The organism is Gordonia sp. NPDC003504, assembly GCF_053587995.1.
Genome location: NZ_JBSFPC010000001.1, coordinates 230687 through 286387, shown reverse-complemented (window position 1 = coordinate 286387; position 55701 = coordinate 230687). Strand labels below are relative to the sequence as shown.

At 66.2% G+C, this 55701-nt stretch carries 55 protein-coding genes and 4 tRNA genes (1 of these 59 running past the window's edge); 36 read left to right on the top strand and 23 right to left on the bottom strand.

Translation table 11 applies throughout. From position 1 onward, the window contains the following. Positions 1-33: 33 nt before the first annotated feature. From ACWDPV_RS01350 to ACWDPV_RS01335, 4 genes are all read right to left on the bottom strand, one after another. Positions 34-681, bottom strand: coding sequence for a DUF3558 family protein (locus tag ACWDPV_RS01350; protein WP_449741452.1), 648 nt, complete (start codon positions 679-681; stop codon positions 34-36). Continuing rightward, a complete protein-coding gene (locus tag ACWDPV_RS01345; RefSeq protein ID WP_449741451.1) occupies positions 665-1090 on the bottom strand; it encodes a hypothetical protein in 426 nt (141 codons plus the stop codon). Before ACWDPV_RS01345 ends, ACWDPV_RS01350 begins: the two co-directional genes overlap by 17 nt. Positions 1091-1304: 214 nt before the next feature. Then, a complete protein-coding gene (locus ACWDPV_RS01340; protein ID WP_449741450.1) occupies positions 1305-2240 on the bottom strand; it encodes an oxygenase MpaB family protein in 936 nt (311 codons plus the stop codon). A gap of 194 nt (positions 2241-2434) precedes the next feature. Further along, entirely contained in the window at positions 2435-3733 is a 1299-nt protein-coding gene (locus ACWDPV_RS01335) for an FAD-dependent monooxygenase (RefSeq protein ID WP_449741449.1), read from the bottom strand. 141 nt (positions 3734-3874) lie between these two features. Here ACWDPV_RS01335 and ACWDPV_RS01330 point away from each other — a divergent pair, with 141 nt between their 5' ends. Beyond that, positions 3875-4888 (top strand): polyprenyl synthetase family protein, encoded by a 1014-nt coding sequence (locus tag ACWDPV_RS01330; RefSeq protein ID WP_348804963.1) that lies wholly within the window; start codon positions 3875-3877, stop codon positions 4886-4888. Continuing rightward, a complete protein-coding gene (locus ACWDPV_RS01325; RefSeq protein WP_449741448.1) occupies positions 4872-5276 on the top strand; it encodes a hypothetical protein in 405 nt (134 codons plus the stop codon). The genes ACWDPV_RS01330 and ACWDPV_RS01325 overlap by 17 nt, the downstream gene beginning before the upstream one ends. A 34-nt stretch (positions 5277-5310) precedes the next feature. On the opposite strand, the gene ACWDPV_RS01320 is transcribed toward ACWDPV_RS01325, so the two are convergent. Next, positions 5311-5805: a hypothetical protein gene (locus ACWDPV_RS01320; protein WP_449741447.1), complete on the bottom strand. Its 495-nt coding sequence runs from the start codon at positions 5803-5805 to the stop codon at positions 5311-5313. A gap of 122 nt (positions 5806-5927) precedes the next feature. Between ACWDPV_RS01320 and htpX the strand changes: the two genes are divergently transcribed. The 3 genes from htpX to ACWDPV_RS01305 all read left to right on the top strand — a co-directional run bounded on the left by htpX (position 5928) and on the right by ACWDPV_RS01305 (position 7583). Further along, entirely contained in the window at positions 5928-6791 is an 864-nt protein-coding gene (gene htpX / locus ACWDPV_RS01315) for a zinc metalloprotease HtpX (RefSeq protein ID WP_449741446.1), read from the top strand. 143 nt (positions 6792-6934) lie between these two features. Next, on the top strand, positions 6935-7162 hold the full coding sequence (locus tag ACWDPV_RS01310; RefSeq protein ID WP_449741445.1) for a hypothetical protein: 228 nt from the start codon (positions 6935-6937) through the stop codon (positions 7160-7162). Continuing rightward, entirely contained in the window at positions 7155-7583 is a 429-nt protein-coding gene (locus ACWDPV_RS01305; RefSeq protein ID WP_449741444.1) for a TA system VapC family ribonuclease toxin, read from the top strand. Before ACWDPV_RS01310 ends, ACWDPV_RS01305 begins: the two co-directional genes overlap by 8 nt. Positions 7584-7610: 27 nt before the next feature. Here the strand turns inward: ACWDPV_RS01305 and ACWDPV_RS01300 are convergent, their stop codons facing one another. After that, positions 7611-8102 carry a YajQ family cyclic di-GMP-binding protein gene (locus ACWDPV_RS01300; RefSeq protein WP_348804957.1) on the bottom strand — a complete coding sequence of 164 codons (492 nt, stop codon included), beginning with the start codon at positions 8100-8102 and terminating at the stop codon, positions 7611-7613. Positions 8103-8303: 201 nt separating this feature from the next. Here ACWDPV_RS01300 and ACWDPV_RS01295 point away from each other — a divergent pair. The 5 genes from ACWDPV_RS01295 to ACWDPV_RS01275 all read left to right on the top strand — a co-directional run bounded on the left by ACWDPV_RS01295 (position 8304) and on the right by ACWDPV_RS01275 (position 10230). Then, positions 8304-8384: transfer RNA gene (locus ACWDPV_RS01295), tRNA-Tyr, on the top strand. Between the two features lie 138 nt (positions 8385-8522). Next, a tRNA-Thr gene (locus ACWDPV_RS01290) sits at positions 8523-8595 on the top strand. A gap of 40 nt (positions 8596-8635) precedes the next feature. Then, positions 8636-8709 (top strand) — tRNA-Met (locus ACWDPV_RS01285). Between the two features lie 84 nt (positions 8710-8793). Further along, positions 8794-8961 carry a 50S ribosomal protein L33 gene (gene rpmG / locus ACWDPV_RS01280; protein ID WP_005188102.1) on the top strand — a complete coding sequence of 56 codons (168 nt, stop codon included), beginning with the start codon at positions 8794-8796 and terminating at the stop codon, positions 8959-8961. 183 nt (positions 8962-9144) lie between these two features. Then, on the top strand, positions 9145-10230 hold the full coding sequence (locus ACWDPV_RS01275) for a fused (3R)-hydroxyacyl-ACP dehydratase subunits HadA/HadB (protein ID WP_449741443.1): 1086 nt from the start codon (positions 9145-9147) through the stop codon (positions 10228-10230). 217 nt (positions 10231-10447) lie between these two features. Here the strand turns inward: ACWDPV_RS01275 and ACWDPV_RS01270 are convergent, their stop codons facing one another. From ACWDPV_RS01270 to ACWDPV_RS01260, 3 genes are all read right to left on the bottom strand, one after another. Next, entirely contained in the window at positions 10448-11011 is a 564-nt protein-coding gene (locus ACWDPV_RS01270) for a TetR/AcrR family transcriptional regulator (RefSeq protein WP_449741442.1), read from the bottom strand. Positions 11012-11150: 139 nt separating this feature from the next. Continuing rightward, positions 11151-12254 carry a hypothetical protein gene (locus tag ACWDPV_RS01265; RefSeq protein ID WP_449741441.1) on the bottom strand — a complete coding sequence of 368 codons (1104 nt, stop codon included), beginning with the start codon at positions 12252-12254 and terminating at the stop codon, positions 11151-11153. After that, positions 12251-13750 carry an NAD(P)/FAD-dependent oxidoreductase gene (locus tag ACWDPV_RS01260; protein WP_449741440.1) on the bottom strand — a complete coding sequence of 500 codons (1500 nt, stop codon included), beginning with the start codon at positions 13748-13750 and terminating at the stop codon, positions 12251-12253. The genes ACWDPV_RS01265 and ACWDPV_RS01260 overlap by 4 nt, the downstream gene beginning before the upstream one ends. Positions 13751-14021: 271 nt before the next feature. Between ACWDPV_RS01260 and ACWDPV_RS01255 the strand changes: the two genes are divergently transcribed. After that, the gene (locus ACWDPV_RS01255) at positions 14022-14828 is read left to right on the top strand and encodes a hypothetical protein (RefSeq protein ID WP_449741439.1); all 807 of its coding nucleotides are present in this window, start codon (positions 14022-14024) and stop codon (positions 14826-14828) included. Here ACWDPV_RS01255 and ACWDPV_RS01250 read toward each other — a convergent pair. Both ACWDPV_RS01250 and ACWDPV_RS01245 read right to left on the bottom strand, forming a co-directional pair. Next, positions 14792-15694, bottom strand: a complete 903-nt coding sequence (locus ACWDPV_RS01250; RefSeq protein WP_449741438.1) for an alpha/beta hydrolase — start codon at positions 15692-15694, stop codon at positions 14792-14794. The two genes, ACWDPV_RS01255 and ACWDPV_RS01250, sit on opposite strands and share 37 nt — an antisense overlap. A 186-nt stretch (positions 15695-15880) precedes the next feature. After that, the gene (locus tag ACWDPV_RS01245) at positions 15881-17086 is read right to left on the bottom strand and encodes a cytochrome P450 (protein WP_449741437.1); all 1206 of its coding nucleotides are present in this window, start codon (positions 17084-17086) and stop codon (positions 15881-15883) included. 70 nt (positions 17087-17156) lie between these two features. On the opposite strand from ACWDPV_RS01245, the gene ACWDPV_RS01240 reads away from it, so the two are divergent. After that, a complete protein-coding gene (locus ACWDPV_RS01240) occupies positions 17157-17774 on the top strand; it encodes a TetR/AcrR family transcriptional regulator (protein WP_449741436.1) in 618 nt (205 codons plus the stop codon). A gap of 16 nt (positions 17775-17790) precedes the next feature. On the opposite strand, the gene ACWDPV_RS01235 is transcribed toward ACWDPV_RS01240, so the two are convergent. Together ACWDPV_RS01235 and ACWDPV_RS01230 are read right to left on the bottom strand one after the other, a co-directional pair. Beyond that, entirely contained in the window at positions 17791-18894 is a 1104-nt protein-coding gene (locus tag ACWDPV_RS01235) for an NAD-dependent epimerase/dehydratase family protein (protein ID WP_449741435.1), read from the bottom strand. A 10-nt stretch (positions 18895-18904) separates the two neighbouring features. Next, positions 18905-20086, bottom strand: a complete 1182-nt coding sequence (locus ACWDPV_RS01230) for an aromatic ring-hydroxylating oxygenase subunit alpha (protein WP_449741434.1) — start codon at positions 20084-20086, stop codon at positions 18905-18907. Positions 20087-20261: 175 nt separating this feature from the next. On the opposite strand from ACWDPV_RS01230, the gene ACWDPV_RS01225 reads away from it, so the two are divergent. Together ACWDPV_RS01225 and ACWDPV_RS01220 are read left to right on the top strand one after the other, a co-directional pair. Then, positions 20262-20888: a TetR/AcrR family transcriptional regulator gene (locus tag ACWDPV_RS01225; RefSeq protein ID WP_449741433.1), complete on the top strand. Its 627-nt coding sequence runs from the start codon at positions 20262-20264 to the stop codon at positions 20886-20888. Beyond that, positions 20885-22039 carry a hypothetical protein gene (locus ACWDPV_RS01220; RefSeq protein ID WP_449741432.1) on the top strand — a complete coding sequence of 385 codons (1155 nt, stop codon included), beginning with the start codon at positions 20885-20887 and terminating at the stop codon, positions 22037-22039. The genes ACWDPV_RS01225 and ACWDPV_RS01220 overlap by 4 nt, the downstream gene beginning before the upstream one ends. Before the next feature lie 185 nt (positions 22040-22224). Here ACWDPV_RS01220 and ACWDPV_RS01215 read toward each other — a convergent pair whose 3' ends face one another. Then, on the bottom strand, positions 22225-23292 hold the full coding sequence (locus ACWDPV_RS01215) for a DMT family transporter (protein WP_449741431.1): 1068 nt from the start codon (positions 23290-23292) through the stop codon (positions 22225-22227). On the opposite strand from ACWDPV_RS01215, the gene ACWDPV_RS01210 reads away from it, so the two are divergent. From ACWDPV_RS01210 to rplA, 6 genes are all read left to right on the top strand, one after another. Next, the gene (locus ACWDPV_RS01210; RefSeq protein ID WP_449741430.1) at positions 23291-24703 is read left to right on the top strand and encodes an aminotransferase-like domain-containing protein; all 1413 of its coding nucleotides are present in this window, start codon (positions 23291-23293) and stop codon (positions 24701-24703) included. The genes ACWDPV_RS01215 and ACWDPV_RS01210 overlap by 2 nt on opposite strands. Positions 24704-24941: 238 nt before the next feature. Next, positions 24942-25014 (top strand) — tRNA-Trp (locus ACWDPV_RS01205). A 39-nt stretch (positions 25015-25053) separates the two neighbouring features. Beyond that, a complete protein-coding gene (secE, locus tag ACWDPV_RS01200; protein ID WP_348804948.1) occupies positions 25054-25548 on the top strand; it encodes a preprotein translocase subunit SecE in 495 nt (164 codons plus the stop codon). A gap of 127 nt (positions 25549-25675) precedes the next feature. Continuing rightward, entirely contained in the window at positions 25676-26563 is an 888-nt protein-coding gene (gene nusG, locus ACWDPV_RS01195; RefSeq protein ID WP_348807825.1) for a transcription termination/antitermination protein NusG, read from the top strand. A gap of 120 nt (positions 26564-26683) precedes the next feature. Next, positions 26684-27118, top strand: coding sequence for a 50S ribosomal protein L11 (gene rplK / locus ACWDPV_RS01190; protein ID WP_240860087.1), 435 nt, complete (start codon positions 26684-26686; stop codon positions 27116-27118). 120 nt (positions 27119-27238) lie between these two features. Next, complete coding sequence (gene rplA / locus ACWDPV_RS01185) at positions 27239-27955, top strand: 50S ribosomal protein L1 (RefSeq protein ID WP_348804946.1); 717 nt, start codon at positions 27239-27241, stop codon at positions 27953-27955. A 187-nt stretch (positions 27956-28142) separates the two neighbouring features. On the opposite strand, the gene ACWDPV_RS01180 is transcribed toward rplA, so the two are convergent. From ACWDPV_RS01180 to ACWDPV_RS01170, 3 genes are all read right to left on the bottom strand, one after another. Next, positions 28143-28283 (bottom strand): hypothetical protein, encoded by a 141-nt coding sequence (locus tag ACWDPV_RS01180; RefSeq protein ID WP_348804945.1) that lies wholly within the window; start codon positions 28281-28283, stop codon positions 28143-28145. 109 nt (positions 28284-28392) lie between these two features. After that, entirely contained in the window at positions 28393-29328 is a 936-nt protein-coding gene (locus tag ACWDPV_RS01175) for an alpha/beta hydrolase (protein ID WP_348804944.1), read from the bottom strand. Positions 29329-29413: 85 nt separating this feature from the next. Continuing rightward, positions 29414-30973, bottom strand: a complete 1560-nt coding sequence (locus ACWDPV_RS01170) for an amino acid permease (protein WP_348804943.1) — start codon at positions 30971-30973, stop codon at positions 29414-29416. Positions 30974-31231: 258 nt separating this feature from the next. On the opposite strand from ACWDPV_RS01170, the gene ACWDPV_RS01165 reads away from it, so the two are divergent. Then, positions 31232-31483 carry an excalibur calcium-binding domain-containing protein gene (locus ACWDPV_RS01165; RefSeq protein WP_348805119.1) on the top strand — a complete coding sequence of 84 codons (252 nt, stop codon included), beginning with the start codon at positions 31232-31234 and terminating at the stop codon, positions 31481-31483. A gap of 179 nt (positions 31484-31662) precedes the next feature. Here ACWDPV_RS01165 and madC read toward each other — a convergent pair whose 3' ends face one another. The 3 genes from madC to mdo form a co-directional block, all read right to left on the bottom strand. Continuing rightward, positions 31663-33204 carry a MadC family VWA domain-containing protein gene (gene madC, locus ACWDPV_RS01160; protein WP_449741429.1) on the bottom strand — a complete coding sequence of 514 codons (1542 nt, stop codon included), beginning with the start codon at positions 33202-33204 and terminating at the stop codon, positions 31663-31665. Between the two features lie 18 nt (positions 33205-33222). Continuing rightward, positions 33223-34278 (bottom strand): MadB family AAA-type ATPase, encoded by a 1056-nt coding sequence (locus ACWDPV_RS01155; protein ID WP_449741428.1) that lies wholly within the window; start codon positions 34276-34278, stop codon positions 33223-33225. 325 nt (positions 34279-34603) lie between these two features. Continuing rightward, complete coding sequence (mdo, locus tag ACWDPV_RS01150; RefSeq protein ID WP_348804940.1) at positions 34604-35875, bottom strand: NDMA-dependent methanol dehydrogenase; 1272 nt, start codon at positions 35873-35875, stop codon at positions 34604-34606. 287 nt (positions 35876-36162) lie between these two features. Between mdo and ACWDPV_RS01145 the strand changes: the two genes are divergently transcribed. Both ACWDPV_RS01145 and ACWDPV_RS01140 read left to right on the top strand, forming a co-directional pair. Then, positions 36163-37116, top strand: a complete 954-nt coding sequence (locus ACWDPV_RS01145; RefSeq protein WP_348804939.1) for an L-lactate dehydrogenase — start codon at positions 36163-36165, stop codon at positions 37114-37116. A gap of 101 nt (positions 37117-37217) precedes the next feature. Then, entirely contained in the window at positions 37218-38051 is an 834-nt protein-coding gene (locus ACWDPV_RS01140; protein ID WP_348804938.1) for a DUF2786 domain-containing protein, read from the top strand. 42 nt (positions 38052-38093) lie between these two features. On the opposite strand, the gene ACWDPV_RS01135 is transcribed toward ACWDPV_RS01140, so the two are convergent. Further along, positions 38094-38399 carry a hypothetical protein gene (locus ACWDPV_RS01135; RefSeq protein WP_348804937.1) on the bottom strand — a complete coding sequence of 102 codons (306 nt, stop codon included), beginning with the start codon at positions 38397-38399 and terminating at the stop codon, positions 38094-38096. A gap of 25 nt (positions 38400-38424) precedes the next feature. Continuing rightward, a complete protein-coding gene (locus tag ACWDPV_RS01130) occupies positions 38425-39561 on the bottom strand; it encodes a hypothetical protein (RefSeq protein ID WP_348804936.1) in 1137 nt (378 codons plus the stop codon). Between the two features lie 120 nt (positions 39562-39681). On the opposite strand from ACWDPV_RS01130, the gene ACWDPV_RS01125 reads away from it, so the two are divergent. Both ACWDPV_RS01125 and ACWDPV_RS01120 read left to right on the top strand, forming a co-directional pair. Continuing rightward, a complete protein-coding gene (locus ACWDPV_RS01125) occupies positions 39682-40188 on the top strand; it encodes a TIGR04338 family metallohydrolase (protein WP_449741427.1) in 507 nt (168 codons plus the stop codon). A 50-nt stretch (positions 40189-40238) separates the two neighbouring features. Continuing rightward, positions 40239-40982, top strand: coding sequence for a tyrosine-protein phosphatase (locus ACWDPV_RS01120; RefSeq protein ID WP_449741426.1), 744 nt, complete (start codon positions 40239-40241; stop codon positions 40980-40982). Between the two features lie 100 nt (positions 40983-41082). Here ACWDPV_RS01120 and ACWDPV_RS01115 read toward each other — a convergent pair whose 3' ends face one another. Next, positions 41083-43098: a CocE/NonD family hydrolase gene (locus ACWDPV_RS01115; protein ID WP_449741425.1), complete on the bottom strand. Its 2016-nt coding sequence runs from the start codon at positions 43096-43098 to the stop codon at positions 41083-41085. Between the two features lie 698 nt (positions 43099-43796). On the opposite strand from ACWDPV_RS01115, the gene rplJ reads away from it, so the two are divergent. The 11 genes from rplJ to ACWDPV_RS01060 form a co-directional block, all read left to right on the top strand. Next, positions 43797-44324: a 50S ribosomal protein L10 gene (gene rplJ, locus ACWDPV_RS01110; RefSeq protein ID WP_449741424.1), complete on the top strand. Its 528-nt coding sequence runs from the start codon at positions 43797-43799 to the stop codon at positions 44322-44324. A gap of 107 nt (positions 44325-44431) precedes the next feature. Next, positions 44432-44824, top strand: a complete 393-nt coding sequence (rplL, locus tag ACWDPV_RS01105) for a 50S ribosomal protein L7/L12 (protein ID WP_348804931.1) — start codon at positions 44432-44434, stop codon at positions 44822-44824. Between the two features lie 357 nt (positions 44825-45181). Then, a complete protein-coding gene (locus tag ACWDPV_RS01100) occupies positions 45182-46573 on the top strand; it encodes a glycosyltransferase 87 family protein (RefSeq protein WP_449741423.1) in 1392 nt (463 codons plus the stop codon). Between the two features lie 188 nt (positions 46574-46761). Continuing rightward, positions 46762-48048 (top strand): ABC transporter ATP-binding protein, encoded by a 1287-nt coding sequence (locus tag ACWDPV_RS01095; RefSeq protein ID WP_449741422.1) that lies wholly within the window; start codon positions 46762-46764, stop codon positions 48046-48048. Positions 48049-48054: 6 nt separating this feature from the next. Further along, entirely contained in the window at positions 48055-48861 is an 807-nt protein-coding gene (locus tag ACWDPV_RS01090) for an MlaE family ABC transporter permease (RefSeq protein ID WP_449741421.1), read from the top strand. A gap of 2 nt (positions 48862-48863) precedes the next feature. Beyond that, positions 48864-49739 (top strand): MlaE family ABC transporter permease, encoded by an 876-nt coding sequence (locus ACWDPV_RS01085; RefSeq protein WP_348804927.1) that lies wholly within the window; start codon positions 48864-48866, stop codon positions 49737-49739. A 5-nt stretch (positions 49740-49744) separates the two neighbouring features. After that, positions 49745-51076, top strand: coding sequence for an MCE family protein (locus ACWDPV_RS01080; RefSeq protein WP_449741420.1), 1332 nt, complete (start codon positions 49745-49747; stop codon positions 51074-51076). Further along, positions 51073-52152: an MCE family protein gene (locus tag ACWDPV_RS01075; protein ID WP_449741419.1), complete on the top strand. Its 1080-nt coding sequence runs from the start codon at positions 51073-51075 to the stop codon at positions 52150-52152. The genes ACWDPV_RS01080 and ACWDPV_RS01075 overlap by 4 nt, the downstream gene beginning before the upstream one ends. A 6-nt stretch (positions 52153-52158) precedes the next feature. Further along, positions 52159-53262 (top strand): MCE family protein, encoded by a 1104-nt coding sequence (locus tag ACWDPV_RS01070; protein ID WP_449741418.1) that lies wholly within the window; start codon positions 52159-52161, stop codon positions 53260-53262. After that, positions 53262-54593 (top strand): MCE family protein, encoded by a 1332-nt coding sequence (locus ACWDPV_RS01065; RefSeq protein ID WP_449741872.1) that lies wholly within the window; start codon positions 53262-53264, stop codon positions 54591-54593. The genes ACWDPV_RS01070 and ACWDPV_RS01065 overlap by 1 nt, the downstream gene beginning before the upstream one ends. A gap of 58 nt (positions 54594-54651) precedes the next feature. Beyond that, positions 54652-55701 carry the 5' portion of an MCE family protein gene (locus ACWDPV_RS01060; protein WP_449741871.1) on the top strand. Its footprint extends 195 nt past the window's final position, so the window shows 1050 of its 1245 coding nt (coding positions 1-1050); it begins with the start codon at positions 54652-54654; the stop codon falls past the right edge of the window.

Genomic DNA, 55701 nt, shown 5'->3' with positions numbered 1-55701 from the left:
AGGTTTGGTCGGGGGTGGGGGCTGGTGTCGGGGTCAGGGTGGCATCTTGTCGATCGTTGCACGCGTGAAAGCCAGTGCCTTGGCGCAGATTTCGGGGGTGGGGGGTGGGTTGATGGGGATTGCGGCCCCTGTTGCAACAATTGCGGTGCCGGAACGGACGTAAGCGGTGCAGGAGTTGGAACTCGGCTCCGTACCGATTGCAACGGATCTGCCTGCGATTTCGGAGTCTGGTTGCCATTGCACGGTGCTCGCCTGTTTGGATTTGTAAGTCGGTAGGTCGGGTCCGTTGCCGACTATCTGACTTATGTGGGCTAGGCGAAGATCAGAGAATTCCCACTTGCAGCCTCGTGCGGTCTGACGGTCGGCTAAGGCGATATCGGCTGCTGACTCGGCAATCAGTTCCAGAGATGCGAGTTGCTGGCTAGTTAGTGCAGTGCAAGGTTCGTAGCTCGAGCCATCATTCAGATTGTTCCAGCGATTGGGGTATGACGTTCGGAACGGCAGTTCATTTCCGACATCATCGGTCTGCCGTATCAACTCGGTGGTCACCATCGTCGGTACTGCGGAGGACTCCGATAGTTCGGTCGGGTCTCCGCACCCGGAGACGAGTGCGAGCGCGCCACACAATACTAAAGTTCGGAGTCCGAATCTTGTGAGTAGGTGGCTAGATGGTGATGCCATCAGCGCCGCTAACGTCGGCCGTATGCAGCGATGCGTTGGCTGAATCACACTGGCTGGCGAGGTCATCGAGTCTCTGCGTTTGTGTGGTTAGCTCCCCGCGTAGTTTCGCAATGAACTCGAGTACTTCCTCATAGAACTTCTCGCCTTCCTTTGCGCCAATCCCAAAGCTGTTTTCCTTGCCGACTGCGCCCAGCTGTTCTGCCACCCCAGCCAACTCCCCCGCCAACCCCCTGGCGACGGCAGCGCGGCGGCCCCACTCGGCGTCGACGACTTGTACGACGCCACCGCCGCCGAGGCCATCGCCGGCCGAGGAGCCGAGCCCGATCGGGCCGTCGTCGGGTTGATAGCTGGGCATGTCGGAGCCCTCGAGGGGCACCCGCGTGCCTGGCAATACGAAGAAGTCCGTCATGATCTCCCCCTTCTGGCCACTCCGGTGGCGGCCAGATCCACGGCGTCCACGCATTCTAAGCAGAAGTTCGCAGATCGGGCGGGGTAACCGCACCAGTTGTGGATGGACGGGGTTCGTCGTGTGGTGGCCGTGCAAAGGTGGGCCTTGTTGGAGGACGTGGATGCTGTACCACCCACGACGTCCAACAGGACCCACGTTCTCACAAAATACTTGCTCAGCCGGCGTGACGGACGGGGCAGCCGGGGGAGAAGGTGCCGAGCTGATCGACGTCGTATCCCTTGGGATAGCAACGGATCTGCTGCATGTCGCGGCCGTACTGCGGGGTGGTGCGGGGCGTGGCGACGAACCGGATGGCCAGGCCTCGGGCCTTGAGGCCGTAGCGGGCGAGGACGCGTTCGACGGCGGTCGGCTTGGGGTAGTGGAAGGCCTCGAGCAAACGGTCGTCCATCAGGGCGAAGGAGAGGCGGCGCACCAACCACGCCGGGAGCAGGCGGAACGGCATGAAGGTCGCGAGCAGGTCGAGGGTGGAGTCGGCGACCCTGCGGGAGTCGGCGGAGTAGGCGAAGTGGGCGAGTTCGTAGTCGTCGAGGAACTTCTCGAACTCCTCGTAGGTGGCCGGGATGTTCTTGATGGCCATGTGGTTGCCGAGTTTGCGGTAGTACTCGGTGAGGCCGTCGATCTCGTTGCGGCGCAACGGTCGCCACTCGTAGTCGGCGACCCAGCGGACCGGGCAGACGACGAAGGTGGCCAGGACGTAGAGCATGTCGTCGTTGGAGATGTCGTACATGCTGTGCATCTGGTTGATGCGGCGAATCGCGGAGCGGCCCTTGGGGTCTGCGAATCCGAACTCGACGGGGGTGTCGAGCAGTAGCACCGTATCGTCATAGCGCTTCTGGGTGCGGTCGGTGAATTCTCCTGTGTCGCACAGCAGGTCGCCGATGGAGGGGACCGCGTAAGTGCGGAAGAGGGCGAAGCTCAGCGCCATGGTGATGCCCCACGGATACTCCAGGGTGCCCAGTGCGCGGGCGTAGGCCTCGGGTTCGCCGACGGGATCGGTGGCCGCGAGGTCGTTGCGCAGACGGTAACGCTCGGCGCGGCGGTCGCTGATGCGACCCGCGATCGTGGATGCGACGGATGATGCGGTCGGCACGATACTCCCTCGATGGCCTCGGCTGACGTGTTTGAAACACATTATCAAATATGTGTCTTCACGCTTGGGTCGACGGGCCCTACATGTCCGTAGGGCGGGCAGAGTCGAGTGAGCGGGGCCGAGTGAGCGGGCCGAGTGATGCGGGCCGAGTGATGCGGGGCCGAGTGACGCGGGGCCGAGTGATGCGGAGGCGGTCAGGCGAACGGCGGCACGTCGTCGAGCTTCGTGGACACGCGTCCCGCCGACCGCCAGGCGCGGGCGACGAGATCGGTGTCCTCGGGCGTGATCAGATTGCCCATCACCCGCACGACCAGCGACATCAGTCGCTGTGAGCGGATGCCGGGGCGCCCGAGAATGGGCACGGTCTGCGGCATCGTGAGCAGGCCGGCGAGGCGTCGGGCGGCGGAGAACGCGAGCCCGTAATGCTCGACGAGGGTCGCGCGCCAGGCGTCGGTGTGATCACCCGCGCCGAGTCGGGCGACGGCCAAGCGCGCGGTCTCCAGGCCGTAATCGATGCCCTCGCCGTTAAGTGGATTCACACACGCCGCGGCGTCACCGATGAGCATCCAGTTGCGGCCCGCCACCCCACTGACCGCACCACCCATCGGCAACAGCGCCGAGGCGATTCGGACGGGGTCGCCGGCGATCTGCCATTCGTCGCCGACCATCCGGGCGTAATGCTCGAGGACCGGTCGAAGTGCCATGTGCGCCGGGCGTTTTGACGTTGCCAACGCTCCGACGCCGATGTTGAGCAGACCGTGACCCTCGGGGCGGGAGACCGCGGACATCGGTCCGGAGTCGGCCGTGCCGAGCGGGAACACCCAGCCGTAGCCGGGAAGCAGGGCGTCGTCGGGTCCGCGCAACTCCAGATGCGAACCCATCAGCGTGGCTGCGGCGCGCCTCGATGGGATGTACGCGCGGGCGGCGACGCCGTAGGCGGTGTCGCGATGCCACTGCCGGCCGAGCAGCTTGCCGAGGCCGGAACGCACGCCGTCGGCGACGATCACCTCCCGCGCCCGGATGGTGTGCGGGCCGTCGGCGGTGACGAAGGCGACCGCACCGAGGCGATCGCCGTCCATCTCCACGGCGACGGCCTTGGCGCCGGAGACCATCCGCGCGCCACGGGCCACGGCGAGCTCGCGGATCGCGTCGTCGAGTTCGAGTCGTGCCACCGCGCTGCCATAGCCGGGGAAGCGCCCGGACGGCCACGGCACGTACACGGCGCGACCCCAACCGTGCAGTTCCAGGCCGTTCAGGCGGGGGCGGTCGGCGAGCAGCCCGTCGAGACCGAGGGTGGCCATCTCGGCGACCGCGCGTGGGGTGAGGCCGTCGCCGCAGGTCTTGTCGCGCGGGAACACCGCCGCGTCGGCGAGCACCACGTCGAAACCGGCCGCCGCGGCGTGCGCGGCCGCGGCCGCGCCTGCCGGTCCGGCGCCGACGACGAGCACGTCGGCGGTGTCGGGGCGGTCGGTCGGCGGCTGCGCGGTGCTCACCCGACCAGTATGTCGGCGCGCGCCGCGGTGACGTGTGTCGGGCGTCGTCGGTGCCTACGGATAGGCTGGCGGCAGACAGTGCGGCCTGCGCGGTGGATGCGGGCCGTCCCGGCACCTTCTCGAGATGGAGTGGCGCAGCACGTGAAGTCGACATTCACCGGCGTAGACCTGGGGTCCGACGAGTTCGCCGAGACCGTGCGGTCGTCGCTGGCGCGGGTCGAGGACCTGCTGCTGTCCGAGTTGGCCTCCGGCGATGATGTGATGACCGAGGCGGCGACGCACCTCGCGCGGGCCGGCGGCAAACGCTTCCGGCCGATGTTCGCGATCCTCGCCGCGCAGTTCGGGGCGCGTCCGGACGCCGACGAGGTGATCACCTCGGCCACCGTCGTCGAGATGATCCACCTGGCGACGCTCTATCACGACGATGTGATGGACGAGGCGCCGATGCGTCGCGGCGCGCAGAGCGCCAATGCCCGCTGGACCAACAGCATCGCGATCCTCTCCGGCGATTTCCTGTTCGCGCGGGCGTCGCGGCTGGTGTCGACGCTGGGTCCGGACGCGGTGCGGATCATCGCCGAGACCTTCGCCGAACTGGTCACCGGTCAGATGCGCGAGACCGTCGGCGCCGGCGAGGGCGTGGACCCGATCGATCACTACCTGAAGGTGGTGTGGGAGAAGACCGGGTCGCTGATCGCGGCCGCCGCACGGTTCGGCGCGATGGCCGCGGACGCGACGTCCGAGGACATCGAACGCCTCTCCCGGATCGGTGACATCATCGGAACGGCGTTCCAGGTGTCCGACGACATCATCGACATCAGCTCTGTCACAACAGATTCCGGTAAGACCCCGGGCACCGACCTGCGTGAGGGGGTGCACACCCTGCCGGTGCTGTATGCCCTGCAGGGCGACGACGCGGCCTCGGATCGATTGCGGGAACTGCTCCTCGTCGACGGTGCGGCCCGGCCGCTGACCGACGACGCCGAGGTGGCCGAGGCACTGGATCTGCTCAACGCATCTGGTGGGATGGTGGCGGCCAAGGACAAGCTGCGCGCCTACGCCGACGAGGCGAATGCCGAACTGGCGCAACTGCCGACCGGGCCGGCGCATCGGGCGTTGAGCTCCCTGGTGGACTACACGATTGAACGCACCGGCTGAGAAGGGTCGTCCCCGCCTGCGGTGGGTGATCGGGGGTTGGGCGGTCGTCGCGGTGGCCGGTCCCGCGGTCGCGGTGGGCGTCGTCTACCTGCTGGCGGCGATGTGGTCGGCGTGTGATGTCGGGGTCAACGCCACGGCCAACAGCGGTGGGCTGCTGTTCTTCGATCTGCCGTTCCTGCTGATCGTGCTGGGCTTCGCCATGCTGCCGTCGTATGCGCTGGTGTCGCGGCGGAACGTGGCAGGCGCGCTGGCGGTGGCGTGTGGTCTCGGTATCGCTGTCGCCTGGGTGTACGTCGCCTGGCGACACAATCCGGGCGGCGACTACCCGGCGCCGATCTGCCCACCGGACAACGTGCCGGGGTGGTGGCCGGGGTGGATACCGATCTGACGCGGGCCGCGATGGCCACGATCGATCAACCGCGTCAGGGCATCTCGTCGTAGGCAGGTGGCCAGGCCGCGAGGCGGTCGCGCACCGCGTAGGCCGCCTCCTCGTACTGCGTGGCGTCGAAGAGGAACGGCCCGAACCTTGAGTGATCGATGTCGCGGCGTTGACCAGAGAAAGACCAGGACACGGCGGTCTCCGACATGGTGACCCGGGCGAACAGGGGGCCGCACCCAACCTCCCCGCACGAGCACCCGAGCAATGCGGCAACGTGGGGTTCGGGCCACTGGCCTGGTGTCCGGCCGAGAAGATACTCGGCCATGTCGCCGTAGTTGAAGTGTCGCGGGATCAAGCCGGCATAGTCGCCGGCGAACTCGTTCCCGAGGTTGCGCTCGTAATCGGCGACGATGCCGATCAGGCTGACGCCATCGACGTGGGGCGTCAGGACGGCGATCGGGGAGTCGTCGACACCTCGGGTGGGCCAGCTGGACAACTCGAAGGTGACCTGGTTCACCGGGATGGGAGTGCGCGTCATCGGGGCTCGAGTGTAGCGAGTGAAATCCGCCTTCGACGCGGCGAGGAAACCTAACCGACCCTTGGATCGTTTGACAGACTGGACACTCCACATCGGTTGTGGCCAGAACGAACGAGGATTTGATGCATTTCAACGGATTGAAAACGGCGGCCCTGCTGGGTCTGATGTCGGCGATCATCGTCGGAATCGGTGCTGCGTTCCGGAATCCGACGGTGCTGTGGGGGTCGGTGATCCTGGCCGTCGCGGTCAACGCCTACGTGTACTTCAACAGCGCCAAGATGTCGTTGAAGGCGATGCACGCACAGCCGGTGACCGAGGTGGAGGCGCCGGTGCTCTATCGGATCGTGCGCGAATTGGCCACGCAGGCACGCCAACCCATGCCCGCGCTGTACATCAGCCCGACCGAGTCACCGAATGCCTTTGCGACGGGCCGTAATCCGAAGAACGCCGCGGTGTGCTGCACCGCCGGGATTCTGCGGTTGCTCGACGAGCGTGAGTTGCGTGCGGTGCTCGGACACGAACTGTCGCATGTGTACAACCGCGACATCCTGATCAGTTCGATCGCCGGTGCGATGGCCGCGATCATCAGCGGTCTGGCGAACTTCGCGTTGTTCTTCGGCGGTAACCGCGAGAACGGAGCGAATCCGCTTGTGCTGCTGCTGATCACCTTCCTCGGGCCGATCGCGGCGACGCTGGTGAAGCTGGCCGTGTCACGGTCGCGGGAGTATCAGGCCGACCAGTCGGGGGCCGAACTGACCGGCGACCCGTTGGCGTTGGCGTCGGCGTTGGCGAAGATCTCCGGCGGCATCCAGGCGGCGCCGCTGCCGCCGCAGCCCGACATCGCCGCGCAGAGTCACGCGATGATCGAGAGCCCGTTCCGGGCCACCGACCGGATGGCGAAGATGTTCTCCACGCACCCGCCCACCGCCGAGCGCATCGCCCGGCTGCAGGAGATGGCGCGGCGGGGACCGCATTCGGGGAAGTAGTCACTCCTCGGCGCGCCCGTCGGGACGGCCAGACCGTCGTCGTCGAGCCGGATCGCGCTGTTTGCGTTTCCAGGCGGGCGTGCAGGCCTTGGGCTGGGGATCGCGTTAGTGATGCGTGATGAGTGATGCACTACTCTGAGTGCGTGAGGACCACATTGGATATCGACCCGCGTGTACTTGCGGCTGCCCGAGCGCGAGTCAACGAAGGGCAGAACAAGAGCATCGGTGAGGCGGTCTCCGAACTCGCCATCGCGGGCATGTCCACCACCCGGTCGGCGTCGACCGACAAGAGTGGGCTGGTCCTGCTGCCGGCGGCGACTGGACACGTTGTGACCGATGAGATGGTGGCCCAAGCGATGCTTGATGAGTGACCTCGATCTGCCCGACGTCAATGTCTTGGTCGCGCTCGTGCACCCCGGCCACATTCATCACGACGCAGCTCAGGACTGGTTGAGGTCGGTAGCGAGGTTTGCGACGACGCCGATCACCGAGGCGGGCCTACTCCGGATGGCACTGAACAAGGTTGTGATGGGCCGAGCGGTCGAGGCCGAGGCCGCGATCGAGACGCTGCGCTCCATTCGCGAGCATGAACGTGCTGTGTTTCTGCCCGACGACTCGTCGCTCGCGCAGGCCGCCGTCGACTTGAGCGGTCTCGCAGGATTTCGCCAGGTCACAGATCTGCACCTGGTCAATCTGGCGGCTCGCCACTCCGGTCGCCTGATCACCTTCGACGCGAAGATCGCGCGCGTCCTCACGCCGTCCGACCAGCAGTCGGTGCTGACGCTGGCCTGATGAAGTGAGGACGCGCGGAGGCAGGGGTTACCGGTAGTTGACGAACTGCAGGGCGATGCCGAAATCCTCGCCCTTGAGCAGTGCGATGACGGCCTGGAGGTCGTCGCGCTTCTTGGACGAGACGCGCAGTTCCTCACCCTGGATCTGCGCCTTGACGCCCTTGGGGCCCTCGTCGCGGATCTTCTTGGAGATCTTCTTGGCGTGCTCGGAGTCGATGCCCTGCACGAGTTTGCCGGTGATCTTGTACTGCTTGCCCGATGCGACGGGTTCGCCGGCGTCGAAGGCCTTCAGTGAGATGTCGCGTCGGATCAACTTCTCCTTGAACACCTCGAGGCCTGCCTGGACTCGCTCCTCGGCATCGGAGGTCAGCACGATGCCCTCCTCGCCGGACCACTCGATGCCGGTGTTGGTGCCGCGGAAGTCGTAACGCTGTGACAGTTCCTTGGCGGCCTGGTTGAGTGCGTTGTCGACCTCTTGGCGGTCGACCTTGCTCACCACGTCAAACGATGAATCAGCCATACCCGTCAGCCTATCGGGTCCGACCGTCGGGCTCTGACGGTTGTGCCGACCGGGCCGATGCGAACCCGACACCGGCGCATCGGTGTCGCGGAGCCCTTCACGGAAAGGGTCCTGACCTGCTGGTTTGCGCTGACCGGGAGGGTTCGTTGTATTCTTCACGACGTTGTTCACGCGGTCTTCACGGTCGCGGAGACAGCACCCGGCAGATTGCCCGAGCGGCCAATGGGAGCGGACTGTAAATCCGTCGCGAAAGCTACGCAGGTTCGAATCCTGCATCTGCCACAACGAGAAGATCGTCGTCCGCGACGTGCCATCCAATTGCCTGGACGCAGGCGATTTGGTGCGCCGCCGGATCGGTGTGTAATCTCGTTAAGGCTCTCGAGCCGCCCCGGGCCACCTGGTACGGAGCGGAACGGGTACGCCCCCTTAGCTCAGTCGGCAGAGCGTTTCCATGGTAAGGAAAAGGTCGACGGTTCGATTCCGTCAGGGGGCTCGCTGGACTTGGACGCCCGTACGGGTTTTCAGGCCGCCAAGGCGGTGTAGCTCAGCTGGTTAGAGCGCACGACTCATAATCGTGAGGTCGAGGGATCGAGTCCCTCCACCGCTACACAACACGCAGCGCCCGCGGCGGCCCGGGGACACGGGGGCGCGAGCGCCAACAACGCACCACCCCCGTGAAAGAAGGACAACCGTGGCTTCCTCAACCGATGTGCGGCCCAAGATCACCTTGGCCTGCGAGGTGTGCAAGCACCGCAACTACATCACCAAGAAGAACCGTCGCAACGATCCCGATCGCCTCGAGATCAAGAAGTTCTGCCCGAACTGCGGCACGCACCAGGCACACAAAGAATCGCGCTGACCTCGTCGTCGGCGATTCCGACATAAGTTTTCACAGACTGCGGGCCGCCTCGATGAGGCGGCCCGCAAGTCTTTGTGGACGCGTCAGCGGCCCCACCCGATGTGACCCATGCCCGGTCGGTCCACATCGTCGTCCATATCGTCTCAGCCACACCGGGAGCGGCGAGTAAGGAGCCCACATCCCATGTCACAGCGCACCGAGGAACGGATGACGGCGTTGACCACCGACGGCGGCAAGCTCTCTCCCGAGGAGATCGCCGAGCACACCAAGTCGCTGGTCGGCTTCAACTACACCGTCGACGATTACTACGAGATCGGTCGCGAGGAAGTCCGCAAGCACGCCTTCGCCGTGCAGGACACCCACCCGGTGCACTGGGATGAGGCCGAGGCGAAGCAGATGGGGCATGACACCCTGGTCGCTGCGCCGACCTACGTGTCGGTGCTGGGCATCATCGCCCAACGCAAGCTGTTCGAGGACGTCATCACCGGCTATGACCTGTGGCAGATCATGCAGACCGATCAGCGTCTCATCTACCACCGTCCGATGAAGGTCGGCGACCGCCTGATCTGCGATGTGTCGCTGGACTCGTTCCGGCACGTCACCAGCCCCGAGATGATCGACCTGATGGTCACCAAGAACGTCATCTGGAATCAGCACGACGAGCCGGTGATGACCACCTACACGTCGCTGGCCGCGCGCCCGGGCATGGAGATCGATCCGCAGCTCGCCGAGTCGCTGGACCACGTGATGATGAAGGTGCCGCCGCCGGCGCAGGTTGCGCGGACCGTCGAACCCGAGCCCGGCCGTTACGAGCTGCCCGATCCGACCGAACGTCCGGGCGCGTACGCGGCCGTCGACTTCGACACGCTGACCGTCGGGCAGGAACTGCCGGCGAAGCGTTTCCTGCTGACCCGCGGCAACCTCACCAACTATGCCGGGGTGGCCGGTGATCCCAACCCGATCCACTTCTCCGACCACCTGGTCAAGGCGTCGGGGATGGACGACGTCGTCGCCCACGGGATGCAGACGATGGGCCTGGGTGCGAGCTTCATCTCCGAATTCATCGGCGATCCGGCCGCATTCTGCGAGTACAACGTGCGTTTCACCAGCCCGGTGTATGTGCCCGCCGACGACAGTGCGGCGGTCGACTTCACCGGCAAGATCAAGTCGCTGGACCCCGACACCCGGCGCGGCACCATCGCCATCGTCGGCAAGCAGGGCGATCGCAAGATCTTCGGTCGTGCGCAGGCGGTTGTTCAGTTCAACTGAGGCCTGCGCGGGGGCTGAGCGGCGCGCGGGGTGGTGCCCATTCGAGCAGATGGGCGCCGACCTGACGGAATTTTCCCCACTCGACGGGCGCCAGGGGTGATCGCGGGACCCATCGTCATCGACGTCCCGGCCGACGACCGCACCACAGACTCCGGATGGGCCCGGCAGTGGGAGGCCGGAGTGCGGCGCACCGATCTGGTGTCACCGTAAGCGTGAGTTACTCGGACGGGGTGCGGAAGAAGTCGCCGCACAGCACCCGCACCATGATGTCCACCGGAGCACTCATCGAGTCCTGCAGCAGGCCGTAACTCAGCAGGCCGATTCCCATGGCCGCCCCGACAAAGGTGACCAGCAGATCGAGGTCCCCGACGTCATCGGCGATCTCGCCGCGCTGACGAGCCGAGTCGAACATCTCGTGGAGTGCGCCCATCAGCGGGGCACCCACATCATCGAGGACTCCGAGCAGGTCAGGGTGTCGGCGTACCTCGAGCGGCATCGATGCCAGGAACGGGGTGATCGTCGGGTGACGACTGTGCAGGGCGGCCGAGGCGCGCAGAATCGCCCCGATCTGGCCGCGCAGCGTTGACTCCGGTTGGACTGCCGCGAGGTATTCCGGCAGCAACTGCGCCTGCGCGCTCCGGAATGCCTCCCGGTACAGGTCTTCCTTGGACGAAAAGTATTGGTAGATCGACGAATGCGTGACGCCTGCGTCGGCGGCGATCTCGACCAGTCGCGCACCAAAGAATCCGCGGTCGCCGAAGTGTTGTTGTGCGGCGGTCACCAGACGGCGGATCGTTTCCTCACGAGTGCTTCCGGGGGGACGCCCGATACGTGCGGTCGACGATCCTCGCCTCGACTGCCGCGAAGGACTCATCGACGACGCTCGCCGACGTGGGGGGAGATGCTCGACACTCACCCATCTAACCTGATCGAGTGCTCGAGGCCGACGAATGGTTCATCTGCGCAGCCGCGTGGGCCGGAGAGGGCAGGCGATCGCGCGACACACCGGGCGACGCCTCGTCGTCGAGGGTCGGCAGACCACCCGTGGCAGGGCTGCGATCCCGTGCTCGCACTGTGGTGTAGACGGCGAGCGTGACGAGGATCGTGGTGGCCACGGCGACGATGGTGATCTGACCGGCCGGTACGGGATCAGCCCAGAAGTTGGCGACGGTGACGATGCCGTACCCGACCACGTGAATCCCGAGTACGGTCCACCCGCCCCGGTTCATCCCGGTGGGCGTCTTTGCGCAGAACAGCAGCACGATGGCCTGAATTGCCAGGGTGATCGCGACGGCGATGAACTGCGGCCAGCGCAAGCCGATGAACACCGACAGCGGACTGGCCACCACGAAGCCACCGAGGTTCACCAGGACCCCGATACCCAGCGGTACTCCCAAGAAGGTGGTCCAACGATTCTGCTGGCCGGCCTCGGGCTGCGACATGCGGGCGGTGCGGCGTTTCTCCCACTGCCAGACCAGCCACATCACAAGGGCGGGCCACGTCATCTCCCAGTACGCATCGGGCATCGGCCATCCGTACCAGTATTCGAAGATCGCCCGATCACCGATACGCCAATCCAGCCACTGCCACCAGCCGACGCTCGCGAGCGGGCCGTTGACGACGTACGGCGCGTCGATCAACACCATGATGACGCCGGCGGATACCGCACGTGCCAGGACGGATCGGATACCGAAGGACTCGACGACGACGAAACCAAGGAAGATGAACGTGGGGTAGAGCAGCACGATGTAGAGCGGCATGTCTGTGGCGAAACCCAGTGCGCGCGTGTGGATCATGAACGTGAAGTCGCCCTGGATGTAGCTTCGGGAGATCATCATCCCGGTGGTGAACTCCAAGATCAGGCCATAGAAGAGCGACGACAACCACAGGACGAGGTAGCGTGGCTCGCCGCGGCGGGCTCGATGCACCGAGAACGTCACCGCGGCAACGGTACTCAACAGGATGATCAGGTCGAGGGCGTCCAGCCGCCAACCGACGCGAGTGATGTCGTTGAAATAGATCATCGTGCCGGGGCGGGTTCTGACTCGATGAGCGCGGTCCGCGCCGGGGACAGCAAATGGGTGTAGTCGGTGACGCGCGGCTCACGCTCGACCGGACTCAGTCCCGGAAAGACACTGCGGCGCAGGGATCTACGAACGCCGTATCGAGCGAGTCCGTAGATCACGCGGGGGTTGCGCAGCAGATCGGTGAGTGACTCGCGCAGGTTGAGCACGTTGTCGAAGTGCTCGTTGATCGCGTCGTCCTCGAAAGCGGCTTCGGTGATGAATTGGAAGCCCGACCAGGTGTAGCGGCTGATGAGCTTCTTCTTGGTCCCGTCGCGCATCACGTCGGTTCCGGTGGCGTGTTCGTATGCACCGTCGCGCGTCAGCGCCAGTTGCCACGGAAGCGCCAGCAGCTTCGCCTGCTCGGCGTAGAACGCCGGCGGAAACGAGCGGTCGGTGACGTCGTGACGCGACAGCAGATCCCGAAGGATCACCGCCGTGGTCGCGGCGCAGGTCATGCCCTGTGCGTAGATGGGATTGAATGCGCAGACGGCGTCGCCGACGGCCAGATAGCCTGCCGGCAGCCCGGTGGCCTGATCGAATCGGCGCCAGACGTTACGGGTCGATTTGGTCCGGTGGACGCCGGACAACGGTTCGGATGCGTCGAGTGTCCTGGCGAACTCGGGGGAGCGCGTGAGTCGGGACGCTTCCTCGAACTCGTCGACGGTGGTCGGCATCGGTAGACCCCACGAACCCATCACCGCGATGAAGCAGTCGTTCTCAATGGGGAAGATCGAGCAGAGGTACTGCTGTTCGTCGGTGGAGTCGGACTCGATGCTTGGCAGCACCGTCAACCATTTCCACCAGGACTGATCCTCGGTGGGCCAGCGATACCAGCGTGAGGAGTAGCTGACGCGCGCGTCCAGGGTGCGCTCGTCGACCTGCACGCCGATGTCGGACATCCACTTGACGCATTTGCTGCCGCGGCCCGCGGCGTCGACGACGAGATCGGCGTCGAGGTCTACGCGTTCGCGCCGGTCGGGATCGACGTAGGTGACCCCGGTGACCCGGATGCCGCCGGATTCCTCGGAGGTGAGCAGCCCGGCCACCGGTGTTCCCTGCAGAAACAGGATGCCGGGGTCGGCGAGTGCGACGCTGCGCACGCTTGCCTCGAGTTGGGGGCGCGAGGCCATCAGCACCCGCATTGTGGAACGGGACCGGGGGAACCACCCGCCGGCCAGCGCCTGAACGGCATCGTGGGCGGGATCCAGCAGAGTTCCGCCGTCGGCGACGACGCAGTCGGTGAAGCCGGGGAACAACGATTCCAATGATTGCCGACCACGTTCGAGCAGGAAGTGGTTGTGCCAGGACTGGGGCGTGCCGCGGCGGCCCTGTGGCCGGTCCGGGATGGTGTCCTGTTCGAGGATGGTGACCTTGGCGAACCGCGACCGCAAGGCCCGTGCGGCACTGAGTCCCGCGATACTCCCGCCAATGACAATCGCGTGTTCGGTGGACATCTCGACTCCGATCGTGGTGGTCGGCGGTTTTCCGACCGTGGTGGGAAGGGCAAAAAACAAACACATGTGTTTGTTAGTTGTTAGGATCACAGTACCAATGCGGCGAGTCAAGGAGTCACAATGATCAAACGTCCCCCCGAAGTCGGCGATTCGCCGGTTGCCCAGAGCAGGAATCTGGACCTTGCCGTCGGAGGAGCGGTACTGCTGTTTCTCGCCGCCTCGGTATGGGCGGTCGCAGAATCGGACGGAAACGGAGCCGGGGTAATCTGCGGTGCCGCAGATACTGATGATCGCGTCGATGGCGGTGCTGCTCCTCGGTCACATGCTCAAACACCTTGGCCTGCAGCTGTTGGTGTCCTTCTTCGCTGTCGCGGCCGTTGTCGAGTGGGCGTTCGAGGAAACGAATATCCGTAACAGCGGCTTCATCTGGGGCGACCTCCGCTATGGGGACGCCGCGCTGCTGGGGCCGCACATCGGCAGTGTGCCGGTCGCTGTGCCGTTGCTGATGGCAGGCATCCTGTGGCCGACGTACGCGTGTGTCAACTTGCTCATCGACGGAAAGGTGGTCGTCGATCCCCGAGAGCATTCGTGGTGGGAAAACCTGTGGCGCTGTGCGCTATACGGCTTCGTCCACAGCTGGTACATGTTCGTCTACAACGCGCTGTGCGAGAAGTGGGAACTGTACCGATGGGTCGGTCACACGCTGGACTACTCGGAGGCGGACCGGTTCTTCGGTGACCCCAAAGCGCCTCTCGGGTGGGCCATCTACGTCGTGGTTGCGATGGCCGCGTTCACGTTCGTGATGGTGCCGGTTCTCGGGAAGAGTGCGCTCACCCGTGCCCGAGTGGCGCGATTGTCGTGGGTGGATGCGGCGCCGGTGGTGGTCATCGGCGGCATGGGCGTCGAGATGTACCTGAATCCGGTGAATGCGTCGGTCGGCAACATCGCACTCTGGACCCTCGGATTCTTCGCCGCCTGCGTCGGCCTCAAGTTCGTCGAGGTGCTTCGTGATCAGCGAAACGAGTTGCCCAACTCCGATGTTCAGAGACCGAGTCCGTTGGACACCGCGGCGCACTGATCGTTGAAGAACTCGCGAGACACGGTGCGCCGGGGCAGCACGGCATCGAACCCGTGAAATGCCCCGGGCACCGTGAGTGCAGTGCACGGCACGCCTGCCGCGCGCAGGCGCGCGGCGTAGGCAAGGCCCTCCTCGTAAAGAGGGTCGAGTGACCCCCCGCCGATCCACGCCGGCGCAAGACCCGAGAGGTTCTCGACCCGGGCGGGTGCGGCTTTCGGGTCGTCGGTGGCGCACAGGTATGCCTGCCAACCCATCTGGTTCGACCGCGAATTCCATATCCGGAAGCGGCGTTCGTTCGGGTGCGGCGATCGGCCGGTCCGGTCGTCGAGCATCGGGTAGACGAGCAACTGAAATGCCGGCGTGATCGCACCCCGATCGCGCGCCGCGAGTGCCAATGACGCGGCCAGTCCGCCGCCCGCACTCGCGCCGCCGATGGCGATGCGGGTCGAATCCACCCATGACCTGCTGGTGACCCACGCCAGTGCCGCGTAGCAGTCGTCGATCGCGGCGGGATACGGATCCTCGGGGGCAAGTCGGTAGTCCACCGATACGACCGGCAGTCCCAGGCGACGGGCGAAGCGCCGGCACAGTGCGTCGTCTTGTCCGGCGGATCCCATTACGTAGCCACCGCCATGAATCCACAGCAGCACCGGTCGGGGTGTGTCGTCGTGGGGGAGCCCGTACACGCGGACCCGAACATGCTCGGACACCGAAACGACGTCGACATCGTGCGGCGTGCGACGGCCGGGTAGCCTCGACAGTCGCCGGACCACCGGCAGGCTCCGGTGCCCGACGATGGCACGTGGCAACAGTGTTGCGACACTTCGTAACTCGGGGTGGTAGGCCTCAGAGCGGTTATCGGACACCGGTCATTCCCTTCGCCGCCAACCATAATTCGTCCTGCGTTGCGAGGTACCCGGCTCGCATCGACGAGTGCGGGGTGCCCGTGTGGTCGCCGAACCCGTCGGGCCCCCAGTACTGTCCACCGGTCACGTTCGGGTCGGTGGCGGCTCGCAACCGGGACGGCGCACCACGGCGCCCAAGCGCGCCGATCATGCGCTCGACAGGCTCAGCTCGAGCTGCGCGAGCCGACGCACCACCAGACTCGGCACGTACACGTCCGCCGGACCGGCGAGGGTCACCTCGGAGGTGGCGGCCAGAAGAAGGTCGATGGCCCGGCACACCTCGAGGCGGGCGAGGTGGGCGCCGATACAGAAGTGGATGCCCCGCCCGAAGCTGTGGTGCAGCCGCGGCTGTGCCCGGTCGAGATCGAGCACATCGGGATGATCGAAGATGGTGCTGTCTCGGTTCGACGCTCCCCACAGGAGCATCAGGCGGGCACCTTCGGGAACGGCGACACCGTCGAGAGTTGTTGCCCGCGTGGTCGTCCGGAAGTGGCCCCGGAACGGGCTCTCAAGGCGTACGGCCTCCTCGACGAGCAGCGGGATGCGGTCGGAGTCGGCGCGCAGTTCGCTCTGCAGCGCGGGGTCGGCGCATACCAGTCGCACGGCGGTACCCAGCAGGCTGGTGGTGGACTCGGCACCCGCGGTCACCAACTGCACCAAGAACATCGTCGCCTGGTCGCGGGTCAGGGTCTGTTCGCCGACCGCCGCGGCGATCGTGTCCAGCAGTCCGCCACGGGGTTCGGCGATGGCCTCGTCGACACGTTGTCCGAGGTACTCGGTGAACTCGATGACCTTCATCATCGCTTCGCCCATCCGATCGGGTGTCGCGACGCCGGAGACCAGGGCGATGGCGTCGTCGGACCACGCTGCCAACCGGTCGAGGTCGGCTTCGGGAAGCCCGATGATGTGGCCGATGACGCGCACCGGCACCGTCGTGGCGACACTGGTCATCCAATCGCCACCACCGTCGGCGAGCATCTGCTTGATTCGGGGCTCGAGCAGGGAGTCGATGAAATCGGTCCACTGCGCGACCGCGCGTTGGCCGAAACGCGGCTGAACGAGTCCCCGATGAGCGGTGTGGGCGGGGGGGTCGGACGTCGCGAGGACATCGACCCCGCCGGTGCCGGCGACCTGCAGTTCGGCGGACTCGGCGCCGGCGGTCAGCAGGGCCACCAGATTGCTCGAGTACGTATCGGGGTCGGCGAGCACCTCGCGGATCGCCTCGAAGCCGATCACGATGTAGACATCCTGGTCGGCAAGGTGGTGGACGGCCCCGGTGGAGAGCAATTCCTCGAAGACGGGATAGGGGTTCTGCAGCACCTCGTCGGCGAACAGTTCACGGGCTGTGACCATCTGAGTACTCCTCAACGTGTGGTGTAACACGTTATACTACAAGTTCCAAGCGACTGGTTACACTGTTTTGATGACGGAAGACGTACGTGCGGTACTCGAGGCGTCGCGTGATTCGCTGACCGTCGTCCGGTCATTCGGCGCCGATGAGCGGGCGCGTCGCGCCGAGATCATCGAGCAAGCCCGCATGCTGGCTTCGGCGCAGGGGTATCAGGGCCTCACGATCCGCGCGGTCGCCGCGGCCGCCAACACCACCCCGGTCACCATCTATCGCTATTTCGGTTCCAAGGACGGTCTGGCCCAGCAACTCATGGCGGAGTGGGCGCTCGGGACCCTGGACCGGTTGTCCGGCCTCGATTTCGACGAGGATGTCACGGAGTCCGACCGGATCGCGGCGGCGTTTGCCCACCTGATCGACTGGGCGGCCGAGGATCGCAAGCTACTCGGCGCCGGTCTGGCGTCGGTGCACACCAATACCACCGGAACCGGAATCGGCCTGTGGCAGCCGCTCTTCGTCGAACTGGTCAGAAGTGCTCTGGCAGAACCGGAGTGGGAGGACACCGGGCAGCGGGCGGTGGTACTCGGACACGTCCTGACGACATGCTTGATCGATCTCACCGCGGGCTCGGGCGACATCGCGGCGATTCGCGACACGATCGGCACCGCGGCCAGGCTCATCTTCGGCGAATAGGGCGCGTGCGGTAGGTCTACTCGGGCGGTACACCGTGGGACTCCTCGACGACGTCGAGACCCGGTGCGCCCCAACGTTCGGCCACGACGCCCCACGGATCGGCGTACACGCCCGGCCATCTCCGGTACGGTGACCGCAGGCGCAGAACGAGTTTCGCGGCAGGAGCGATCACCCGCAACAACGGGCGTCGCCACCCGATGTGTGTGCGGGTCTGTGCCAGCACATCGTCGAAAGCGACGCGTTGATAGTCGAGAACTCCCTGCGCATCGCTGGTGTCCATCCAGTCGGTGGCGAACCACTCGGCGTCCTGCGTGGGGTCGCCGGACCGCGCCGCGGGTATTCCACCGACCATCCCCATGGCCTTGGCGGTGCGCTCGGCGAGCTCGTACTGATGAAGCCGATGCGACCGGTCGCCCCCGATGAGATACACCGCCCGAGAATGATCGGTGGTCAACGCGCCGGCGAAGGCTCGCGCCACATCGCTCACCGCGACGGTCTGCAACCGGCCGTCACCAGGCAGAACCGCCTGAAACGCAATCAGATCCGGATCGACGCCGAGCGATTGCTCGGGCGAGATCACACCGCCGAGGCGAAGAATCACCCAATCCAGATCCGACGCGGTGAGGAGGTCCTCGGCCTCGCATTTGTGACCGCCATAGAGGTCTGTGGCCCGCCGCGGTGTGGTCGCGGTCAGCAGGTCGGTCTGCGAGTGGGGGTTGCGTGGACCGTAGACCGCGATCGACGACGCAAGTGCGAAGCGCGGCGTCGACCGGGCCTGCGGGCACGCATCCACCAGGTGGCGCGTGGCGTCGACGTTCACCGCCCGGGCCAGTTGCGGTCGCGCATAACAGAACGGCGGGATCAGCGCCGCGAGATGGACCACGGCATCCGGGGTGGTCGAAGTGATCAGTCGCGACGCCGAAGAGGCGGCGGTCAGATCGCACCACCGAATCTCCAAGGTGCCGTTGGTCGATGCTGCGTGATCCTGCAATGCAGAGGCGATCTCGCGGTTGGATTTGACGTCGAGATCTGTAGCGGTTACCGATGATCCGCGGTCGAGAAGCTCTCGCACGACCGCGGATCCGACGAGCCCGCAGGCTCCTGTGACAACGACTCTCATCGCAACCGCGTCACGTCAGTGGGATTCCGAGTTTGGCGGCCATCACCCGGATCATGTGCTGGACCGCGATCTCATTGCGTCCGATGAGCATGTGCGCGTGCTGTCCGCGTCGTACACCCTCGCCGCATTGAGGGAGCATGGCGAAGTCCTCGTCGCGCACCGCCGCGTGAACCTGCCCGAAAATTCCGTCATACAGTTCGCGTTGCTCGTCGGTGGTGGCCGGGTAGCGAGCCATCCAACTGTGCCGGACCGTGCAGCGCGTTGCCGACTGCTCGGGCAGGATGTCGATCACCTCGACTCCGACGGGGCTGTTGGCCAGGATCAGATTCGGATAGATCCAGTAGATGATTCCCATCTGCTGCACCGGATCCCAATTGTCGCCAGGCGAGGAGCCGTCGAGCTGACCGATCCAGTTGAACGGGAATCCGATCCGGTGATGCTCGCCGAACTCGTCGTAGACGTGGGTATTGGCAAGCGTGTTCATCCCGATCAGGCTGTTGCCGTGGACGAAGGGGAAATGGTAGCCCTCGGCAAACGCCTCGAGTGCTCCCTTCCAACTGACCTCCGAGGTGATCGTGCGCTCGTCGTGGTAGCCGAAGTCGTGATAGTTCCATTGGGCGAGTTCGGGTCCCATGGTGCCGAGGTGGGTATCGAGGTCGATAGTGGCGTCGGCTGTCAGGACGGCCCAGATGAATCCGTACCGTTCCTCGCTGGGCAGTTCGACCAGGCCGTAGTCGTCGCGATTCATCGACTCGAATCCGGCTGCGCCCGGCACACCTTTGAGACGTCCGGAGTTGTCGTAGACCCACGCGTGGTATGGGCAGGTGAACCTGCGGGCGTTCCCCGAGCCGCAGGCAGGCATGGCGCCCCGATGTCGGCAGTAGTTGAGCAGCACGTGAGCTGTGCCGGCGCGGTCGCGGGTGATCAGCAGCGAATCGCCGATCACCGTACGGACCACACAGTCGAACTTGTCGGGGATCTGGGCGGTCGCGAGTACCGGAATCGGGACGCTCCGCAGGATTTCGGATTCCTCACGGGCGGCAAGTGTGTCGTCGCGGTAGTACTCGAGCGGGACACGCAGTGTGTCGGTGGCCATGTCGGTGGTCTGCGCGGTCGCGAGATCGAGCGCTCGGCGGGTGAGATCCCAACCGAGTGGCGTGGGCTCGGTGGAAAGGGCCTCAGATGTCGTCATCGAAAGTCGTACCTGCCTGTGTCGGGGGACGGGGTGATTCGCGGGGCGGCGGGCTGTCGTCGCGATACCTCCCGACCATACACTTGATGACATCTGTGTCTAGTCAAATCCGAATATTCGACCGCCGCCCCCATATCTGCCGATACGCTGTCGGTGACGCCGAAAGACAGGTGAGATGTTGCGAACCCATGGTTGGTCCGGTGCCGCTCCGCGTAGCGATGAGGAAGCTCGTCGACGCATCGTCGGCGTGGCGATGGAGATGGTCGAGTCCGACGAACCGGTCAACATCCTGCAGATCTCGCGTCGGCTCGGAGTGACGCGCCAGACCGTTTATCGATATTTCGACTCGAGTAACGCGATCTTGCAGGCGGTGGCCGAGCACAGCACCTCGGGATTCTTCGACGACCTCGCCGCGGCGATGTCGGGAGTGGCCGATCCCGCCGACGCGGTGGTGGAAGGCATCGCGGTGACCCTCGAATTGTTGCGCGAGAAACCGAGTTTCGCTCTGCTGTTCGGGCAGGAAGGTCCGTCACGCTTTCTTGCCGAGGTCACTTCCGCCGACGCCGTCGCGCTGGGCCGATCGCTTCTGGCGGAATTCGACGTCGATTGGCGCGCGGCGGCCTGGTCTGACGCCGATCTCGACGAACTGGTCGAGCATATGCTCCGGATGCTGCAGACCCTGATTGCCGACCCGGGACACCCGCCGCGTACCGGTGTGGCGCTGAGGGACTATCTGCGGCGCTGGGTGGCACCGAGTATCACTGCACAGCAGAACTATTCGTGTGACGGGCGCGGACGATGACACCAATTCCCGCGCACCTCCCCCTCGATGCCGTGATCGACGATCGCGACCAGTCATTCGACTGGGCCGGATTCGAGGAATTCGTGGTCGGGGAGATCGTCGCGGCGGTGGCACACTGGATCGGCACTCACCCGCGACGGGTGCCGGGACGCGCCGCGCTGTTCGACTTCCACGTCCGCGACATGCTCATCCTGTTCCCGATCATCGCAATCGACGACGAGCCGCATTCACACGCGGATTGGCGGCCCGAAGACTGGGATTGGCAACAGGATTCGGGTCCTGACGCAGATGCGTGGGCCGGTCGGATCACGGCATCCGTCGGCTCCGGTGGCGGGCGGTGGGCCGCAGTGGTCCAGCGCTTCTTCGCTGCCCTGGCAGCCGCGAGCAGGGCGGCGACGGCCTGCCTTCGTGCGTTGAACTCGGTCACGGACGACTTTCTCGTCGTGGTCCTCAACGGCGACGACGACCAGATCGTGGCGTGCGTTCCGCCCGGACGGCTGGCACTGGATTTCCCGGCGATCGAGGCCCGACGATCCGAAATCGCGCGGCTGACCTCACTGTCGGTGACGGCACGAACCACCGAGTTGATCCGGGCACTCGCGGAGACCCGCACGTCACCGTTGACCAGGGATGAGATGACCGGCCAACTGCGGAAATGTGGCGCTGGTGCGGCTGCGGCGGTGGCCGAGCGCATCTGTGCCCAGGGGCCGGCGACCGGACCGGACTGGGTGTCGATCCTCGACGCGATGGGATCGGTACCCGACCACGCTGCCGAGCACCTCCGGCTGGTGATCGCCGACACCGAGCGCCCGTTGGCGCACCGCGCCTCGGTCGCGGCTTCGATGGCGTGGCTCGGGCGTCTCGGCGACGTCGTCGAGGATTTGACGGACCTGCCCGACGAACTCGTCGTATCGGTGGTGTCCCGGGCGTATCTCGGTGACCACAAGAATGCCCGCCTGGAATACGCTTCGCTGGAACGAGTGTTGGCGAGCAGGCCGCATCTCGATCAGGTTCTCGTCGAACAACTCTCACCGACGAGAATGTTCTCGATCGCCGAGGGCGATTCCGGCGCCGCGATGGCCGGCTTGGCATCGCGGTGGGTCTTTGTGCGGCGTCATGCAGCGATCGTGTTGCTCACCGTGCATATCTGAGCGGGGTCGAGGATGTCGCGGGGGATCAAGGGTGCCGGTATCCGGGTGTCGTGGGAGCATGACGCCGATCTCCCACGTGATCACGAGTCGATCCGTCGGCGAAAAACCAGGTCGGATTCTTGCTCGTGGGCTATGCGGCAACGGCATTCGTCGCATCGATCATCGCGGTGGGGCGTCTGCGCCTGCTACGCCGAGGCATCGTGCGGGGAGCGGTCACACGGACTGCGAACCCCAACCAAGCGAGCGTCGAGGTTCGCTGACGGAGGCGGGCCGTCGCCGGCGTGCAGGTGATCGCGGCTCCCGGTTCGGCCGGTGGCGATCCGCGCGCGGACGGTGAAGGCCGCACATCCGATGACCACGCAACCACCGACTGTGAGCGCCGGGGTCAGCTTCTCCCCGAGAAGGACGACGGCCCAGATCACGCTGAGGACCGGCTGCACGAGCTGGATCTGACTGACCGTGGTCATCGGGCCGATCGCCAGTCCGCGATACCAGGCGAAGAAGCCGAGGAACATGCTGATCCCCGCGAGATACAGAAACGCGCCCCATTGTCCGGGCGTCGCATGCAACGGGCGGGTACCCAGCGCAACCGCTGTGGCGGCGAGCATCACCGGCGACGCGAGGATCAGGGCCCAGCAGATCGTCTGCCACGAGCCGATCTCGCGGGACATCCGACCGCCTTGGGCGTAGCCCAGTGCGCCGAGCGCGACCGCCGCCACCAGGTACACGTCGCTGACGCCACCTCCGCCCAGCGATCCGTGTGCCACCACGGTGAACCCGACGGTCGCGATCACACCCAACGTCGCGCCGAGCCAGAACCTCGGTGTCGGGCGCTCGTGGGTGAGCAGGACGGCGACCACCGCCGTCGCCGCGGGCAGCAGACCGATGACGACGGCCGCATGTCCCGCAGTGGTCTGCCGCATGGCGAGGGACGTCAGGATCGGGAAGCCGGCGACCACACCCACCGACACCGGGACCAGCCGTAACCACTGCCCGGGCGACGGGACAGGGACACGGCGAACGAGGAGGACGACGGCGGCGAGAGTTGCGGCGATGACGGCTCGTCCGCTGCCGATGACGATCGGGTCGAGGCCGGCTCCCGCGTCGCCACCGACGGCTATCCGCGTGAACGGGAGGGTGAACGAGAATGCGACCACGCCCAGCAGTCCCCAGGCGAGGCCGTGGGTGGTGGTCGGACCCCGGAGGGAAAGCGGTGGGCGTGACGGCGCGATAGCGCTACTATTGCCATTCATGTCTGACGATAGCAGTGACCGGATCGTTCGTCACCTGCGTTCTCTGGCGGCCTCCGCGACGCCGGGGACGCGGCTGCCCTCCACCCGCGAGATCGCCGCGAAGTTCGGTGCCGGCCCGGTCACCGTGCAGCGTGCGCTGGCGATCCTCGTCGCCGACGGCGTCGTCGACACCCGCCCTGGTCTGGGCACCTTTGTCCGCGCGCGGCCGGCGGCCGGCCGGGGTGCGGATGTCGCGTGGCAGACCGCGGCACTCGGGCCGCGGCGCTCGGGTGCCTCGCCGGTGGGGTCGACGCTGCGGCAGGTGCCGCACGACACCATCGCCATGCATTCGGGCTATCCGGACGCGTCACTGCTACCGATGCGTGAGGTGGCCGCGGCGGTGGGGCGCGCGGCTCGTCGTGACGAAAGTTTCCGCCGACCGCCCGTCGCCGGACTGCCGGAACTGCGTGCGTGGTTCGCCGGCGAGGTGAGTGATGCGGGCGTCGAGGGCGGATCGGCGTGGCACGAGTCCGAGGTGATGATCGCCTCCGGTGGGCAGGCCGCGCTGGCCGCGAGTTTCCGTGCGCTGGCCGCGCCGGGCGATCCGATCGTGATGGAATCGCCCACCTACTGGGGTGCGATCGGCGCGGCGCGGCAGGCCGGGCTGGTGATCGTGCCGGTGCCGCGCGTCGACGGCGCACCGAGTGCCGCCGACCTGGACGCGGCGTTCGCGTCGTCGGGGGCGCGGCTGTTCTACGCCCAACCCAACTTCGCCAACCCGACTGGTGATCAGTGGGATGCGCGGCAGCGTGCCGAGATCCTCGACGTCGTCGCCGCGCATCGGGCCTTCGTGATCGACGACGACTGGGCCCACGACTTCGGGATCGACCGGACCGCCCGACCATTGGCCGCCGCCGACGTCGACGGGCACGTGGTCTACATCCGGTCGCTAACCAAGTCGATGTCGCTGACCATGCGGGTGGCCGCCGTGATGGCGCGTGGCCCGGCCCGACTACGTATCGAGCAGGCCCTGGCCCATTCGGATCTGTTCGTGTCGCCGATCCTGCAGGCCGCGGCGCTCGACGTCGTCAGCAGGCCGGCGTGGCGTCGACACGTCAAGGCGCTGTCGCGTGGACTCGGCGAGCGACGCGACGCGCTCGTCGGGGCACTGCGGTCGGCCGGATTCGACGTCACCCCGCCCGGCGGTGGACTGCACCTGTGGGTGCGGCTCGACGGTATGGGTGACGCCGGTGCCACCGTGCCGGACCCCGACGTCGTCGCCGCGCGGGCGCTGGCCGCGGGCCTGGCGATCTCGTCGGGCGGGGAGTGGTTCCCGGCCGAACCGAACGGCTCCTTCGTGCGGCTGACCTATGGGGCCACCGGGGTGGAGCGCTACGACGAGGCGGTGCGGATTCTGGTCGAGAGCCTCTGAGCGGGCCCTCGCTCCGGCGGCGGTCGGTGGGCTTTTTGGGTTCAGCGTCGCCGATGTTCTACACTGAAGTGTCTCGATTGACTTTGACTTGCGCGCTACCCATAGGGTGGCGCGTTGGTTTTGTCGGAGGCATTCGCACCGGGGTGACCGGTCGGAGGCTCCGAGAGATCCGTAGGGTGGATCGAGACGGTGACCATCGACGCTCGGAGAGTTACTCCCCGGACGACGACCGTCACAAAGGGGCGTAGCTCAACTGGCAGAGCAGCGGTCTCCAAAACCGCAGGTTGCAGGTTCAAGTCCTGTCGCCCCTGCCCTGGAGAGGGCATACGTAGACGAGAGGAACCTCGAAGGTGAGCAAGCGAGATCGAGCCGCCCGCGCCAAGGATGCCGCGGAGGAGACCGCCGACACGGCGGCCGACGAGCTCGATGTGGCCGATGCCGCCGCCGAGGATTCCGACGACACGAGCGCTGAGAAGAAGACCTCGCTGACCAAGGACGCGGAGGCCGAGAAGGATCTCCGGCCGACGGGTAAGCGGTCGGGGCGTCGTCGTTCTGCGTCTGCCACCGACAGCTCCGACGACGACACCGATTCCGCTGGCGGAACCGCGGTCGCCGTCAAGGAACGCAAGAAGAAGGCGTCTCCTGCGGAGAGCCGCAATCCGATCGTTCGGATCTGGGTCTTTCTGCAGCAGGTCGTCTCCGAACTGAAGAAGGTCATCTGGCCGACGCGACGCGAGATGATCACCTACACCGTGGTCGTCCTGGTCTTCGTCATCGTGATGACCGCCTTCATCTTCGGTATCGACCTCGCCTTCGCGAAGGGCGTCCTCTGGCTGTTCGGCTAGCGACTCACCACAGGTGAGTTCGCCGGTCGGTCGGAGGGTGCCAACCGGAACGGTCCGAGTGGCCGACCCGGGAAGGTCCCAGCGATGACGGCCGACCCGAACACATGAAAGAGGAGCGTGGGCTGCAGTGAGCACCCCGGACAACACCGAAACGACTGAGTTCGACGCCGCTGACGTCGTCGTCGATGAGGCTGTTGACGACGTCGTCGTCGATGACGCTGTTGACGACGCTGTCGTCGATGAGGCTGTCGACGAGACCGACGAGCCGGGCGTCGACGCGCAGGCCGAGGCCGCCGAGGACGAGCTGGCTGCCGTCGAGGGTGGCGAGGCCGCCGTCGAAGCTGCCGACGAGGCCGCGGACGCTCCCGCCGACGAGCCCGAAGAAGAGGTCGACCCCGCCGAGGAACTGCGCAAGCAACTGCGTCGCGCGCCGGGCGAGTGGTACGTCGTCCACAGCTACGCCGGCTACGAGAACAAGGTCAAGGCCAACCTCGAGACCCGCGTGCAGAACCTCGACGTCGGCGACTACATCTTCCAGGTCGAGGTCCCGACCGAAGAGGTCACCGAGATCAAGAACGGCCAGCCCAAGAAGGTCAACCGCAAGGTGCTGCCCGGCTACATCCTGGTGCGCATGGACCTCAACGACGAGTCGTGGGGCGCGGTGCGCAACACCCCGGGCGTCACCGGCTTCGTCGGAATGACCTCCAAGCCGTCGCCGTTGAGCCTCAACGAGGTGCTGCAGTTCCTGCTGCCGCGCACCGAGGCCAAGAAGACTCCGGCCAAGGCGGCGTCGGCCGGCGAGAGTGTCGAGGCGGCAGCCGCTGCGGTCACCTCGACCATCGAGGTCGACTTCGAGGTCGGCGAATCGGTCACCGTCATGGACGGCCCGTTCGCCACGCTGCCCGCGTCGATCTCGGAGGTCAACGCCGAGCAGCGCAAGGTGAAGGTGCTCGTCTCGATCTTCGGTCGCGAGACCCCGGTCGAGCTCGGGTTCAATCAGGTCGAGAAGATCTGACCCTTCGAGGCTCGCTTCGCTCGCACCTCAGGGAACGGGCAGAACGTTCGGAGAAAGACATAAGAACTTCCACGCCTCCAGCGGACGTGGATTTGCAAGGAACAGAACAAGGAACTAGAGATGCCTCCCAAGAAGAAGAAGCTCGCCGGGATCATCAAGCTCCAGATCCAGGCAGGCGCCGCCAACCCGGCCCCGCCCGTGGGTCCGGCGCTTGGTCAGCACGGCGTGAACATCATGGAGTTCTGCAAGGCGTACAACGCCGCGACCGAGTCGCAGCGTGGCAACGTCGTGCCGGTCGAGATCTTCGTGTACGAAGATCGCTCCTTCGACTTCAAGTTGAAGACCCCGCCGGCCGCGAAGCTCCTCCTCAAGGCCGCAGGCCTGCAGAAGGGCTCCGGCGAGCCGCACGTCAAGAAGGTCGGCAAGGTCTCGATGGACCAGGTCCGCGAGATCGCCAAGACCAAGGCCGAAGACCTCAATGCCAATGACATCGACCAGGCCGCGAAGATCATCGCCGGTACTGCTCGGTCCATGGGCATCACCGTCGAAGGCTGAGATCTCGATACGCCCTCGGCTGGCGCCTCGGGCTACTCGATCAGCGGAAACAATCCCCGTGGGAGGGCCGGCTCGGTCCGCACCACACACCCGTCGTGACGACGGAGAAAGAACAGAGCAATGAGCAAGAAGAGCAAGGCCTACACGGCAGCAGCCGAGAAGGTCGACAAGTCCAAGCTCTACAGCCCGCTGGAGGCTGCTGAGCTGGCCAAGGACACCTCGTCGAAGAACACCGACGCGACCGTCGAGGTTGCGATCCGGCTGGGCGTCGACCCCCGCAAGGCGGACCAGATGGTTCGAGGCACCGTCAATCTGCCCCACGGGACCGGTAAGACCGCCCGCGTGATCGTGTTCGCCGTCGGCGACAAGGCCGCCGAGGCCACCGCCGCCGGAGCCGACGAGGTCGGCGCCGAGGATCTCATCGAGAAGATCCAGGGCGGCTGGCTGGACTTCGACGCCGCGATCGCCACCCCGGATCAGATGGCCAAGGTCGGCCGCATCGCGCGTGTCCTCGGACCGCGTGGCCTGATGCCGAACCCGAAGACCGGCACCGTGACCCCGGATGTCACCAAGGCCGTCAACGACATCAAGGGCGGTAAGATCAACTTCCGCGTCGACAAGGCAGCCAACCTGCACTTCGTCATCGGCAAGGCATCGTTCGACGCCACCAAGCTGGCGGAGAACTACGGCGCCGCGTTCGACGAGATCATGCGTGCCAAGCCGTCGGCTGCCAAGGGTCGCTACATCAAGAAGATCACCGTCTCGACCACCACCGGCCCGGGCATCCCGGTCGACCCGGCGGTCACCCGGAACTTCGCCGAGGCTCCGCAGGCCTGATCTGCGTAGTCGCTTGTAGCGCAACAGCTTCGATGCCCCCGATCACCAATGGTGGTCGGGGGCTTCGGTGTTGGTGGGGGTGTCATATCGCATCGCATCGCCGATGATGCTGGGGGAAGCCGATATAACCGGGATGAATACGCCTACTCGCGACAATTATTGACGTGAGTCGGCTGAGCGGTCCCGGTTATATCTGGTTGGTGGCGGTGTGAGCGTCGGCGTAGAGGCCGGCGCCGTTGGCTGTGTCGTAGAGGCGGGGGCGGGTGCGGTCGACGAGGGCTTCGATGCCGTGCATCTGTGCGGCGTAGCGCGTCGCATCACCGATCATGCTGCGGGAGCCGATATAACCGGGATGAATACGCCTGCTCGCGACAATTATTGACGTGAGTCGGCTGAGCGGTCCCGGTTATATGTGGTAGGTCGGGGTAGGCGACGAATTACTCGGCGACGCATCGCTGTGCGAACGCGATGATCTCGCCGGCGACGTCGTCGCGGATCTCGGGTTCGTTGTGCACCTCGTGGCGGAAACCGGTGTAGACACGGGTGCGCACGTCGGGGTGGCCGGTGCCGATGAGGCGGTTGGCGACGTGATAGGCGCCTTCGCCGTAGTTGGTCACCGGGTCGGCGTCGCCGGCGAGGATCAGCACCGGCAGGTCGGGGCGAGCGCCGGCGTAGAAGCCGTCGCCGTTGGCGGTGTCGTAGAGGTCGACGAAGCCGCGGATGAAACGCACCGACATCGGGGCGCCGAAATTGTTGAACGGATCGGTGGCGTGATCGCGGACGACGTCGGCGTTGCGGGCAACCCAATCGGTCGGACCCGGATTCTCGCCGTAGCGGGAGACGAAACCGTCGAACAGCGCGCCGAGATACGCCTCGCCGACCGGGGATTCCGGATCCGGTTCGGCGGCAAGGGCGGTGCGGTCGACGAGGCTCTCGATGCCGTGCATCTGCGCGGCGATGCCGCACAGGATGAGGCCGGCGACGCCGTCACTGCCGCCGGCGACGAGGCCTCGGGCGATCATCGAACCCCACGAGTGTCCGAAGATGACATACGGCAGGTCGGGGAACTGCTCGCGGACCCGGGCGGCGAGGGTGCGTTCGTCGGCGAGGACCACCTCGTCGGCGTTGTCGCCGGCGTCGCCCCAGATGCCGGTGGTCATCGCGGTCTTGCCGTGGCCGGCGTGATCGTCGGCGGCCACCACGAAGCCGGCGTCGAGGAGCTTGGTGATCAGCGGCAGGTAGCGCCGCGAATGCTCACCGAGGCCGTGGATGAGATGGATGATCCCGACCGGTGGGCGCACCGGCACGTAGATCCAGCCGAAGATGGTGTCGCGCCCGTTGTGTGAGGTGAACTCGACCTCGTGAAGTGACATCGTTGTCCTCTCCCAGCGCGCCGCGGATGCGACGGTTGGGGCAAGGCTAACAGCGACGCCCGGGGTGCCGGGAGCGGTTGACGCATCACACCGTCTCGGGTTGCGCCTCCACCTGCTTGATCGGTCCGGTGAACCACTTCTTCACCGACACATGCCAATACACGTACAGCAGGATCAATGCGCCGCCGACGAGCAGCGGGGTGTAGTTGACGTACTTCCAGGCGAAACCCGGATCCCAGGGCATGCCGCCGAGGGAGGTCGGGAACAGGGCGATGATCGAGGTGAGTGCGATCTCGATCAGGGCCAGCGGGGCGATCCACTTGTACTTGGAACCCAGAGTCCAGGAACCGGCCTCGAAGTCGTCACCGGCCTTCCAACGGAAGAAGATCGGCACCGCGAAGCACAGGTAGAGACCGACGACGCCGATCGAGACGACCGCGAAGAAGGCCACCGGCACGGGTGCCCCGTTGATGTCGACGGGGACGAGGGCGGGCAGCGTGATGATGGCCGCGACGGCCGCGGTGATCATGACGGCGTTGGCGGGCATGCCGTTGGCGCGCACCTGCGACCACAGTTTGTGGCCGGGAACGGCGCCATCGCGGCTGAACGCGAACATCATTCGCGACGCGCTGGTCTGGCAGGCGGCGGTGCAGAACAACTGCCCGGCGGTCGAGATCAGCAGCACCAGTCCGGCCCACTTGGAGCTCAGTGCCTGGCTGAAGATGGTGGCGACCGCACCGCCCGACGCCGATACGGCGTCGGAATCCTGTACGGCGAAAAGGAAACTCAGCAACAGAATCCAGCCGCCGATGGCCGAGTAGGCGATGGACCGCCAGATGCCCTTGGCGGCGGCTCCGGCGGCACCCTTGGTCTCCTCGGAGAGATGCGCGGACGCGTCGTAGCCGGTGATCGTGTACTGGGTGAGGATCGCCGAGATCGGCAGCACGTACAGGATGAACCCGGCGGGGGAGGTCTCGCTACCGAAGATCCCGGAATTGTTGATGGTCTTGGCGAACACGTCGGAGAACGACGCGTGCTGATCGGGGATGAGGAAGAGGATGAGAATGACTGCGGCAGCACCGATCACGTGCCACCAGACGGAGATGTTGTTGATCGCCGACAGCAGGTGCCCGGAGAAGATGTTGATCAGGGCGGCGACGGCCAGGATGATCAGGAAGATGATGAACACCCGGGTCAGGCTGTAGCCGTCGAGCCAGGACTGGCTGAAGGTGCCGAGGGTGAGATCGAGGAAGGTGGCTGCGCCGTAGGCCACTGATGCGAGGATGGCGACGAGGCCGATCAGGTTCAGCCAGCCGGTGTAGAAGCCTGCCTTGGCGCCACCCAGTTTCGAGGCCCACCAATAGATTCCACCCGACGTCGGGTATGCCGACACCAGCTCGGCCATGCAGAGGCCGATGAGCAGGATGAAGATCGACACGATCGGCCAGCCCCAGGCGATGGCGGCCGGGCCGCCGTTGTTCCAGCCGAGCCCGAACGAGGTGAAGCAGCCCGCGAGGATCGAGATGATGGAGAAGGAGATCGCGAAGTTGGAGAAGCCCGACCATGATCGGTGGAGTTCCTGGGTGTAGCCGAGGCGGGCGAGGTGGGCCTCGTCGTCGGAGTATTGTTCGTGGCCCTCGGGCATGACGTGTCCTTCGCGTTCTTCGGTGGTTCGGCGAGCGACACTGCTCTGTCCGAAACATAGACCGCGTTGACCCCGGGTGCTGGGTGGTGTCCGATGTGCCGGATATGCGCGGTCGCGGCGGCACGGTTGTCCCGGCCCTCCTGTCAGGTGCCTGTGGCTTCGAACCCTTTGGTGGTCCGGCAGGAGTGCCGGGCGTAATCGCCGACCGGACTTTATCGATCGATGTGAAGGTGGTTGTTGGTGGTGCGTCGCTTACGGATGATGATGTGTGTCGGAGCATCTACGGTGGTGGCCGCGCCGTTCGCGGTGGCGGTCCCGGCCGACGCGGCGACGACGTACGCCAACTGTGCCGCTCTCAACGCCGACTACCCACATGGAGTCGGCAAGGCCGGTGCGGTCGACTCGACGTCGGGCACACCGGTCACGAACTTCACCGTCAACGACGACGTCTACAAGGCGAACACGGCCCGCGACCGTGACAAGGACGGGATCGCCTGCGAGAAGCATTGAGCTGAGCGCTGTCAGTGGTGTGGTGAGCGCTGTCAACGCAGGAGAGAGCGCTGTCAACGCAGGAGAGAGCGCTGTCAACGTGGGGGAGAGCGCTGTCAACGTGGGGGAGAGCGCTGTCAATGTGGGGGAGAGCGCGGTCAACGTGGGAGAGAGCGCTGTCAGTGGTGACGAGGGCGCGATCAGCGCAGGGCCGCGGCGAGTTCGTCGACGTGCTCGACGAGCTCGGCGCCGTCGCGGGCACTGACGAAGGCGTCGCAGTACTCGAGGTAATCGGCGAGGGCACAACCGGTTTGGTTCCAGTATCGGCGCGGCTCCGGGGTGATCCAGGCGACGCGGTGCACGCGGCGGGCCAACTCGGCGAACTGGTCGACGCGCGGGTCGAAGCCATTGCTGCGGGCATCCCCGGCGACCACCACCGAGGTGCGGGGACCGATGAGATCGCCGTGGCGGGCCAACAGATGCGTCAGCATGGTGCCGTAGTCGCTGGTTGCGGCGAGGTCGAGCCCGTCGGCGGCGAGGACCGAGGTGAGGGCGGACTCGCCGTCGCTGCGTCGGAGTTCGTCGGTGACGCGGATCGGGTCGTCGACGAAGGCGATCACCTCGCAGCGGTCGCCGTGCCGATGCAGTGTCTGCGCGAGGCGGAGCAGGAAGCCGGCGACCGGCCGCACCGACAGTGACACGTCGACGAGCAGCAGCAGGCGGACCGGGCCGGGGCGGGTGGTGCGGCGCCAGAGTTCCAGGGGTACACCGTCGGTGGCGACGGCCGAACGCATGGTGCGACGCATGTCGAGGCCACCCCGATCGGTGTGTCGGACGGTGCGCAGTGGCGCGCCGCGCATCCGCTGGATCAGGCGATGGCAGGCGCGGTCGATGTCGGCCTGGTCGGAGGTGACGCGGCGGTCGTCTGGATCGTCGGAATCGGCCGCCGTGGCCTCGCCGAGACGCTGTGAGAGCGCTTCCACGAATGCCTCGAGGGCGCGCTCCAGTTCGGCCCGTTCGCGGTCGTCGAGGCCCTCGGCGCCGTCGGTGCCGTAGGCGCGCCGGGCGTCGTAGGCGTCGAGCGCGGCGAGAATGGCTGCCGCACCGTCGATTCCGAGCGGGGTGCCGTGGACGCGGGTGGCGGTGCCGACGAGTTCGCCGACGGTCGAGGAGTCGGCCTCGTCGACGTCGATGGTGAAGGTGACGCCGCCGGCCACCGACCCGGCATTCTGATCGACGCCGAGTTCCTCGGTGCCCGCCGACACGGTGAAGTCGTTCTCCTCGCGGTGTGCACTCTCGCCGCGGCGTTCGGCGGCGTCGGGGTCGTCGACCATCAGATCACCGATCTCGTCGGTGTGTTCGTCGGCACCGATCCGTCGTGCGGCGCCGGTGAAATCCTCGTCCCACACGATGTCGTCGGGTAGATCGGCGGCCGCGCCGCGAGGCCGGGGCAGAGGCTCGTCGTCGTCGGTAAGGTCTACGCCGCCGAAGAAGACGTCGAAGGCGTACTCGAAACCAGCGGTCTCGTAGTCGTACTTGACGCTCACCGAACGCAGGCCGGCCCGCAACCGGTGCGGGTCGGCGCCGCCGATGATGCCGATGACCCGCCGGATCTCGATGACCTCCGCGGGGGACACGTTCACCCCGAAGCGGCGCAGGACCCGGCCGAACAGGACGGCCAGGCGGTCGACGGTGTTCTCCCGCGTCGGCTCGAGGGATGAATGATGGTGTGGGGACGCCATTGTCGCCGACCTCGAGACTCAGCGCCGGGCCGAACTGCGGGCGCGTCCGGCGCCGAAGGTGGTGGCGGTCACCGAACCCGCCGGACCCGACCCGTCGGTGCCGATCGGTGCCGAGCCCGATGACGTTGCCGCGGTGGGGGTGTGGAGTTCGCGGCGCGCGAGATCGAGATCGCTGCCGAACTTGACCAGCAGAGACAACAGCGCGCGGTCGAGGACGGCGCCGTCGGCGTCCCGGGTCTCGGAGAGGAACGACGCGGCGCGGGCGGCGTCGATGACCTCGGCGATGGACGGGCTCTTGCGCAGCGGCAGGTCGCGTAGGCGGCGGGCGAGGTCGACGATCTCGGTGATGACCGACTCCTCCACCTCGGGGGCGCGGATGCCGACGATCCGGCATTCCCGCACGGCGTCGGGATAGGCCACCTGGAAATGCAGGCAGCGGCGTTTGAGGGCGGGGGACAGTTCACGAGTATCGTTGGAGGTCAGGATGACCCACGGTGCGGAGCGTGCGGTGAAGGTGCCGAGTTCGGGGACGGTGACCTGCCGTTCGGCGAGCACCTCGAGCATCACCGCCTCCATCGCCTCGTCGGTGCGGTCGACCTCGTCGACGAGCAGGACCGTCGGCGTGGCCGAGCGGATCGCGGCGAGCAGCGGGCGGGCGACGAGGAAATCCTCGGTGTAGAGCCCGACCTCGGTGCGGGCCAGCGCCGCCGACGCCGCCGCCAGGCTGGGTTGTTCGGCCAACTCGGCGCCGATGCGGTCACGCAGCATCTGCACATGCAGGAGTTGGCGTGCGTAATCCCATTCGTAGAGGGCGCGTGATTCGTCGAGACCCTCGTAGCATTGCAGGCGGATCAACTCCCGACCCGACGCTGCGGCAAGGGCTTTGGCCAATTCGGTCTTGCCGACGCCGGCCGGCCCCTCGAGTAGCAGCGGCCGGTCGAGCAGGGTGGCCAGGTGGACGACCACGGCGAGGTCGGCGTCGATGAGGTACCCCTGACCGGCCAGCGCGTCGACGACGTCGTCGACGCGCTCGAATTCGGTGGACGGGCCGGGCAGGGCCGAGGGTTCCGACATGGCTCCTCTTCGCGACGGTGCGGTGATCACCAGGGTATGGAGATCAAAAGTGTTGGGGGAGGAAAGGTGTGGATCGATCCGGGTGAAGGGTCAGGTCAGTGACCTCACCCGGACCGATCCACGTGTCCCGGGAGTTGCTCAGGCTCCCGGGGGTCTCGATATGCCGCGGCCTCGCGTCGCTCGGTCGAGGCTACTCGACCGGCGAGAGGTCGGGCTCGTTCGGCGGGCAGTGTGCTCGACCGGCGAGAGGTCGGGCTCGTTCGGCAGGTAGTGCGCTCGGCCGGCGAGAGGGGGCGGCTCGACCGGCCGAGCGCGGCGAACTACCTCAGTAGCTGCCGGTCATCGCGTGGGTGACCATCGGGATGAGCGACTCGACGGTGCATTCGCGCGGGTTGCCCGGCGTGCACCAGTCGTCCATCATGTGCTCGGCGATGGCGCGGATCTGCTTGTCGGAGGTGTCCATGGTGTCGCCGCGGCCCTCGTACTTGCCGGTGTTCATCCGGTTCTTCTCGTAGCTGTTGACGCTGAGCTGACCGAAGTTGTCCGGGATGCCGAGGTCCTTGGACAGTCGGATGGCCTCCTCGACCGCGGCGTCGGCGGCCTGCACGGTGGTCATGTTGGTGGTGTCGACGCCGAGCAGCTTGGCGATGTCGGCGTAGCGCTCGTAGCGGCTGGGCAGGTTGTACTCCCACACGCGCGGCAGGGCGATGGCGTTGTTGAGGCCGTGGTGGCTGTCGTAGAACGCCGAAACCGCATGGGACAGTGAGTGAATGAGTCCGAGGCCGCCGGAGTTGAAGGCCTGTGCGGCGATGTACTGGGCGTGCATCATGCCGGTGCGGGCCTCGAGGTTGCGGGGCTCGTACACCGCGGTGCGCAGGTGATCGCGGATCAGCTCGATGGAGTACTTCGCGTTGCCGAGCGACGGGGCGAAGTCCAGGCGCGAGACGTAGGGCTCGGAGGCGTGGGCCAGCACGTCGAAGCCGCAGAAGGCGGTGAAGTGCTCGGGGCAGCTGTAGTACAGCAGCGGGTCGTCCATCGCGAGGTCGACGAGGCAGGTGTCGTCGAAGGCCACCCACTTGTGCGGCTTGTTCATGTCGGAGGTGTCGGTGATGACGTAGGCCCAGGAGGTTTCCGAGCCGGTGCCGGCCGTCGTCGAGACCGCGATGTGCTTGGGGTTCTCCTTGTTGGTGGCCTTGGAGAAGCCCTCGAACTCGTTGATGTTGCGGCCGTCGTGGGCGATCACCATGCGGGCGCCCTTGGCGGCGTCGTGGCTCGAACCGCCACCGACGGAGATGATGCCGTCGCACTTCTCGCTCTGGTAGAGCGCGGCGGCGTCCATGCAGTTGTAGTCCTTGGGGTTGGACTCGACCTTGTCGTAGAGGACGACGTCGACGCCCTGGTATTCGATCTTGCCCTTGAGTTCTTCGATGATGCCCGAGCCGCGCAGGCCGGTGGTCATCAGCAACACGCGGGTCATGCCGAGATTCTTGGCCTCGACACCGAGCATGTCGTGGGCGCCGACGCCGAGCTTGGCGTTGGGGAAGGGGTGGAAGTCCTTGATGGGGAAGTCCCAGATCTGATTCAGCTCGATGGCCATGAATCCTCAATCTCCTGTGTCGGTACGGGGTGACTCTTCGAGCATGTAGCCGTCGTCACACTTCCCACAAGAACACCTGAACACATACACAGATGATCAGTCCAGCAGGAGAGTGGGAAACTGTCCGGAAGGTCAGGATCGCCGGTCATCCCTCTGGGCACCCCGGGAGAAAAGGGAACTCCCGTTCGGCAGCGTGAAGCTTGGGTGACAACAACCGCCGATGTGCGGCGTCGGCAAGGCGGATGCGATAGGACTGGAGGAGGGGCCGAGCGAGCGTGGAGGTAGTGATGGACACACGAGGGACGAAGCTGGCGATCATCGGGGCCGGCGCGGTCGGAACCGCCGTGGCGTACGCGTCGCTGATCCGGGGCGTCGCGCGCACGATCGCGTTGATGGACATCAACGAACCGAAGGTGACCGCCGAGGTCCTCGACATGTCGCACGGACTGGAGTTCGTGCCGCGCACCGACATCATCGGCGGCGCCGACATCTCGGTGTGCGCCGACGCCGACGTGGTGGTGTTCACCGCCGGCGCCAAGCAGAAGCCCGGACAGTCGCGACTCGAACTCGCCGAGGCGACAATCGGACTCACCCAGAAGATCATGCCGGGCCTGATCGAGGTGGCCCCCAATGCGATCTACATCATGGTGACCAATCCCGTCGACATCGTCACCTATGCGGCGCTGAAATACAGTGGACTGCCGCGTAATCAGCTGTTCGGGTCGGGTACCGTACTCGACTCGTCGCGGCTGCGCTTCCTCATCGCCCAGCATGCCGGGGTGGCGGTGCAGAATGTGCACGCCTACATCGCCGGTGAGCACGGCGACTCCGAGATCCCGCTGTGGAGTTCGGCATCTATCGGTGGTGTGCCGCTGACCGATTGGCAGCCACTGCCCGGCTACGACGCGATGGACGAGAAGGTGCGCGCGGAGATCCACCACGAGGTGGTGCACGCCGCGTACAAGATCATCGAGGGCAAGGGCGCCACCAACTATGCGATCGGCCTGGCGGCCACCCGCATCGTCGAGGCGGTCCTCAAGGACGAGCACCGCGTGCTGCCGGTGTCGACGGTGGCCTCGGGCTTCGAGGGACTCGAGGATGTGTGTCTGTCGCTGCCCACGATCGTCGACCGGGCCGGCGCCCAGATGCGGCTGGAGATCGCCATGTCCGAGAGCGAGCGCGAGGGGCTGATGAAATCGGCGGAGACGCTACGGGCGATGCAGGCGAAGTTCGGGTTGTAGACCCGGCGGGTTCGTCTCAGGGTTTGTGGACAATGTCGTCGGGGTGTGGATGACGTCGCCTCGGCGTGGAACCCGGCGCCCACCGAAATAGTCTGATCGGTATGCGCGATGACAAGTTGCTCACCCGGATCGCCGGACTGCTGCGCCAGGCGGAGAACACCGACAACCCGCACGAGGCGGAGACCTTCATGGCCGCCGCCCAACGATTGGCCACCGCGGCCTCGATCGACCTGGCGGTGGCGCGGGCGCACGATCCGGCCGCCCGGGCGAAGGCCACCCCGGTGTCACGGCAGATCGCCATCGGGGAGCCGGGCAAACGGGGCCTGAAAACCTACGTGCAACTGTTCGTCGCCATCGCGCGCGCCAACGATGTGACCGTCGACGTCGCGGGGAACTCGACGTTCGTGCTGGCCTACGGCTACGCCGCCGACATCGACATGTGCGAGGCGCTCTACACCTCCCTGCTGGTGCAGATGGTGGCGGCCAGCGACGCCTACCTGCGGTCGGGGGAGTATCGCGACGAGGAGTCGGCGCGGATCGTCCGACGGGGAAGCGGGTGGCGGGCGCGGCGGGTGGTGGAGCGAAAACCGTTGGCGCCCATTACTGCCCGGCTGAACTTCCAGTCGGCGTTCGCCGAACGGATCGGTAAGCGACTGGCCGTGGCGCGCGACGAGCAGCGTTCCGAGGCGATCGCCGGGGACGATCCGGAGGTGGCGGGTTCGGCGTCGTCGACGGCGGTGGTGTTGCGTAACAAGGAGATCGAGGTGACCGACTTCTACCGGTCGGAATCCACCGCACGCGGCACCTGGCGGCCGACGAGTGCGTCGGCGGGTTATTCGGCGGGGGCGCGGCAGGCCGGTGACCGGGCCGGTCGTCGGGCCAAGATCGGCGCCGACCCCCAATTCGGTGCGCCGCGTGGGCAACTCGGGTCGTGACGCGCCGTGGGCCGGTTCGGGGCGTGGCGAATCGGGTCCCGGTCAGTTCAGGGCGTGCTCGATGGCGTCCTCGTAGCGGGTCTGCTGCTCGTCGCTCACCGACGCGGGGAAGGTGACGACCACATTGAGGAGTTGGAAGGCGTCGGTGTGCTCACCCGCGTAGAGCTCGGCGCGGCCGGTGCTCTCGAACTGCATCAGGGTGAACTGATCGGTGATCAGGATGCCGCCGCAACCGGCGTCGGAGCAGTCCTGCGCCGAACCGGTGTGACGCCCGGTGACCGGGAGCCCGGCGGCCGCGACGTCGTCGGCGAGGGTGTCCAGGGTGCCCGGCGCCGGGGCGTTGCTCACCGAGGTGGAATACGACGTGGCGTCCTCAACGGTGTTCTCCGTCGCCGCGCAGGCCGTCGGGATCGCGGCGAGGGCGACGAGGACCGCGGCCGTCGCGGCGCGCCTCATTCTTCTCGGATGCGTGGTGGGCGTCATCGTCGGCTCCCGTCTCCTTCTCGCGGTGCGTCGTCGGCTCCGCCTGTGGTACCGGATCGTGGCGGGGACCGTCGCCCGCATCGGTGGACGTGGCGGGACGGACCCCGAACGCGATGCTAGCCGCAGGGGGGAAGGGGGTCGGCCGGCCGGTGAAGCGGGAGAGGTGACGGCCCAGGAAACCGTCGTCGGTGACGATGGTGTTCATGATGGTGGCCGAGGCCACCAGGATGCACGTGTAGAAGAACAACCAGCTGATGGTCACGAACACCACACCGAGCGTCCCGTAGTGGCGGGTGGTTTCCGGCATCGTGCGGGGCAGCACGACGCGGCTGCCGATGAGGTAGATGGTGATGAAGATCGAGGTGAGGACACCGTTGACCGCCAGGAGGCGCATCGGCACCTGCGTCGAGACGAGCAGACGGGGGATGACCGTCCATAGCACCGACCAGATGATGACGGTGCCGATGATCTCGAGGATCAGTCCGGTCACCCCGAAGCCGTACCAGGTGCGTCCGATCAGGCTGAACTCGTGTACCGGTGTGATCAGCCCCTGCGCGACGACGGCGGCGGGGATGAGAAACAGCACCGCCACCCAGCGCCACCAGCCGCGCCAGTTGAGTTTCTCGACCTGCCAGGCGGACAGGTACATGCGGCCCAGTGCGCGCGAGAGGGAGGTGGCGCCGGCGATCACCATGAGTGCGCCGAACCAGCCGAATGCGCCGAGCCGCTGCGTGGTGTCCACCGGCGGCAGGCCCAGGTTCTCCGGGTTCATCCCGAAGCCCTCGAAGGCCTTGTCCAGAAAGCGGCGGCCGATCGGCACCGTCGTCATCAGGATCGCGAACGGCAGCACCGAGGTGAAGGCCTGGGCGGCGAGAGTCATCGCGCGGTCGGTGAGTCCGCTGGTCGCGATGTCGCCGATCATCCGCAGGATCAGACGGGCGCCGGGCACCTGCAGTCCCCGGTCGTACAGGGCGAGCCCGCGTTGCCGCATGCGCTCGAGGAATGGCGGCGACTGGACGGGGTCCATCGGTGATTCCTTTCGCGGGTGTGGCTGTGCAGATCGTAGTGGTCGCGCGCGACATCGACGTGCGAGGTGTCGGCGTGGCGCCGATACCATCGGGCAGGTGAGCGCAGGGGAGCCGATCCGATGAGCCCGCGTGACGTGGGGCGCTCGCAGTTGTACGAGGCCGAACGGCTGGTGTTGCGCATGTTCGATCGGGCCGCGCAGGCGTCGGTCGGGACGTCGCGGACCGTGCAGATCGCCGGCACCGAACTGACGCTGCCCAGCGAGGCGCGGTTCTCGTCGGCCGATGCGGTCGGCGACTACGTGGCCCGGGTGCTGGCGATGCCTGCGGTGCGGGAACGTTTCCCGCGGGCCGATGTCCCGGTCACGGTGCGCGCCCGCCGCGGCCATCGGGCCGCCGAGTACCGCTGGGCGCTTGCCGAGATCGCGATCCCGGAAAGCCGCGAAGGGCGTTGGGCCCTAAGGGAATTGGTGGTGTTGCATGAGCTTGCGCATCACCTCGACGACGGCGACGGTCCGGCGCACGGGCGCGGATTCGTGCTGACGCTCACCGAGTTGGTCGGTACCGTTCTCGGGCCGGAAGCGGGATTTGTCTATCGGGTGATCCTGTCGGATTCCGGGGTGGGGTGATCTGCGGTCCCGGGTGTGGTGTCCCCGAGCTGCCCGCTACGGTGGGCGGCATGGGGCTTCCGATCTCCGGCGACGATCTCGTGCTGTCCGGTTCGTTCAATGTGCGTGACGTCGGGGGTTTGCCGACGGCCGACGGCCGGTCGGTCCGGCCCGGGATGCTGCTGCGGTCGGCGCACCTGGGGGACCTCGACGACGACGGCCGGGCGGCGTTGACCGCGCTGGGCGTCGACGAGGTGATCGACCTGCGCGCGCCGGCCGAATGCGACGCGGAGGGCTACGACGCGCTGCCCGGGCATGTGCGCGGGCGGGTGCTGCCGTTCGCGGTGGACCGTTCGAGTTTCTCCGCACGTGGCATGTCCGCCGACGCGGTGCGCGGCCACATGTCCGACATCTACCGCACCTACCCGAACCTTTCCGGGGCGTCGGCGGCGATCCTCGCGATCGTCGAATCGATCGCCGACGGACGATCGGTGCTGGTGCACTGCGCGGCCGGCAAGGACCGCACCGGCTGGGCGGTGGCGTCGGTGCTGCGGGCCGCCGGTGTGCCGGAGACGGCGGTGCACGCCGACTATCTCCGCAGCAACGACGCGGTGGATCACCTGCGGCAGATGGTGATTCGCCGACATCCGGATGCCGAATCGATTCCCGTCGATTACCTCGGAGTGCACGTCGACTACCTGCGGTCGGCGGATGCGGCGATGGCCGCGACACACGGTGACACGGCGGGATACCTGGCGGCGTGCGGGATCGGACCGGATCTGCTGACCCGCTTTGCGGAGCGGTTCGTGGGGTAGGTGGCCGGGTCCGGATCCGTGGGCTGGGGGTGTCGGGTTGCAGTGAGCGCTGTCAACGGATTTCAGGGCGCTGTCAACGGAACCGCGCCCGCTCGAGGGGCTACCAGGTGCCGCCCGCGCAGAACGTGAGGTAGCTCGGCTTGTCCGGATCGAGGACGAGGCGTTGCTGCCGGCCGCGGGCCTTGATGAGGTCGGGGACCACCGTCAGATACCGGGGGAAACTGGCCGCGTAGACGTCGACGCGCAGGCGGTGCCCGGGCTGCAGGACGGCGTCGGTGGGCACGAGGTCGACGTCGATGCGGACCGGTTCGTCGGCGGGTACGGGCAGCTTGCGCTTGCGGGACAGGAAGTGGTGGGCGCCGAGCAGGCTGCCGTCGGAGGCGTAGGTGGACTTCGAGCGGTCCAGTGCGCGGTTCGACGATGACAGTGCGCCGTTGGTGAGGACCGTCGAAGTGCCGTCGGGCGCAACATCATTGACGGTGACCGCCCAGATCGCCTCGTGGGCGGTGGTGGCGACGTTGAGGCGCAGGTTCATCGCACCGCTGACCTGGGTGGCCTCGGTGACCGGTGCGCTCGTGAACGACAGGCCGCCGCGTTCCTGGAAGCGGGCGTCGAGGGTGAAGCGGTCACCGAACACCATCGACGCGCCCGCGGTCACCTGCGTCATGTCGCGTGAGACCAGTCCGCGCAGGTCCGGGTGTACGTGCAGCGACGAAACGCCGTGTGCGGGAGATGAACTCAACGAGCCGTCGTGGACGGCGTGGGTGGCCGTGTCGGTCGGCTCCTCGGTGAGGAAGAGCTTCACCGGTCGTACCCCGGTGCGCGGGAAAGCGGTTCCGGCGGTCCAGGATCCGCCCTGCTGCAGCATGGTGACCGGGCCGTAGAACTCGATGCCGTTGCGGTGGCCCTTGAGCCACCGGTCGAACCAGGCGCGTTCGAGGACGTCGAGCCGCGGCGGGGCCGATGCGCCGCCCTGGCCGGTGCCGACGTCGAAGTGGTAGCCGTCGCCGACCAGCATCTGCTTGCGGCCGGGTTCGAGGGTCATCCGCTCGTAGATGCCGGTGGCGCTGCGCCCGAACAGGTCGTGCCAGCCGCCGACGGTGAATGTCGGGGCGTCGATGCGGTCGACCTGGGGGTCTCGTTCGTCGAAGTAGGGGTCGTCGAAGATGCGGTCGTCGCGCGCGGTGAGGAATCCCCAGAGCAGAGAGGGGATTTCGGTTGCCGGCGAGGCGATGCGATCGCGCAGCAACTTCAGCGAATCGCCACGGAGGACGTCACGCAGGGTGGTCGACGGATTGGGTACCCACTTGAGGATGTTGACCACCGACAACCACAGCGGGATGAACGCCGACGGCATGCCACCGGTGATGTAGATGTCGCGGACGATGTCGTCGCAGCCCTCGACGGCGAAGACGGCGCCGAGTTCGGCGGGACGTTTGTCGGCGGCCTGTAGCGAGTTGATCGCCGAATACGACCAGCCGGCCAATCCGACTTTGCCGTTGCACCAGTCCTGTTCGGCGGCCCAGGAGATGACCTCGACGGAGTCCTGCTGTTCGCGTTGGCCGAGGATCTGCCACTTGCCCTCGCTGGCGCCGGTGCCGCGGACGTCGACGATCACCTGCACGTATCCGCTCTGTACCAGGGAGCGGTTGATGCCGAAGACGTCGAGGATGCCGCCGGCGAGGGTGCCGGTGAGCCGGGTCAGTCCGGCCGCGGCGGTGCCGGTGGCGTCGATGGACGCCGACGCCGACCGCAGCGCCTTGCCCAGTGCCGGGGCGTGGGTGGTGGTGTCGATGAGGTCGACCGCCGCCCGGTTGTACGGGTTGATGTTGACGACGGCCGGATAGGGGGTCAGGACGGTCTGGCCGAAGCGGTTGGCGGGGCGAACGACGGTGGCGCGCAGGCGGGTGCCGTCGCTCATGGTGATCGCGACGTCGCGGTCGATGACCACGCGCGGGTAGGTCTGCTCGCCGTCGACGGCCTCGCGCCAGCGGATCCCGTCGGCGCCGCCGGTGGGATCGCCGAGGGGCAGTGTGCCGAAGTGTGGGGCACCGACCGGCGTCGCGCGCTGCGGCGTCGCACGGGGAATCGAACTGGTGTCCAGCTGGTACGTCATGGCGCTTCACCCTGCCTGGGATGCCCGACGGCGTGGACGCCGCCTCGCACACCCCCTCGTGTCCGCGGAAGCGAGTGAGACTGCTCTTACACTTTGTGTCGCACATCACTTCCGACCGCCGACGATAGTGCATGGCAGGTATCGGATAGGCAACCAGGTCGGACGCATTTGTGTCACGGAGGTAAAAGGCCAGGTCACAGCTTGGCGTTTGGGGGCAAAACCGTCCAGTTGGACAGGTGGGCTGGTCGGATGGATGACGGCTCGGGCGGCCTGGTGCCCGGTCCCGCGCACTCATTTGCTTCCCGCGCACTCATCTCGCAACGCGGGAAGTGAATGGTTGCGCGGGAAGGTTCGCGCCGGAACTCCGGTGGGAGCCTGCGCCCACGGATTTGGTTGTCGACCCCTGCTCCGGTACCGTTATTCCTCGGTGTGACGCGCAATGCCGCGTCGTATCGGTTCAACCAGAGACCGTTGGTCATCGGGAGTGATCCCGATCGAAGGACGACGAAAGTCGGCGGCCCACGCAGGGAGAACGAGGAACAACCGAAGATCACGCCCCTGTGGCGAGCTTCTGAGTGTGACGCCCCGTGCCTTTCTGTGTGCCGGGGCGTTTGTCGTCTCTCGGGTCATCCCGACCTCGGTCCTCTGCCTTGAACCCTGACCAAACTCAACTCGAGTGATGAGGAAGGAGGCGAAGTATGGCCAAGTCCGACAAGGTTTCTGCAGTTGCAGAGATCGCCGAGCAGTTCGAGGGCGCCACGGCTGCAGTCGTCACGGAGTACCGTGGCCTGTCCGTCAGCCAGATCACCGCACTGCGTCGTTCCCTCGGTGAGGGTGCAACCTACTCCGTCGCCAAGAACACCCTGGTGAAGCGTGCCGCCGAGAAGGCGGGCGTGGAAGGGCTCGACGAGCTGTTCACCGGTCCGACCGCGATCGCCTTCATCGAAGGCGAGCCGGTGGTGGCCGCGAAGGCGATCAAGACGTTCGCCAAGGACAACAAGGCTCTCGTCATCAAGGGCGGGTTCATGGACGGCCGTGCGCTGTCCGTGGCCGAGATCGAACAGATCGCCGACCTTGAGACCCGTGAGGTCCTGTTGGCCAAGCTCGCCGGTGCCATGAAGGGCAACTTGGCAAAGGCTGCCGGCCTGTTCAACCAGCCGGCATCGCAGGTGGCGCGCCTCGCCGCGGCCCTGCAGGAGAAGCAGCAGCAAGAAGCCGGCGAGTAATACCCCACTCGCCACTGCAAGAACCATTCCCGCTCCGCGGGAGACACACCCCATCCCGGTCGGGATGACTTACCCCCGAACCGGGGACAGACAGGAAGGACGCCACCATGGCGAAGCTCACCGCTGACGAGCTCATCGATCAGTTCAAGGAACTGACCCTGCTGGAGCTCAGCGATTTCGTGAAGAAGTTCGAAGAGGTCTTCGAGGTCACCGCGGCTGCTCCGGTCGCCGTTGCGGCTGCCGGTGCTCCGGCTGCCGGCGGTGCCGCCGAGGCTGCTGCCGAGCAGGACGAGTTCGACGTCGTCCTCGAGGCTGCCGGCGACAAGAAGATCCAGGTCATCAAGGTCGTGCGCGAGGTTGTCTCGGGCCTGGGCCTGAAGGAAGCCAAGGACCTCGTCGAGGGTGCTCCGAAGGCGATCCTGGAGAAGGTCGACAAGGACGCCGCCGAGGCTGCCAAGGCCAAGCTCGAAGAGGCCGGCGCCAAGGTCTCCGTCAAGTGATTCCCGGCGCTTCGGCGCCTGTGGGTCACCGCGCTTACGCGCGTGCCTGACACATACCCGCGAAACCCGGGACAGCGAGTCTGTCCCGGGTTTCGTGCTGTCTGAGGACGCCGTCGGCGTCGAACTGAGCGCCGTCGGTGAGTAGGCGGGCGCCGTCAACGACGAACAGGGCGCCGTCAACGACGACCAGGGCGCCGTCAACGACGAACAGGGCGCTGTCAACGACGGGGTGAGCGCTGTCAACGACGAACAGGGCGCTGTCAACGTCGTGGCGGGCGCTGTCAACGACAACGGCCTGACGCGGCCGAGGGAACCGGCGAACCGGCGTCGCACCCTCGCCGACTAGTATTTCCGCGCGTGACTGCAGTGCTGCCCCGTCGGGCGTTCACGGCCATCAACATCATCGGGGCCGTCGTCCTGTTCCTCGGGGTGTGCCGGGTGTTCGGACAGCCGTGGCTGGTGCATCTGGGACCCACCAAGTTCTGGGGACCGCCGGTCGATCTGCAGATCTATCGGTACGGCGGCCAGTTCCTCTTCCACGGGCAGCACCTGTACGACGGGCCGATGCCGCAGGCCAACGATTCCATCCTGCCGTTCACCTATCCGCCGTTCGCGGCGCTGGCCTTCGTGCCGATGAGTTGGCTGCCGGTGCGGGTGCTGTCGGTGATCTTCCTCGTCATCGGGTGCCTGTTGACGTTCTGGCTGATCCGGGTGCTGCTGCGCCGCGTCGGGTGCGGTGACCTCCCGATCGGCTGGACGCTGCTGCTGACGGGTATCGCCTACGAGCTCGAGCCGGTTCGGATCACGCTGGATCTGGGACAGATCAACCTGATCCTGGCCGGCCTCGTCATCGCCGACACCCTGTGGGATCGGCGACCCGCCTGGGCCGAGCCCTACCGCGGACTCCTCGTCGGCATCGCCGCGGCGATCAAGATGACCCCCGCGGTCGTCATCATCTACTTCATCGCGCGTCGGCAGTGGCGGGCCGCGATCAACGTCGGGGTGGGATTCGTCGTCGCGACCGGCATCGCGTGGGCGATCGTCCCGTCGGATTCGCTGAAGTACTGGACGTCGACGGTGTTCGACCCGGACCGCATCGGCGGGCTGGCCTTCGTCTACAACCAGGGCATCGCCGGCGTGCTGGCCCGGATGGGGATGTCGGACAGCCAACGTTCGCACTGGTGGCTGCCGCTGTGTGCGATCGCGGGGCTCTACTGTCTGGTGCTCGCGTGGCATCTGGCCAAGCGCCGCGAGTACGAACTGTGTTTCCTGGCCGCCTGGGCGGTGGCGTTGCTGGCCACCCCGGCCGCCTGGATTCACCACTGGGTGCTGACCAGCGTGTACATCCTGGTGTTCCTCGTCGTCGGCGTACGGGCCTTGCGAGCGCTGCGGGAGCCGCAGAACGACGAGCCGCTACCCGATGCCCCGCCGACCATTGCCGGGGTCTCGTCGAAAACCGTCGCGTGGGTGTTCATCACGCTCGGCGTGCTGGGTCTGGTGGCGCAACTGCCCGGCCCGTCGTTGTTCCTGCCGAGCGCACAGCTCAACGAACTGCGCTGGGGATGGTGGGAGAACATCTACGGCAACTCGTCGTTGATCTGGCTGCTCCTCGTTCTGGTGATCTCCTGGTGGCTGCCGTTCGCCCGGGTCCGGGAGATCTGGGAGGGATCGGGCACGAGAGAGGCGCGGCTCACGTCGCCGCCACAGATGGAACCGGGCCCACTTTCCGGATCCGATTCGATCCGCTAATGTCAGTGCCCGAGGGATAAGTTACCGAGCGGTAGATTCCCTCACGTTCCGCGCTGGAGAGGGTTCGACAACAGTGTGGTGGGTCGTGAACTGTCAGTCCGTTAGAGTGACCCCAACCACAAATGTCGCCGGCGAGTGTCACTTCGCACGAAGTGTCACTGGGGGCAGTGATCGTCTGGAGGAATGCAGTGGGTGTTGAGGTCAGTGTCGAGGGACTCACGAAGTCGTTCGGTTCTCAGAACATTTGGCGTGATGTGACGTTGACCTTGCCGGAAGGCGAGGTCAGTGCGTTGCTGGGGCCGTCGGGTACCGGTAAGTCGGTGTTTCTGAAGACGTTGATCGGTCTGCTGCATCCCGAGCAGGGGTCGGTGATCATCGACGGCACCGACATCACCCAGTGTTCGGCCAAAGAGCTGTATGAGATCCGCAAGCTGTTCGGTGTGCTGTTCCAGGACGGTGCGCTGTTCGGTTCGATGAGCCTGTTCGACAACATCGCGTTCCCGCTTCGTGAGCACACGAAGAAGAAGGAGAACGAGGTCCGCGACATCGTGATGGAGAAGATCGACCTGGTCGGTCTGGCCGGTGCCGAGGACAAGCTGCCCGGTGAGATCTCCGGTGGTATGCGCAAGCGTGCCGGCCTGGCCCGCGCGCTGGTGCTGGACCCGCAGATCATCCTGTGCGACGAGCCGGACTCGGGTCTGGACCCGGTGCGTACCGCCTACATCTCGCAGTTGCTGATCGACATCAACTCCCAGATCGACGCGACGATCCTGATCGTGACGCACAACATCAACATCGCCCGCACCATCCCGGACAACATCGGCATGCTCTTCCGTAAGGAGCTGGTGATGTTCGGTCCGCGTGAGCAGTTGCTCACCTCGGACCAGCCGGTGGTCAAGCAGTTCCTTTCCGGTGACCGCTTCGGTCCGATCGGCATGTCCGAGGAGAAGGACGAGGCGGTCCAGAAGCAGGAAGAGGCCATGCAGGCGGCCGGTATCGGCGGCGGCGGTACCAAGGACGACTTCTCCGAGATCATCCCGCAGGTGCAGCCCAATCCCGGTATGCCCGAACGCAAGGCGGTGGCCCGTCATCGTGAGCGGGTGCTCGAACTGCTGCCGTCGCTGCCGGAGAACGCCCAACGCGCGATCCGCGAATCGATGGCCAAGGAGGACGATGTCCGCGCCGCCAACGACGCCCACGCCCGCGAACAGGGACAGGGACAGGGCGCCGCGCAGGGTTCCGGCGGCGAATGGACGCCCGCGGCCGGCGGTGTCGCCGTCGCCGACGCCCCGACCGACGTTTATCAGCGCGAGGAACAGAACTTCGCACAGCAATACCCCGGTGACGAGACCGACACCTACGACTTCGGCGGCAACGACGCTCCCACCCAGCAGTGGGACGTGCCGCCAGCGGAGCAGGCGACCCAACAGGTCGACACCACCAAGACGCCGAAACACGGCGGCGGGCGGAGTTAACAGAGAATGGCCAATGCCACCACGCGTGGCGCGGACAAGATCGCCGCAGCCGGAACGAGTGCTCTGGCCCAGACGGGCAACATCGTTCAGCTGTTCGTGGATGTCGCGCGCCAGACCTTCGTCCGGCCCTTCCAGTTCCGGGAATTCATCCAGCAGGCCTGGTTCATCGCCAGCGTGACGATCCTGCCGACGGCGCTCATCGCGATCCCGTTCGGCGCGATCGTGTCGCTGCAGACCGGGTCGTTGATCAAGCAGCTCGGCGCCGAGTCGTACACCGGCGCCGCCAGCGTGCTCGTGGTGATCCAGCAGGGATCGCCGCTGGTGACCTCACTGCTGGTGGCCGGTGCGGCCGGGTCGGCGGTTGCCGCCGACCTGGGCTCGCGAACCATCCGTGAGGAGATCGACGCGATGGAGGTGCTGGGCATCAACCCGATCCAGCGCCTGGTGGTGCCGCGGGTGCTGGCCATGGTGCTGGTGGCGATCCTGCTCAACGGTCTGGTCGCGGTCGTCGGCATCGGCGGTGGCTACTTCTTCAACGTCGTCGTCCAGGGTGGTACGCCCGGCGCCTACCTCGCTTCGTTCGGTGCGTTGGCGCAGCTCCCCGACCTGTGGATCTCGACGGTCAAGGCCGCGATCTTCGGTGTCATCGCCGGTGTCATCGCCGCCTACAAGGGACTCAACCCGAAGGGTGGTCCGAAGGGCGTCGGTGACGCGGTCAACCAGAGCGTCGTCATCACGTTCCTGCTGCTGTTCCTCGCCAACCTGATCATCACGGCGGTCTACCTGCAGATCGTCCCGCCGAAGGGGAGCTAGCAGTGGCCAACAGCGGCGTGACCATCGCCAAGAGCCGCCCGGAGTACTATCTCTACGAGGCCAAGAAGATCGCGGGTAAACCGCTGAAGATCCTCGACGGCGCCGGCGACCAGATGTCCTTCTACGGCCGCACCCTGGTGTGGATCCCGCGAACGCTGGTGCATTACACCCGTGAGGTGCTGCGGCTGCTGGCCGAGGTGGCCTTCGGCTCCGGTGGACTCGCCGTCATCGGCGGCACCGTCGGCGTGATGGTGCTGATGTCGGGGTTCACCGGCGTCGTCGTCGGCCTGCAGGGCTATGCGGCCCTCGACCAGATCGGGTCGCAGGCACTCACCGGATTCCTCTCGGCGTACGTCAACACCCGCGAGGTGGCGCCGCTGGTGGCGGCCCTGGCGTTGTCGGCGACGGTCGGCTGCGGTTTCACCGCGCAGCTCGGCGCCATGCGCATCTCCGAGGAGATCGACGCGCTGGAATCGATGGCGGTGCCGTCGATCCCGTTCCTGGTGTCGAGCCGGGTGATCGCCGGGTTCATCGCCGTCATCCCGCTCTATGTGCTGGGCCTGCTGTCGGCGTATCTGGCCTCCCGCGTCATCACGACGGTGTTCAACGGGCAGTCCGGTGGCTCCTATGACCACTACTTCAATCTGTTCCTACCGCCCGCGGACGTGCTGTGGTCCTTCGGTAAGGTCCTGATCTTCGCGTTCGTGATCATCCTGGTGCACTGCTACTACGGCTACTACGCCAGCGGTGGCCCCGCCGGTGTGGGTGTGGCCGTCGGACACGCCGTGCGTGCCGCACTGGTGTTGATCGCGGTGCTCGACTTCTTCCTCGGTCTGGCGATCTGGGGAACCACGACGACCGTCAGAGTGGGGGGTTAGCCGAGATGGCGACGCTGCGCCGCCGTCTTCTCGGCATCGCATTCCTGATCGTGGTCGCACTGTTCTTCACCGTGACGATCATGAAGTTCAACAAGACGTTCACCGACTTCACCACGGTGACCCTCAAGACCGACGCGGTCGGCAACGCCCTGCCGGCCAACGCCGACGTCAAGGCACGCGGCGTGGTCGTCGGCGAGGTGCGTTCGGTCGACCCCGCAGCCGACGGCAGCGTCAACGTGGAGCTGGGCCTGAAACCGGACTTGGCCGATCAGATCCCGGCCACCACCACCGCGCGCATCCTGCCCAAGACGCTGTTCGGTGAGCGGTATGTGGACCTGCAGGTGCCGACGACGACCGGCGGTCCGACGCTGACCAACGGCGACACGATCGAGACCGACTCCTCCGGCAACGCCAAGGAACTGCAGGATCTGTTCGACAAACTGTTGCCGGTGCTCGACGCGATCCCGCCGCAGGACCTCAACGTCACCCTGACCTCGCTGTCGCAGGCGCTCGCGGGGCGTGGCGAGAAGCTCGGCGCCACCGTCGAAGACCTCAACACCGTGTTCGCCGGGATCAACCGGAATCTCCCGGCGCTGGAGGGCACGATCCAGGGACTCGCATCCTTCTCGCAGACCTACTCCGAGGCGCTACCCGACGTCATCGACGCGCTCGACAGTTTCCGGACCACGTCGAACACCATCGTCGAACGCCAGGGTGACCTGCGTACGTTGATCGCCACCCTCGGCGTCGCCGCCACCGACACCACCGGCTGGCTGCAGCGCAACGGCAACAACGTGGTGGACCTCTTCGTCGACTCGGAGCAGTTGCTGACCGGCCTGGCCAAGCAGTCACCGACGTTCGTCTGCACATTCCACAACTTCGCGACGCTGGTCCCGGAGTCCCGCAAGATCGTCGGTGCCGACACCGACAATCCGGGTGTGCGTGTGAACCTGCAGTTCGTGAATCCGCGTGGCCGATATCTGCCCAACCAGGACGAGCCGCGGTTCTTCGACACCGATCCGCCCGCGGTCTGCTACGAACCGGCGACCAATGGCCGTCCGTTCCCGCAGTACCCCGGCGGCGGACTGGCCGACGGCTCCTACCAGCCGCCGTCCCGGAATGCGGGTCCCCGTAACGTGCCGACGCTGCCGCAACCGCAGTTCACCACCACCCCGGTGGGCGTCATCCATCAGTCGGCCTTCGACGACCCGGATTTCCGTACCCAGCTCAAGCTCATCTACGGCAGCGCCACCGGCACCCGTCCGGCGGACGTGCCGACCTGGGTCGCTATGCTCGGTGGCTCGGCGCTGGCCGGTGCGGAGGTGCACATCCAGTGAAGTCTCTCGTGGGACCGCTGATCAAACTGATCACCTTCGCGGTCGTCACCGTCGTCGCCACCAGCCTGCTGGCGCTGACCATCGCCAATGCCGGCGGTGACGGCGACAGCAAGTACAACGCCGTCTTCACCGACGCCGCCCTGCTCAACAAGGGCGACGACGTGCGCATCGCCGGTGTGCGCGTCGGCCAGGTCACCGATGTGGCGGTGTACGACCAGAACAAGGCCATGGTCAAGTTCAACGTCAACCGCTCGTTGCCGGCCGGAACCCAGCTCTACATCCGGTACCGCAACCTGACCGGTCTGCGGTATCTGGCGCTCGAGCGCGGTGCCGGCGACGCCGATGACACGGTGTCGCCCGGATTCACCTTCGGTACCGACCCGCAGGTCCGCGACACGCATCCGGCGGTGAACCTCACCGAACTGTTCAACGGGTTCAAGCCGTTGTTCCGGCAGCTCTCGGCGGAGGACGTGAACACCCTGTCCGACGAGATCATCAAGATCTTCCAGGGCGAGAGCGGCAACATCTCCAGCCTCATCTCGTCCACCTCGTCGCTGACCAATTCGCTGGCCGACCGCGACAAGGTGATCGGTGATCTGATCGTCAACCTCACCAAGGTGCTCGACACGGTGAACAAGAACGACGAGAACTTCACCTCGCTGCTCGACAACACCGAGCAGTTGGTGACCGGCCTTGCGGCGCAACGTGGTTCGGTGGGATCGGCCATCGCGTCGGTGTCCAACCTGACGACGGTGACCGCGTCGATCCTGTCGCAGTCGCGACCGGCCATCCAGGGTGACATCGCCGGACTGAAATCGCTGGCCGATCAGATCAACGCCCGCAGCGACGACGTCAACCAGTTGCTCACCAACCTGCCGGTGAAGCTGCAGAAGATCGGGCGCGCGGCCACCTTCGGATCGTGGTTCCAGTTCTATCTGTGCGGCATCGACGTGGTGGCCGGCAACGGCAAGTCGACCCTGCTCACGCAGCCGGTGGTACCGCTGCCCGACATCAACCATGTGCTCTACACCAGCGCGGCGACCCGTTGCTGGAAAGACGGACAGCCCGGGGGGTGATGAGAGATGACCGAGCATGACAACACCGCGGCAGACGGCTCCCAGGGGGCCGAGTCCGCGCCGGCACCGAAGCAGAACACGCATCCGCATCGTCGATTCGGGGGTCATCGCAGCCCCGTGTCGATCGGCGGGATCGGTATCGCGATCCTGCTCATGGTGGCGATCTCGGCGTTCTATCTGACGTCGTTGCCGCTGGTCGGTCAGGCCGCCATCTACACGGCAAAGTTCACCGAGGCCGCCGGGCTCAAATCCGGCAACGAGGTGCGGGTGGCCGGCGTGAAGGTCGGCGAGGTCACCGACGTGGCCCTCGACGGCAACCGCGTCGACGTCCGCTTCCGCGTGTCCAACACCTGGATCGGCAACCAGACGCAGGCGTCCATCCAGATCAAGACGGTGCTCGGGCAGAAGTACCTCGCGCTCAACCCGCGCGGCAGCGAGCTCGCCGATCCGGGTGTGCCGTTGACCGACACGGTCAGCCCGTATGACGTCATCGAGGCGTTCTCCGATGCGACCACCCAGATCGAGGATCTCGACACCGATCAGTTGGCGACGTCGATGTCGACGCTGTCGGAGGCCTTCTCCGGCACCGCCGGCGACATGGGGCCGGCACTCGACGGCATATCGCGGCTGTCCAACACCATCGCCAGCCGCGATCAGCAGGTGCAGAAGTTGCTCGCCGCGACCAAGGACACCTCCAAGATCCTCGCCGACCGCAACGAGACCTTCGTCAGGCTCATCGCCGGCGCCGGTCAGTTGCTCGACGAACTGAACAACCGGCAGAAGAACATCTCCGCGCTGCTGGCCAGTACGACGAGTCTGTCGACGGCACTGACCGGCATCGTGCGCGACAACGAGCAGCAGATCGGACCGGCACTCGACGCCATCAAGGGCGTCAACGAACTGCTGACCAAGCAGAACGCGAACCTGCGGGCGGCGATCACCAACATGGCGCCGTTCTACCGGCTCTACGCCAACGTGCTCGGCAACGGCCGCTGGTTCGAGTCGGTGGTCACCAACCTGCTGCCGCCGGCATTGCCGCAGCAGAACACGACGCGACTGCCCAACAAGCAGGTGCTGCAGAACAACGGTGGAACGGAGGCAACCGGATGATGTCGGCCGCTCCCGATCTCACCACCACGGCCGGACCCGGCCGCTGGTTCACCCCACGCCACATCGTCTACATCATCTTCGGCGTGATCATCGCGATGATCGTCGCCGGAGTGCTGTGGTGGCTGTTCTCGGCCATCGGCACCACCAAGGTCACCGCGACCTTCGCGCGGTCGGTCGGCATCTACGAGGGTTCCGATGTCCGGGTCCTCGGCGTGGCCGTCGGCAAGGTCGACTCCGTCGAACCCGACGGCGACAACGTGAAGGTGACGATGACCGTCGACCGCGGCGTCGACCTGCCCGCCGACGTGAAGGCCGTGCAGATCATCCCGTCGGTCGTCGCCGACCGGTACGTGCAGCTCACCCCCGCCTACTCGGGCGGCCCGAAGGCCGGCAACGACATCACGCTCTCGCGGGATCAGACGATGGTCCCCGTCGAGATCGACCAGGTGTATGCCAGCGTCCAGAAACTGTCGGAGGCACTCGGCCCGGACGGCGCGAACTCCGACGGCGCGGTCACCGAGGTGATCCGCACCGGCGCGGCCAACCTCGACGGCAACGGCGACAAGCTCGGCTCGGCCATCGAGAACCTGTCCAAGGCGAGCACCACGCTGTCGGATTCCAGTGGCGACCTGTTCGACACGATCAAGAATCTGAACACCTTCGTCGGGGCGTTGCGGGAGAACGACGCGCAGGTGCGCCAGTTCAACTCCCAGATGGCCGACTTCAACAGCTTCCTGGCCGGTGAACGCCAGCAACTCGCCACCGCCCTGAACAAACTGTCCTACGCCCTCGGTGACGTGGCGACGTTCGTGCAGGACAACCGGGAGCAGATCGGTCAGACGCTCAAGGATCTGCAGCCGACCACACAGGCCCTGCTCGATACGAAGACTTCGCTGAAGGAGGTGCTGACGGTGCTGCCGCTGACGATCAACAACCTGATCAACGCCTACGACGCCGAGTCCGGCACCCTCGCCATGCGATTGACGCTCCCGGATCTGCAGAATCTGCTCGCCCCGCAGTGCAAGTTCCTCGACCTCGGGCAGCTGCTGCCGGGCAACCCGGCGGCGACGCAGTTCAGTGATACCCTCGCCCCGTTGATCAACCAGTGCGTCAACATCGCCGACCAGATCAACGACAACGTGCTCACCCCGATCCTGCCGGTGCTGCCGTTCGGCATCATGAGCAACGGCAAGCTGCAGCAGTACCCGGTGCCGGGCACGGTTCCCGGCACGCCCGATCAGAACCTCAATCCGGGTCCGGCAGCGACCTCGACCACCCCGACGCCTGCGTCGACCTCGACCGCCCCGAGCACCCGGAACGGGGGGAACTGAGATGGCGAGTCTGCAATCGATTCGGAAACCCCTGCGGCTGCGGGGTATCCGTGCCCGGATGGTGTGGGCGTTCACCGCGCTCACCATGGTGGTGCTGGTGGCCGGATGCGGCAGCAACGGTATCCAGTCGATCCCGCTGCCCGGCGGCGTCGACGTGGGTGACAATCCACGCACCTACACGATCCAGTTCAGCGACATCCTGGATCTGGTGCCGCAGTCGGCGGTGAAGCAGAACGGCATCGCCGTCGGCCGCGTCACGAGCATCGAGGTGCCCGACAACCAGTGGTATGCGCTGGTGACCGTGAAGGTGAAGAACGAGGTCGACCTGTCCGATGAGGCGCGGGCCGCGGTGCAGCAGACCTCGCTGCTCGGCGAGAAGTTCGTGTCGCTGGAGGACCCGGCGCAGGACACCTCGGCGCCGCGGCAGGGTTCGGATCAGCCGATCCCGCTGGACCGCACCCGCACCGCCACCGACATCGAGCAGGTGCTCGGTGCGCTGTCGATGCTGCTCAACGGTGGCGGCCTCAATCAGCTGCAGCCGATCGTCACCGAACTGAACAAGGCGTTCGAGGGCCGGACCAATCAGTGGAGGGGGCTGCTGAACAACGCCTCGACGCTGATCGCCTCCCTCAACCGGCAACGCGACGACATCATCACCGCGATCGACGGACTCGACAAGTTGTCGTCGCGGGCCGCGGCGCAGACCGAGCAGATCGACCGCATCCTCAAGGAGCTCCCGGCCGGTGTGGCCGTGCTCGAGGAGCAGCGTCCGCAGTTCGTGGATCTGCTCACCAAGCTCGACAAGCTCGGCGAGGTCGGCACCGATGTGCTCGGCCGGGCGCGTGAGGAGATCGTCACCGACCTCAAGGCGTTGCGTCCGGTGCTGACCGAATTGTCCAAGGCCGCACCGGATCTGATCACCGCGGCACCGCTGATGCTGACCCATCCGTTCCCGGATTCGTTGCTGCCCGCGGTGCAAGGTGATTCGACCAACCTGTTCATGACGCTGGATCTGCGCACGCTCAACCAGCTCGAGGCGCTCGGCGTCGGCCAGGGCAACCCGGTCTATTCGCCGCCGAAACGTCACCAGGTGCCGGTCAACAGCGCC

Excerpts from the sequence above, each read along its gene's own strand:
- ACWDPV_RS01350 (WP_449741452.1), bottom strand. The coding sequence starts at position 681 with ATGGCATCACCATCTAGCCACCTACTCACAAGATTCGGACTCCGAACT.
- ACWDPV_RS01345 (WP_449741451.1), bottom strand. The coding sequence starts at position 1,090 with ATGACGGACTTCTTCGTATTGCCAGGCACGCGGGTGCCCCTCGAGGGC.
- ACWDPV_RS01320 (WP_449741447.1), bottom strand. The coding sequence starts at position 5,805 with ATGACGCGCACTCCCATCCCGGTGAACCAGGTCACCTTCGAGTTGTCC.
- htpX (WP_449741446.1), top strand. The coding sequence starts at position 5,928 with ATGCATTTCAACGGATTGAAAACGGCGGCCCTGCTGGGTCTGATGTCG.
- ACWDPV_RS01305 (WP_449741444.1), top strand. The coding sequence starts at position 7,155 with ATGAGTGACCTCGATCTGCCCGACGTCAATGTCTTGGTCGCGCTCGTG.
- ACWDPV_RS01300 (WP_348804957.1), bottom strand. The coding sequence starts at position 8,102 with ATGGCTGATTCATCGTTTGACGTGGTGAGCAAGGTCGACCGCCAAGAG.
- ACWDPV_RS01275 (WP_449741443.1), top strand. The coding sequence starts at position 9,145 with ATGTCACAGCGCACCGAGGAACGGATGACGGCGTTGACCACCGACGGC.
- ACWDPV_RS01265 (WP_449741441.1), bottom strand. The coding sequence starts at position 12,254 with ATGATCTATTTCAACGACATCACTCGCGTCGGTTGGCGGCTGGACGCC.
- ACWDPV_RS01260 (WP_449741440.1), bottom strand. The coding sequence starts at position 13,750 with ATGTCCACCGAACACGCGATTGTCATTGGCGGGAGTATCGCGGGACTC.
- ACWDPV_RS01245 (WP_449741437.1), bottom strand. The coding sequence starts at position 17,086 with ATGGTCACAGCCCGTGAACTGTTCGCCGACGAGGTGCTGCAGAACCCC.
- ACWDPV_RS01240 (WP_449741436.1), top strand. The coding sequence starts at position 17,157 with ATGACGGAAGACGTACGTGCGGTACTCGAGGCGTCGCGTGATTCGCTG.
- ACWDPV_RS01235 (WP_449741435.1), bottom strand. The coding sequence starts at position 18,894 with ATGAGAGTCGTTGTCACAGGAGCCTGCGGGCTCGTCGGATCCGCGGTC.
- ACWDPV_RS01230 (WP_449741434.1), bottom strand. The coding sequence starts at position 20,086 with ATGACGACATCTGAGGCCCTTTCCACCGAGCCCACGCCACTCGGTTGG.
- ACWDPV_RS01225 (WP_449741433.1), top strand. The coding sequence starts at position 20,262 with ATGTTGCGAACCCATGGTTGGTCCGGTGCCGCTCCGCGTAGCGATGAG.
- ACWDPV_RS01220 (WP_449741432.1), top strand. The coding sequence starts at position 20,885 with ATGACACCAATTCCCGCGCACCTCCCCCTCGATGCCGTGATCGACGAT.
- ACWDPV_RS01210 (WP_449741430.1), top strand. The coding sequence starts at position 23,291 with ATGTCTGACGATAGCAGTGACCGGATCGTTCGTCACCTGCGTTCTCTG.
- ACWDPV_RS01215 (WP_449741431.1), bottom strand. The coding sequence starts at position 23,292 with ATGAATGGCAATAGTAGCGCTATCGCGCCGTCACGCCCACCGCTTTCC.
- rplK (WP_240860087.1), top strand. The coding sequence starts at position 26,684 with ATGCCTCCCAAGAAGAAGAAGCTCGCCGGGATCATCAAGCTCCAGATC.
- rplA (WP_348804946.1), top strand. The coding sequence starts at position 27,239 with ATGAGCAAGAAGAGCAAGGCCTACACGGCAGCAGCCGAGAAGGTCGAC.
- ACWDPV_RS01180 (WP_348804945.1), bottom strand. The coding sequence starts at position 28,283 with ATGATCGGTGATGCGACGCGCTACGCCGCACAGATGCACGGCATCGAA.
- ACWDPV_RS01175 (WP_348804944.1), bottom strand. The coding sequence starts at position 29,328 with ATGTCACTTCACGAGGTCGAGTTCACCTCACACAACGGGCGCGACACC.
- ACWDPV_RS01170 (WP_348804943.1), bottom strand. The coding sequence starts at position 30,973 with ATGCCCGAGGGCCACGAACAATACTCCGACGACGAGGCCCACCTCGCC.
- ACWDPV_RS01165 (WP_348805119.1), top strand. The coding sequence starts at position 31,232 with ATGATGATGTGTGTCGGAGCATCTACGGTGGTGGCCGCGCCGTTCGCG.
- madC (WP_449741429.1), bottom strand. The coding sequence starts at position 33,204 with ATGGCGTCCCCACACCATCATTCATCCCTCGAGCCGACGCGGGAGAAC.
- ACWDPV_RS01155 (WP_449741428.1), bottom strand. The coding sequence starts at position 34,278 with ATGTCGGAACCCTCGGCCCTGCCCGGCCCGTCCACCGAATTCGAGCGC.
- mdo (WP_348804940.1), bottom strand. The coding sequence starts at position 35,875 with ATGGCCATCGAGCTGAATCAGATCTGGGACTTCCCCATCAAGGACTTC.
- ACWDPV_RS01145 (WP_348804939.1), top strand. The coding sequence starts at position 36,163 with ATGGACACACGAGGGACGAAGCTGGCGATCATCGGGGCCGGCGCGGTC.
- ACWDPV_RS01140 (WP_348804938.1), top strand. The coding sequence starts at position 37,218 with ATGCGCGATGACAAGTTGCTCACCCGGATCGCCGGACTGCTGCGCCAG.
- ACWDPV_RS01130 (WP_348804936.1), bottom strand. The coding sequence starts at position 39,561 with ATGGACCCCGTCCAGTCGCCGCCATTCCTCGAGCGCATGCGGCAACGC.
- ACWDPV_RS01125 (WP_449741427.1), top strand. The coding sequence starts at position 39,682 with ATGAGCCCGCGTGACGTGGGGCGCTCGCAGTTGTACGAGGCCGAACGG.
- ACWDPV_RS01120 (WP_449741426.1), top strand. The coding sequence starts at position 40,239 with ATGGGGCTTCCGATCTCCGGCGACGATCTCGTGCTGTCCGGTTCGTTC.
- ACWDPV_RS01115 (WP_449741425.1), bottom strand. The coding sequence starts at position 43,098 with ATGACGTACCAGCTGGACACCAGTTCGATTCCCCGTGCGACGCCGCAG.
- rplJ (WP_449741424.1), top strand. The coding sequence starts at position 43,797 with ATGGCCAAGTCCGACAAGGTTTCTGCAGTTGCAGAGATCGCCGAGCAG.
- rplL (WP_348804931.1), top strand. The coding sequence starts at position 44,432 with ATGGCGAAGCTCACCGCTGACGAGCTCATCGATCAGTTCAAGGAACTG.
- ACWDPV_RS01090 (WP_449741421.1), top strand. The coding sequence starts at position 48,055 with ATGGCCAATGCCACCACGCGTGGCGCGGACAAGATCGCCGCAGCCGGA.
- ACWDPV_RS01080 (WP_449741420.1), top strand. The coding sequence starts at position 49,745 with ATGGCGACGCTGCGCCGCCGTCTTCTCGGCATCGCATTCCTGATCGTG.
- ACWDPV_RS01070 (WP_449741418.1), top strand. The coding sequence starts at position 52,159 with ATGACCGAGCATGACAACACCGCGGCAGACGGCTCCCAGGGGGCCGAG.
- ACWDPV_RS01065 (WP_449741872.1), top strand. The coding sequence starts at position 53,262 with ATGTCGGCCGCTCCCGATCTCACCACCACGGCCGGACCCGGCCGCTGG.